At 61.7% G+C, this 45,940-nt stretch carries 36 protein-coding genes and 5 pseudogenes; 21 read left to right on the forward strand and 20 right to left on the reverse strand.

Features of this window, described 5'->3' with window-relative positions:
- Positions 1 to 142 precede the first annotated feature (142 nt).
- Together IVA80_RS19755 and IVA80_RS19760 are read left to right on the forward strand one after the other, a co-directional pair.
- Positions 143 to 227, forward strand: a pseudogene (locus tag IVA80_RS19755) (transposase); the annotation flags it as partial.
- A 121-nt stretch (positions 228 to 348) separates the two neighbouring features.
- Positions 349 to 928 (forward strand): annotated as a pseudogene (locus tag IVA80_RS19760) (IS630 family transposase); the annotation flags it as partial.
- 54 nt (positions 929 to 982) lie between these two features.
- On the opposite strand, the gene ybgC reads toward IVA80_RS19760, so the two are convergent.
- Positions 983 to 1,426, reverse strand: coding sequence for a tol-pal system-associated acyl-CoA thioesterase (gene ybgC, locus IVA80_RS19765; protein ID WP_247433927.1), 444 nt, complete (start codon positions 1,424 to 1,426; stop codon positions 983 to 985).
- Between the two features lie 673 nt (positions 1,427 to 2,099).
- Between ybgC and IVA80_RS19770 the strand changes: the two genes are divergently transcribed.
- Positions 2,100 to 2,333 carry a hypothetical protein gene (locus IVA80_RS19770; RefSeq protein ID WP_247387736.1) on the forward strand — a complete coding sequence of 78 codons (234 nt, stop codon included), beginning with the start codon at positions 2,100 to 2,102 and terminating at the stop codon, positions 2,331 to 2,333.
- An 849-nt stretch (positions 2,334 to 3,182) separates the two neighbouring features.
- Here IVA80_RS19770 and IVA80_RS19775 read toward each other — a convergent pair.
- The 4 genes from IVA80_RS19775 to IVA80_RS19790 all read right to left on the reverse strand — a co-directional run bounded on the left by IVA80_RS19775 (position 3,183) and on the right by IVA80_RS19790 (position 8,903).
- Entirely contained in the window at positions 3,183 to 3,665 is a 483-nt protein-coding gene (locus tag IVA80_RS19775; RefSeq protein WP_247433931.1) for a GNAT family N-acetyltransferase, read from the reverse strand.
- Between the two features lie 69 nt (positions 3,666 to 3,734).
- Complete coding sequence (locus IVA80_RS19780; protein WP_247433934.1) at positions 3,735 to 4,925, reverse strand: hypothetical protein; 1,191 nt, start codon at positions 4,923 to 4,925, stop codon at positions 3,735 to 3,737.
- Positions 4,926 to 4,945: 20 nt separating this feature from the next.
- Complete coding sequence (locus IVA80_RS19785) at positions 4,946 to 6,418, reverse strand: coproporphyrinogen-III oxidase family protein (protein ID WP_247433939.1); 1,473 nt, start codon at positions 6,416 to 6,418, stop codon at positions 4,946 to 4,948.
- Between the two features lie 1,201 nt (positions 6,419 to 7,619).
- On the reverse strand, positions 7,620 to 8,903 hold the full coding sequence (locus IVA80_RS19790; RefSeq protein WP_247433942.1) for an FAD-binding oxidoreductase: 1,284 nt from the start codon (positions 8,901 to 8,903) through the stop codon (positions 7,620 to 7,622).
- 661 nt (positions 8,904 to 9,564) lie between these two features.
- Between IVA80_RS19790 and IVA80_RS19795 the strand changes: the two are divergent.
- Positions 9,565 to 9,684: pseudogene (locus IVA80_RS19795) on the forward strand (IS3 family transposase); the annotation flags it as partial.
- A 559-nt stretch (positions 9,685 to 10,243) separates the two neighbouring features.
- Here the strand turns inward: IVA80_RS19795 and IVA80_RS19800 are convergent.
- Entirely contained in the window at positions 10,244 to 11,488 is a 1,245-nt protein-coding gene (locus tag IVA80_RS19800) for a type II toxin-antitoxin system HipA family toxin (RefSeq protein ID WP_247433944.1), read from the reverse strand.
- Positions 11,481 to 11,814 (reverse strand): annotated as a pseudogene (locus IVA80_RS19805) (helix-turn-helix transcriptional regulator). Before IVA80_RS19805 ends, IVA80_RS19800 begins: the two are co-directional and overlap by 8 nt.
- An 847-nt stretch (positions 11,815 to 12,661) precedes the next feature.
- Here IVA80_RS19805 and IVA80_RS19810 point away from each other — a divergent pair.
- Entirely contained in the window at positions 12,662 to 12,958 is a 297-nt protein-coding gene (locus tag IVA80_RS19810; RefSeq protein WP_247433950.1) for a hypothetical protein, read from the forward strand.
- Here IVA80_RS19810 and IVA80_RS19815 read toward each other — a convergent pair.
- Both IVA80_RS19815 and IVA80_RS19820 read right to left on the reverse strand, forming a co-directional pair.
- Positions 12,903 to 14,261, reverse strand: a complete 1,359-nt coding sequence (locus IVA80_RS19815; protein ID WP_247434041.1) for an integrase arm-type DNA-binding domain-containing protein — start codon at positions 14,259 to 14,261, stop codon at positions 12,903 to 12,905. The two genes, IVA80_RS19810 and IVA80_RS19815, sit on opposite strands and share 56 nt — an antisense overlap.
- Before the next feature lie 792 nt (positions 14,262 to 15,053).
- Positions 15,054 to 16,635 (reverse strand): annotated as a pseudogene (locus IVA80_RS19820) (winged helix-turn-helix domain-containing tetratricopeptide repeat protein).
- Between the two features lie 160 nt (positions 16,636 to 16,795).
- Here IVA80_RS19820 and IVA80_RS19825 point away from each other — a divergent pair.
- The 3 genes from IVA80_RS19825 to IVA80_RS19835 all read left to right on the forward strand — a co-directional run bounded on the left by IVA80_RS19825 (position 16,796) and on the right by IVA80_RS19835 (position 19,513).
- Positions 16,796 to 17,773 (forward strand): tripartite tricarboxylate transporter substrate binding protein, encoded by a 978-nt coding sequence (locus IVA80_RS19825; protein ID WP_247433953.1) that lies wholly within the window; start codon positions 16,796 to 16,798, stop codon positions 17,771 to 17,773.
- 79 nt (positions 17,774 to 17,852) lie between these two features.
- Complete coding sequence (locus IVA80_RS19830; RefSeq protein ID WP_247433956.1) at positions 17,853 to 18,854, forward strand: acetylserotonin O-methyltransferase; 1,002 nt, start codon at positions 17,853 to 17,855, stop codon at positions 18,852 to 18,854.
- Positions 18,855 to 19,312: 458 nt separating this feature from the next.
- Complete coding sequence (locus tag IVA80_RS19835; protein ID WP_247433959.1) at positions 19,313 to 19,513, forward strand: hypothetical protein; 201 nt, start codon at positions 19,313 to 19,315, stop codon at positions 19,511 to 19,513.
- A 16-nt stretch (positions 19,514 to 19,529) separates the two neighbouring features.
- On the opposite strand, the gene IVA80_RS19840 is transcribed toward IVA80_RS19835, so the two are convergent.
- The 4 genes from IVA80_RS19840 to IVA80_RS19855 all read right to left on the reverse strand — a co-directional run bounded on the left by IVA80_RS19840 (position 19,530) and on the right by IVA80_RS19855 (position 21,755).
- Entirely contained in the window at positions 19,530 to 20,207 is a 678-nt protein-coding gene (locus IVA80_RS19840; RefSeq protein WP_247433962.1) for a hypothetical protein, read from the reverse strand.
- 131 nt (positions 20,208 to 20,338) lie between these two features.
- Complete coding sequence (gene greA, locus IVA80_RS19845; protein WP_247433965.1) at positions 20,339 to 20,821, reverse strand: transcription elongation factor GreA; 483 nt, start codon at positions 20,819 to 20,821, stop codon at positions 20,339 to 20,341.
- Between the two features lie 97 nt (positions 20,822 to 20,918).
- A complete protein-coding gene (locus IVA80_RS19850; protein ID WP_247433969.1) occupies positions 20,919 to 21,404 on the reverse strand; it encodes a hypothetical protein in 486 nt (161 codons plus the stop codon).
- 18 nt (positions 21,405 to 21,422) lie between these two features.
- Complete coding sequence (locus IVA80_RS19855) at positions 21,423 to 21,755, reverse strand: hypothetical protein (protein WP_247433972.1); 333 nt, start codon at positions 21,753 to 21,755, stop codon at positions 21,423 to 21,425.
- Between the two features lie 249 nt (positions 21,756 to 22,004).
- Here IVA80_RS19855 and IVA80_RS19860 point away from each other — a divergent pair, with 249 nt between their 5' ends.
- Both IVA80_RS19860 and IVA80_RS19865 read left to right on the forward strand, forming a co-directional pair.
- On the forward strand, positions 22,005 to 22,238 hold the full coding sequence (locus IVA80_RS19860) for a DUF3551 domain-containing protein (protein ID WP_247433975.1): 234 nt from the start codon (positions 22,005 to 22,007) through the stop codon (positions 22,236 to 22,238).
- 347 nt (positions 22,239 to 22,585) lie between these two features.
- On the forward strand, positions 22,586 to 24,124 hold the full coding sequence (locus tag IVA80_RS19865; protein ID WP_247433980.1) for a heme peroxidase family protein: 1,539 nt from the start codon (positions 22,586 to 22,588) through the stop codon (positions 24,122 to 24,124).
- Positions 24,125 to 24,184: 60 nt separating this feature from the next.
- Here IVA80_RS19865 and IVA80_RS19870 read toward each other — a convergent pair whose 3' ends face one another.
- Together IVA80_RS19870 and IVA80_RS19875 are read right to left on the reverse strand one after the other, a co-directional pair.
- Entirely contained in the window at positions 24,185 to 24,703 is a 519-nt protein-coding gene (locus tag IVA80_RS19870; RefSeq protein ID WP_247433983.1) for a hypothetical protein, read from the reverse strand.
- Positions 24,704 to 24,845: 142 nt separating this feature from the next.
- Entirely contained in the window at positions 24,846 to 26,393 is a 1,548-nt protein-coding gene (locus IVA80_RS19875; RefSeq protein WP_247433986.1) for an acetolactate synthase large subunit, read from the reverse strand.
- A 280-nt stretch (positions 26,394 to 26,673) separates the two neighbouring features.
- Here IVA80_RS19875 and IVA80_RS19880 point away from each other — a divergent pair, with 280 nt between their 5' ends.
- On the forward strand, positions 26,674 to 27,252 hold the full coding sequence (locus IVA80_RS19880) for a L,D-transpeptidase (RefSeq protein ID WP_247433989.1): 579 nt from the start codon (positions 26,674 to 26,676) through the stop codon (positions 27,250 to 27,252).
- Between the two features lie 84 nt (positions 27,253 to 27,336).
- The gene (locus tag IVA80_RS19885) at positions 27,337 to 28,152 is read left to right on the forward strand and encodes a DUF2927 domain-containing protein (RefSeq protein ID WP_247433992.1); all 816 of its coding nucleotides are present in this window, start codon (positions 27,337 to 27,339) and stop codon (positions 28,150 to 28,152) included.
- A 195-nt stretch (positions 28,153 to 28,347) separates the two neighbouring features.
- On the opposite strand, the gene IVA80_RS19890 is transcribed toward IVA80_RS19885, so the two are convergent.
- Positions 28,348 to 29,154, reverse strand: a complete 807-nt coding sequence (locus IVA80_RS19890; RefSeq protein ID WP_247433995.1) for a class I SAM-dependent methyltransferase — start codon at positions 29,152 to 29,154, stop codon at positions 28,348 to 28,350.
- Positions 29,155 to 29,241: 87 nt separating this feature from the next.
- Positions 29,242 to 30,369 carry a threonine synthase gene (locus IVA80_RS19895; RefSeq protein WP_247433998.1) on the reverse strand — a complete coding sequence of 376 codons (1,128 nt, stop codon included), beginning with the start codon at positions 30,367 to 30,369 and terminating at the stop codon, positions 29,242 to 29,244.
- A 371-nt stretch (positions 30,370 to 30,740) separates the two neighbouring features.
- Here IVA80_RS19895 and IVA80_RS19900 point away from each other — a divergent pair, with 371 nt between their 5' ends.
- From IVA80_RS19900 to upp, 3 genes are all read left to right on the forward strand, one after another.
- Positions 30,741 to 31,997, forward strand: a complete 1,257-nt coding sequence (locus IVA80_RS19900) for a GTP cyclohydrolase II (protein WP_247434002.1) — start codon at positions 30,741 to 30,743, stop codon at positions 31,995 to 31,997.
- Between the two features lie 7 nt (positions 31,998 to 32,004).
- Entirely contained in the window at positions 32,005 to 33,243 is a 1,239-nt protein-coding gene (locus IVA80_RS19905; protein WP_247434004.1) for a URC4/urg3 family protein, read from the forward strand.
- A gap of 94 nt (positions 33,244 to 33,337) precedes the next feature.
- The gene (gene upp / locus IVA80_RS19910; protein WP_247434007.1) at positions 33,338 to 33,967 is read left to right on the forward strand and encodes a uracil phosphoribosyltransferase; all 630 of its coding nucleotides are present in this window, start codon (positions 33,338 to 33,340) and stop codon (positions 33,965 to 33,967) included.
- A gap of 222 nt (positions 33,968 to 34,189) precedes the next feature.
- On the opposite strand, the gene IVA80_RS19915 is transcribed toward upp, so the two are convergent.
- Together IVA80_RS19915 and IVA80_RS19920 are read right to left on the reverse strand one after the other, a co-directional pair.
- Complete coding sequence (locus IVA80_RS19915) at positions 34,190 to 35,299, reverse strand: M48 family metallopeptidase (RefSeq protein WP_247434009.1); 1,110 nt, start codon at positions 35,297 to 35,299, stop codon at positions 34,190 to 34,192.
- A gap of 3 nt (positions 35,300 to 35,302) precedes the next feature.
- Entirely contained in the window at positions 35,303 to 36,448 is a 1,146-nt protein-coding gene (locus tag IVA80_RS19920; RefSeq protein ID WP_247434012.1) for a YjgN family protein, read from the reverse strand.
- A 301-nt stretch (positions 36,449 to 36,749) separates the two neighbouring features.
- On the opposite strand from IVA80_RS19920, the gene IVA80_RS19925 reads away from it, so the two are divergent.
- Together IVA80_RS19925 and IVA80_RS19930 are read left to right on the forward strand one after the other, a co-directional pair.
- On the forward strand, positions 36,750 to 38,015 hold the full coding sequence (locus IVA80_RS19925; protein WP_247434015.1) for a cytochrome P450: 1,266 nt from the start codon (positions 36,750 to 36,752) through the stop codon (positions 38,013 to 38,015).
- 227 nt (positions 38,016 to 38,242) lie between these two features.
- On the forward strand, positions 38,243 to 39,517 hold the full coding sequence (locus IVA80_RS19930) for a cytochrome P450 (RefSeq protein ID WP_247434017.1): 1,275 nt from the start codon (positions 38,243 to 38,245) through the stop codon (positions 39,515 to 39,517).
- Between the two features lie 239 nt (positions 39,518 to 39,756).
- Here the strand turns inward: IVA80_RS19930 and IVA80_RS19935 are convergent, their stop codons facing one another.
- Positions 39,757 to 40,677 carry a LysR substrate-binding domain-containing protein gene (locus IVA80_RS19935; RefSeq protein WP_247434022.1) on the reverse strand — a complete coding sequence of 307 codons (921 nt, stop codon included), beginning with the start codon at positions 40,675 to 40,677 and terminating at the stop codon, positions 39,757 to 39,759.
- Positions 40,678 to 40,802: 125 nt separating this feature from the next.
- Here IVA80_RS19935 and IVA80_RS19940 point away from each other — a divergent pair, with 125 nt between their 5' ends.
- From IVA80_RS19940 to mdlC, 4 genes are all read left to right on the forward strand, one after another.
- Positions 40,803 to 41,984, forward strand: a complete 1,182-nt coding sequence (locus tag IVA80_RS19940) for an acyl-CoA dehydrogenase family protein (protein WP_247434027.1) — start codon at positions 40,803 to 40,805, stop codon at positions 41,982 to 41,984.
- A gap of 9 nt (positions 41,985 to 41,993) precedes the next feature.
- Positions 41,994 to 43,097, forward strand: coding sequence for a CaiB/BaiF CoA-transferase family protein (locus tag IVA80_RS19945; protein WP_247434029.1), 1,104 nt, complete (start codon positions 41,994 to 41,996; stop codon positions 43,095 to 43,097).
- Between the two features lie 14 nt (positions 43,098 to 43,111).
- Positions 43,112 to 43,966, forward strand: a complete 855-nt coding sequence (locus IVA80_RS19950) for a MaoC family dehydratase N-terminal domain-containing protein (protein WP_247434032.1) — start codon at positions 43,112 to 43,114, stop codon at positions 43,964 to 43,966.
- Positions 43,967 to 44,135: 169 nt separating this feature from the next.
- Positions 44,136 to 45,758: a benzoylformate decarboxylase gene (gene mdlC, locus IVA80_RS19955; RefSeq protein WP_247434035.1), complete on the forward strand. Its 1,623-nt coding sequence runs from the start codon at positions 44,136 to 44,138 to the stop codon at positions 45,756 to 45,758.
- Positions 45,759 to 45,940: the final 182 nt, after the last annotated feature.

A 45,940-nucleotide genomic window follows, 5' to 3' on the forward strand; every position in this document is an offset into this window, starting at 1 on the left:
ACCTTTCACCACTCCAAAATCAAATCGTTCTGCGCTACACTCTGTCGGCATCGGGGCGCTCCTTGGATCAGAGAAAAGTCGTTGCTGCACAACAACTTTTGCTGATTCGCGCCCCGGTGCGCCTCAACTCTGTGAGAAATGCGGGCTAGTGCCGAGCGACCGATCGACGGGAGTCTGTCAGGCGCGGCGGCATCACCAAGGCCGGCAACGGCCATGTTCGCCATATGTCCGCATGTCCACCCAGCCGCGAGCTTGATCCGCAACGAGCCGGACCAGCTCGTCCGGGCTGTAGATATATATGGCGCCGGACGAGAGCGAGGACTGGCGAAAGGCGGCGGGCATCAACGAACCTCGGTGCAGCGGATCTGGCGGGCGCACGGACTGCAACCATATCGCCCACCAGTCAACCTCTCGAATGATCCCAACTTGGTCGACAAGCTGCACACGTCAACCGCCCGAGCATGCCATCTTGCTCTCGGTCGACGAGAAGAGCCAAATCCAGGCGCTCGATCGCACCGAACCGGGTCTGCCCGTGAAGAAGGGGCGCGCCGCCACCATGCCCACGACTATAAGCGCAACGGTACCACCCACTATGTTTGCCGCCTTCGATGCGCTCGAAGGCAAGGTCATTGGACGCTGCGTTCAGAAGCATCGGCATCAGGAGTTCATCCGCTTCTCAACCAGATCGAGGCTCAAGCTCCGGTCAAAAAGGCTGTCCGCGTCCTCGACATTTATGCCACTATAAGTACCCAAAGGCCCGCAACTGGCTCGATAGCCATCCGAGTTTCACCGTCCAGTTCACGCCCACCTCATCCTCGTGGCTCAATGCTGTCGACGGATTCTTGCCAAGCTCTCCAGACGCGGCCTCAACGGGGTCTTCCGATCGGTCCGCGAACACTGGTTTGACTATGTCGCAACAGAAGCTTAATGACTTGATTTCATTGGGGCGCTGGAAGGCAAAAGCTTGAACGAGGCGGCAGATTTATCTAAGCCCTTCCATAGCGAGCCGCAGCGACTTCGGGATGCGCTGCGCCTTTCCCGCTGAAATAAACGCCACGCGTACACGCGCCGTCACTAGGAGATGGTCTCCGCGCCTGCATTCCTGCAGCAAGGCAATCGACGCTCCCCTCACCTCTTGCGGGACTGTGACGACGTCAAGCAGGTCATCCAAGACCGCCGGTTTTAGAAAATCGATCGTCATGGAGCGGACAACGAAGGCAAAGCCGGTGGCATCGTTCTTGGCTTCTTTGAGTAGCGCTTGCTGAGTGGTTCCGAGCAGGCGCAAGTAGTTCGTTCTACCGCGTTCCATGAAGCGCAAAAAATTTGCGTGATAAACAATCTGACCGGAGTCAGTATCTTCGAAATAGACGCGGACCTGCATATGATGGCCGCCGTCGCGAATTTCGCCATCAATAGAAGCTGTCACAGTGCGGTTCCCTTACTGCCCTTCTGGGACGAATTGTCTTGCACAGAGGCGCGTTCCGCAGCAAGTGCCAGTGGGCTTGGTGCGTGCAGGTGGAGGCTGCCCGGCGCAAGGCCGGGGAGACCGGTTGCTGTTGCGAGAAGCCGGCACCCCCTATCCAGATTTCGGGCAAGTCCCGCACGCACAGATGGTTTGCAGAGCTCTTATCGCTGCTCAGCAATCCCCGAGGACCGAGGTCGCCCCACCGGCAAGCGCCTTGATCTCCGCGTACATCTGCGCTTCGCAGGCCAAGGTCGGGATTGCTCGGCAGTGCGGATTGTTCAGCAAGCAGTCCTATTCCGCGAATCCTACCATTCATAGCAGTTGTTAAACTCCGGCCGGTCAGCCATCGCGGCCGGATATTCCAGGTGAGATGGTCATGGAGATCGATGACCGGGCAAAATGACCACGGTATCTTGACCGGAGAGTCGGCCGCGCCGATGCTCTGCGGCCGAGCTCGTCGCTCGCGCCGACGCCGGGCTCGATCGATGAGCTGCGCCGGGCAATGGGGAACCCACGGCCGTCGAAGGCGTGGCGGACCCAGGCTGATCGAGCAGAAAGACGGCGCCTAACAAGGGTCAAACGCTGCTAACCGTTATGGTTGCAATGGTAAAGTTCCCACTGACTGGGGGGCAACATGGTGAAGGCATTTCGCAATACGGTCATGGCACTTACTTTTGTAGGAGTTGCCGGCTGCAACATGTTTTGGAATTTCATGAATGACTATATGGTCTGCGGCCTTGCGCTGGCGGCTTCAGTGACAGCCGGCTTTTGCGTTGAACGCATCTTCATCGAGCGGTCCCGTCGGGAGATGATCCGCCTCCACGGCGCGGACTGGCATTCGGCGGAGAACCGACAGCTCGACTCATGAACGTGACCCGTCGTCCGCTCGTCGTTTTCATCATCCGATTGTTCGCATTCGACCCGAGCGGCCTGGCCTGACCAAACCGGTCCATCCATTCCGGTTCGCTCGCATCGAGCGCCTGCGAGAGCTGCTTGAACGAGACTACCGAATGGCAGTTGATCCGAATACGGGCGTGAGCACCACGAAGCTGGTGAGACCCGATCCGCAGCTGCTCGATGCAGGTTTGGCACTCGATCGTGATCCAGGAGGGTGCGAGCTGGGTCCTTCATTGAGAGCCTGCGAGCGCTACGACACGCAACCGGTCGTTACGCCCGAGTAGCATCACGATCTGGAAGGGCGACGACCATAAGCTGACCCGACGTAGGGGGCGATTGGACGCGCCCGTACATCCACCACCCAGCATCGCGCCAAGAGCGGACTTTTGGATTCCATACGCAACAGAATGTTGCGGTTGAATCGAGGTGGATTTGTATGCCGGCTGGCAAGGCTCGCGTCGCGAACCCACGACACTCCAGAGCATCTTCGCCTATCCGCCGCTGGCGCACCGTATCAGCTCTCGTTTTGATTCAACGCTGGCTCGGCCAGGCGTGAGTTTGTGCGTGCGTTCAAGGCCTATCGGTCGCGAAACCTTCACGTCCTTGTCAGCTACAGTGACACGATTCATTCCGATCGCAGATCTCGCGGGAAAGTCCTCGCGGATGATACGGTTTTATCTGAGCGCATTCGACGTCATTCCCAAGGAGCGAGATTGGGCGTTTGGGCTAGTCAGGGGCAAGTGATTGAATTTGTGCTCGTTGCGCGTCCGCAGAGCTTCACTGGATTATCCGGTCTCACAACCTCATTTGCTCAGCGAGGTCATCCTGGCCAAATGAGCCGCTTCTCGTAGAAGATCACTGCATATCCGTGCAACATCCCTTCCCTGCGGCGAACATAGCCAGCGCTCTCATAAAGTCTTTGGGCCCCTACTTGGATCGTTGTTGTATCGAGCATTATCCACTTGAAACCGAGAGCAACAGCTCGCGACTCCAATTCACGAAGAACCCTCCTTCCAAACCCTCGTCGCTGAAAGACGGGGTCGACCCGCATACGTTTTAGTTCTGCGACATCATCATCAAAAGGTTTCAGCCCACCCATGGCAGCGAATCGGGGACCAATATGCGCAACTACGAAGTCTCCGCCCGAGGCGATGTATACTTCCCCGATATTGCGTAAATCATCCTCCCAAGCCCCTTCCGGGCCACACACACCAACATCCTGCGATGCGCTTCTGTGCAGATGCCATGCATCATCGCTGTCCCCGGACTCGAACTGACGAAGGATCAGTTCGTCTTGAGACATCGACTATTACCTCTCGACCGGTGGCGGACGCCTGCGCCTCTGGCATCGTTGTCTGAGACCACCGTCGGCTTACCGGCGCGCCTCTGTCAACAGCCGCTGAGAAAGGACAGCCTCAACACTTTCCGATACCTCAACTCCGACAACTGGACGACCCGGCTCAACCGTATATTTTAAGGCCGTACTACGGTGCATCCGGGTAAACCGATCCAGTGCGCAAACACAGGACGTGCGCAGCGTTCCGATTTCGCCGCCGTGATGCTCCACGACTGGCGAAATGGTCGCAACCCTGGGAAAGTCCGCTTTCCCCTTTAGCCAACCTGGCTTGAGCGGTGCACTCCCGTTGCCTGACGACAGCCAGCGGAATACCTCGTGAATGCATCTCTGCGGATAATATTCGGACAGCCGATACAGATCCCTATAAAATTGCGGTTTCTGGTGGAAGAGTTCTTCACCGACCAGTAGCACCGAGACCGCCACGATACGGGCCGAGAAGCGGCCGCTTGGACCAAGCGTATTCTTGTAAGGATTCTTTCCGTAAAACACACGAAATTGGCCAAATAAGTCCGGCGACATATGTTCATAAAAGCGCGTCAGAACATTGCTTGCTGACTCAAGGCGCTCCAGGCATAGCGCAAGACATTGCCCCGCATCCACGTCGGCCACATCACGCAACTTGAGCAGAGCGTCCATTGCTGACTGCAATTCGCTCTCGATGATCTGATGGCCCAAGCAAAAATCTCGCTCCTCGACCCCGGCCGCGCCGAGGCAGTATACGCGTGGATCGTTCTGCAGCGGATTCGTAAGGATCATATCTTCATAGGAGAGGACCTCAATGCCAGGCTGCCGTTGACAACTCGAGCGCGCAAGGCGGATCAGTACCTCTCCCACCGTCAGCTCGGCGTCCACGGGATGAAGGCCGGCAAACGCAGACATCTGATAAGCACAATTTACGAGATATTGGATGTCTGTCTTAGCGATCTCGAAGTCCGACTGCGGCAGACTTAGCAGCTGCGCTTCATAGTCCGTCTCCGCAATCATCGCGTTGATGTTACGCCCAAGAGCCTTAAGCGCTTCATCTGGTCGTTCACTGCATTTGATCTCCGCAATGCAGTGCGGCAGTTGATCGGCGACAAAATTGCTGACCAGCCCAAGCGGGCGTTCTCGCTGCCGGCGATCAATGCTATCGGTCAGATGCGAAAATATGTCCTCCGCCTGGCAGGGCGACCCTTGCGGGGTGGAAACGGAAAAAGGAGCGACCATAAATGAGCGCGCCCGCGACTTCATCGAAACGCAACTTGCATTTCGGCACTTGACCCGTATCGTGCGGCCGGTGAGTAATCGTGTTTTTCGAGCAGATCAGTTCGTTTGTCTATTATCCTACTGTCGTTGTACGCGATCCGCTCGAGTATATTGTTCGAGAAAAATAGCAGCGATACGGCGCCCGAATTTATAGTGCCGGCGGCAGTTAGCGAAAGCAGGCCGTTTGAAATGCAGATGAGTCCTGCCTCATTCAAGAGTTCAAGCTCGCGGCCAAAGCATTTTTCGATGGACACCCCAAACTCCCGCTCGAAGCGGGAGAGCAACACTCCACTGCTTCGCAGGGCAAACATTACCGTTCTGCGCATGAGATCATCTTGCGACAGGACAACACCCTTCCACACAGGCTTCTCGCCCTCCTCAACCCTATACAGGTAGCGATCTAAATCTGCCTCGTTATAGAACTGGCACTGGCTCATGTAACCAAATCCGGCAACCCCAAACGGGACCAGATTATTGTCGTTCCAGGAATCGTATTTGCGGCTCTGTTGAATCGAGTGTGGCTGCGACTGCTTACTCCAATAGAAAATCGGCCCATGGCGATAGCCGAGTTTCGTGAGGATGTGCTCGGCCATAAAATGCATGATAATGCGCTCCTTAGCCCCGGCAAATTGATATCGTCCCCGAGCCAAATGGCGGGCCACGGGGTCTGTAGATTTAAACATCAATGGGAATACATTGAACTTCTCTATTCCCATATCCAGTAAGCCGATGAGTGAGTCGTACCAGCTCCGGAGCGTTTGCTGCGGCAATCCATACATGAGATCAAGCGACAGATTCTGAACGCCCATCTCATTCAGTAACTTTACGAGTTGTACTACCTCGTCCACGTGGTGCCCGCGGTTCAATATGCGTAAAATGGTCGGATCTAGACTCTGAACGCCCAATACGAAGCGGTTTACGCCGGCTCTAAGCAGTGTGGATATGCGATCTGCAGCGTCCACTTGCTTTGCAAGAGAGGGATGCAATTCGAAACTCACTTCCGACTTAGACAAATCAAAGCGCCGGCTAATCATACCAAATAGCGTTTCGAGTTGACGGTTGGTCAAGAACGAGGGAGTGCCGCCTCCAAAAAAAGCAGTCTCAACAACTCTGCCAGCCAGCGCCGCGTCCGACCAACTCATCTCTTTATCTAAAGCCGCCAGATAGCGCTCCACTCGCCCGGAAGATGGATTGATTTCCTTGGCGAAGTGGCAAAAGGTACAATACTGATCACAGAAGGGGATGTGAAAATAGAGATCAATTGACGACGAAACCTGAAGCAACAACTTTTCGGCATTCAGGTCGCCCATTGCCTTGAGAGGCGGATATGTGCCGACAAGATAATCGTTGTGCGTGTCAAGGTGCAAATTCCGTGACCTCAACATGTCAAGGTTAATGTCGTACGAGCGGTCGATAGCGAATTCCAAGGCCTCGGAATAGGTCGGCGCGCGCATTTTTTAGACTCCTCTAGCTTTCTTGTGAAGGCAAGGTGCGATGGCAGCTTCGTTCCTCGTGTCACATCGCGCTCTTCAGCTCGGGCTCGATACCGAAGTCGTGCATTTCGATCAAAGACGCGGATTTGTCGGCTCCCACTCGACGCAACCACCGTAGAGCAGAACGAGTGTCGCCATCCGCTCGGGGACACGCGGGATGATTATGGTTCGGCGAGGAAGACAGATGCCGTGGCCGAGGCCGAATGTCCTTCGGGCGTTGCGAAACGGCACCGAGGGAAGACTTCAGGCGCCGAGGAGTGCGAATACTGCTGGAGAAAATGGTGCTCCACCTCCGAGTGTGACCCGCTCCGGGTCGGGCGCCGAGCTCGATCTGCTCCAGCGTGCCATTGAACAACTTCTGTCCGCTCCCCTCTTCGAAAGGAAGCGGCCATTGCTCGAGACCAAGCTTGATTTGGTTTCCTCCCGGTCCGACGCCAACATTCGCATGCCGCTGCATGCATTCGCCACAGAGCCGCCCAAACGTGTCACACTGGTTCGGATTTGCTCGGGAGTAAGCGCGCTGAATGCTAGTCGTGTCTGGTGGTCTTGAGAGTTATCCAACGCGAAGAACGACAGCGGCACCCGCGAGGGACGCGGCAAAGCTTTAGGCGGGACCGCACTCAATAGCGCAGCGTCCAAGGCATTGATTTGGATCAGTCGAGCAAGTTTCATTTGAACTCCTGGGCCGGCGAATGCGAGATCGTCATGGTCGTGCGGATCCTTTTACGGGGTCCCAGCAATCCACGTGCCACTAAAAGACATTTGCGAGCCTGGCTTGAAGAGGGCAAAACCATGTGCTTCGTGTGCACCGACGGAATACTCGCGCCTCAGTGTCTGGTCCCGGACATTAACGTCTTCAGCCGGACACGGCTGAACACGACAACGCGGAATGTTGAATGACGATGGCGGCCTCTCATGCCGAACTCGAACATCTGCTCCAACGGCGACCTTACGACCGAATCGCTCGGCTGATGGAGGTAGCGTCCCGGCACGTGACGGATATGCAAATGAACTCGTCGCTTTCTGGCGGCGCGGTGGCCACCTTTGCGATGAGGCACGTTATTGCACGTCCTCGTGTCCATATCGGCTTGGCGGATATTTCTACACGTCCAACGCCGACAAGCTGCTTCAGGCGAAACTGATGTTCATGCGGCATGGATAATCAGAACCGGGACTCCATTAGGTGAACAAGTTGGGACCCCGCGATGTAGAAGGCTTCCCGCGCGGCACGAAAGCGTTGCCGTTCAAGGGCAGTGACCGGCAGCGGAAGATCATTCTCCGCGATCTGCCCCAGAACGTAGGAAGCCAACACAGTGCCAAAGACTGTGCCAGGTGCGATGCCGCGACCGTTGTAACCGCTGAAAGCAACGACGTTGCGGTCGAGCTCGTGAAAGCGCGGCAGGTTGCCCGAGGTCATTCCAATCATGCCGAACCAGCCGGTTTCAAACTCGACATCCTGAAGTCCCGGAAACAGCTTGCGCAACGATCTCTGAGCCCATGCCCGGTGAACGGATGCGCCAATACCCTCAAGGGCACCAACACTGCCAAACACGAGGCGCCCGGAGCGATCCAAGCGAAATGAAGAGAGGACCTCTCGAGTGTCCCACGCTCCCTGCCGTTCAGGCAGGATCGACTTCCTCAGACCATCCGGCAGAGAACCTGTAGCAAAGTTGAAGTAGGGCAGATGGATCTGCTCCTGCCGTACCTGCGACCAAAGTCCTTTACCATAGGCATCCGTCGCAACGATCACCCATTCCGCATCTACCGATCCGCTTTCTGTGCTGATCCTCCAGCGCAAGCCGTTGTGTTGCGCAGTAACAGCCTCGCTCTGTGTGAATATCCTAGCCCCCGCTGCAAGCGCGGCTCTCGCTAGACCGTGCACATAGGCCAGCGGCTGTATCGTCCCGGCGCGCCTATCGAGCAGCGCCCCGCTGTATTCGCCACCGCCCACTTTCCTGCGTGTCTCCTCTGCATTTAGCACTACGACAGGGGCGCCACGCTTCTGCCACTGTTCGGCGCGGGCCTCGATCTCTTGCAAGCCCTTACGTCCGACGGCACAATGCAGGGTACCGGCACGTTCCACTTCACATTCGATGCCATGCTTTTCGATGAGGTCGAACACCTTTTGCGGTCCACGGCCGAGTTGTTCAATCAACCGTTCGCCGAACGGGGCGCCGAGCGTATCCGGAAGGGTGTCAGGCATCACCCACATGCCCGCGTTAACCAGACCGACGTTCCGGCCCGAACCGCCGAACCCAATTTCGGACGCCTCCAACAGCGCGACGCGCGCCCCTCCTTCCGCGAGATGAAGTGCAGACGACAGCCCGGTATATCCAGCGCCAATCACGATCACATCCGCTGCGGTGTCACTGGCGAGGGGAACAGTGTCTGGCGCCGGTGGCGCGGTGAGAGCCCACAATCCATGTGATGCTGAATTGTTTCGCATCCAGCAATCCTCATACTATTCTTGGTTCTTGATCAGCCCAGGTCGTGCTGCAATCAGTCGTACCCGGTCAGGTCTGGAAGAACTGTCAACCCCTTCGGATTCCGGATCGCTCCGGATACCCTGTCCTCCAAACGCTCTCGCGTCTGGCCAACGAGGCATTACCCCCGTCTTCGGATACGGTGGTTTCGAGAAGCAAAAATGCAAAAACTTCGAGAATCCTACCGTTGCCGGATGAACTCGCAGTGGCGCGTCATGAACACCTTCTTCTCAGATGGCAGTCGGTGTCGGCATAGCGTTCAGGTCAGGCGCTTCGGCCTTCTGCGGCGCGCCGCGTGTTTCCCGCAACGGCTTGACACCCGTACTCGAGAACCGGAAAACGACGAAACTACCAAGATTTGTAGTGTTCATTGATTCAGAGCTGTGCATACGTCCTGAGGTTGGGCGCGCGTCGTCGAAATCAGAAAGTTGAACGTGGGGTTGACCTGGACGGTCGGTGATTACAATGGTGAGCGGCATAGCTGATCACTTCCGGTGGGAAGCGATGACGGCGATAAAGAGGGTCCCGGGCGGTCGGCATGCCGCTCATCTGCCCCTCGGCCGCTCCAATTCGTTAACTTGACGGTGCCTTCCGCATCCTCAACATCGTCGACGACGTCACCACATCGAGCGACGCGGCAAGCCAGGAATGATCGCGTCCGACTATGGCACCGAGTTCACCTGCAACGCCATGCTCGCCTGGTGCAAGGACGCAGCCATCGATTGGCACTTCATCGCACCGGGAGGCGGAATTCCTCGTAGGGGCTGATAGAACGCCGCTCCAGGTTGAGAAAAAACGAGTACCCCAGTCCGAGCCGTCAATCTCAACCACGTAGTCGACGAACTCCTCGCGCTGCGTAGGGCGGCGCTTCTTCTTCGCGGCCCTGCTCCGCTTCGAGTCGTCCGCCATTGCAACGATTGAAGGCCGTGCGATGGACGATGGATTTTCGACTGCACGCTCGTGTCGTTCTCGTTCATCGATTTGCGACCTGAGCTCGTCGGCTCGCGCGAGATATACCTCTACCCCCGGAGCATCCACCGGTTTCGCGCCTTCTTCATCGGCAGACGCCCGCTCTTGTATGTGGCCAGGATCGCTGAGGCCGCGTCTGGTCCGACTTCTAGGACGAGGGTCGAGAAACGACCTGTCTCCGCTGCGCTTGGCAGCGGACAAGAGGTCGCCTTCGAGAACGAGCCGTCGCGTCTTGATTGGCAAGATGCCTGGAAGGCTGGCTAGGAAATCCGTCAGGGAGCGCATCCGTCAACGATGGGAATCGGGTGATGTACATTTCAAGGACTGCCGCCCCCTAAGGGTCAAGGATGGGTACCATTTCGTCGATATGTGCATCGATCCGCTCGAGAACCTGCCCAGGCACGACGTCGCGTTCTGGAAGAACTGACCACTTGTCGCGCACGGCCGCCGCGGTCTCAGCTACAGCCGTCACCACTGCCCCCTCTGGAAGACGGCTGCGGTTCGCGAAATTGCGCCAGCGCTCTGGCGTCAGAGCCTTGAATGACTTTTCGCCCGCAAGGCTCAATGCTAGACCATCTTTCGGGATATAGGGAACTGTTGAGAGCACGTCGTAGATTGGCGCCAACGTAGGCGTCCGTCCGTCTCCAGGATACAGTAGCGACCAATTCTTGAGATGCATGTCGCCATTGCCCGTGATCGCGGTGAGCGCAAGACGACGGACAAATTCGATCGCGGAATCGAACGAGACACCGCTGTTCAGCGCGGCCGCGATATTGTGATACGCCGCACCGGTATATTTCTCGGACGGATAGCGGCCGAAGACCTGTGCAAAGTCCTCCATATGCACGCGCGCTGCACCGGCACCGCGATCGAAGCGACGGACAAGAAGCACTTTGCCCGTGGACATGGTGTTAAACTCTTCCGGAATGGCGACGAAATCCGTCTTTTCGACGAGCTCACGTGCAGGCACTTCCATCCCTAGCGCTTCTGCCAAGGCTAGGATCACGAATTCGTTTTCCGAAAGTCCAATGTGGGTGAGGGAGGGAAATTTCGCGATGTACTGCCCTTGCTCATGGTCGACGGCGAGCGTGATCCCCCCTTCTTCTCCGGTATTTTTCACGACGGAGAGCTTCATCTGGACACCGGCGAGCGAAAAGCGCGCCTTCCCCTTGCCTTCTGATTCTGGCCCAGCCGGTACGGGGACGCCGTCGCTCGGCAACGCTCGTACCGCTCCCGGTAGATTTGTCCCCAGTGCGGCCAAGAGATCGAAGTCGTTTCCAGGTCTTACTGAGGCTGCGTGGTGCTTTTCCATTGCTTCGCGCAGTTTCTCTTCGGGCAGCAAGTTCGCGAAGAACGGCGGCAGCGCGCCGCGTATGGGTTTGGGATCCCGGCGGAGGCTGCCGTCCGCCGAGCGAAGCGACAGGCTGAAGATCGGAGGGTCGTTCAAGCTCCGATACGCGGGCAAGAGATTGAATGCGTTGTAGTCGCCCGGCGTTCGGACGAGCGTGCCGACGGCAAGATCGTTTAATGAGATGTCGAGCGATTGCATACGTTCAGCCGCGAGGACAGACTTATTCATGCTCCTCCTCCTCAACATCTGACGTGAACGCAGGATGGTCATCATCGCCCGTAGCTGGCTGCAGCATTGATTGAATAGCCGGTACCATCGCTTGCGGAATCAGCATCATTTCCATGCCAAGGGCGCGGGCAACGTTGACGAGTGTCGTTGCGCGGGCTGCAGCGGCACCCGTTTCAATGTCGCGATAGCGGGGCCTGCTAATGTTCGCCCGGAGGGCGACTTGCTCCTGGGATAGGCCAGCAGCCATTCGTGCTCTGCGAAAGTGCAGGCCAAGTTCCTTGAGCAGCGGGTTTGGAGCCGAAGCCACGGATATGTTCTCGGATCATTACACCGAAAATGATATGTAAACAGATCATAAATCGCGGTCAAGCGAAACGTGAACAGATCTTTCTCATGGAGAATGATCCGTAAAACATATCTTTGTGGCAATGTTCCAGCGGCACTTGTCGTCTGAACTGTTGACTCTGCTGCCAGAACGCCCTTGGGGCTAATGCACTTGACGCGATGAAGGAGGCAGATCTTATCGCCAAGGTTGACCGAGATTCCCATGGCGCTCGCGTGCATTGGGCGCACAGGAATGGCCCGCCAGCGAACGAACCCAATCCTGGAACGCGGTGCGTCGCTTTTATGGAACGCCAATTGAAAGCGGTCGGTAGGATCGTCGAAGCTCTTCCATGACGCGCCGTCCTAGTGGCGTCGTGCCGAGTCGTTTCCGTGAGGCGCCTTTGGCGCCGAGCAAGTCCGTATCGCCAAGTCAATTCCGATGTCCGCCAGCCCGCCTCGATGTAGCTGCGAAGCGTCGAACTACCTATCAGTTCGTTTTTCATTCTTCGACATGCTTCCCATGACGGCCAATAGCCTGCGGGCGTGACCGGCCGCTGACGTGGCCACTCGCAGGGCCGCAATGCGAGCGGAGTGGTCTCGGCTACCTACCAGCAACTTTTCTTCTATTCGCGTTGATATCCAATCCTACGACGCGCAATTGACGTGTTCCTATGCAACATCAACCGGAGCATGATGGTCAAATCGGCGGCACTCGACAGGCAAAGTTCGACGACTGCGTTGATTCTCTTGACGTCCCGCCCAAGAAGCGACCAGGCGATTACACAAGAGCCTCGCTCGCTTCAATCGTGAGAGTTGACGATGGGCCACTCGAAGGAGACGCTCCGCACCATGAAGCGACCTCGGAAGAATCGCGGCATGCCGCCGCCCGCGACGTTCGATATCGATTCGCTGCCGGGCAGCTCAAATTTAACGGCATTAGAAACGGCCGCCGTGATCCGGCGCACGCCTGGAGCGCTGGAGCTATGGCGGCGCAATCCGAACCACCCGCTGAAATGGCGCTACGTCGATGGCCGCCCGCTTTACCGGGTTGATGCGGTGCGCGACTATCTGGCCGGACGCGACGAGACAACTAAGTCGTCGCAGCCGCATAATGCTCGCGAAGACGGCCAAGCAATTCGGCCTTGATGGGATCGAGCGGATTCGTCCGCTGCAGGCGCACGACCTTGCCTCCCCGTTTCGCGCCGACCAACTCCGCGATGTAGTCATGAGCAGCTTCGAACGCCATCTTACGGATGATCCACTGTTCGTCGTGATTGTAGACCTGATCAATCCCGCGCGGCTTTTGCCCGACACACAACCGCTGGATTTCGTTGTCATAGCCGCAGCGTGACATGATGGTTCGCAAGCTGCGCCTTAAGTCATGCATTGTGAACTTGGCGACACCCGCTTCCTTGACCAGGCGGTCGACCAAGTTTGTGAAGCCCGACATCTGGCCGCCGGTCTTCGGTGACGGGAAGACAAAGTCCGACGTCGCACGCTGGAAATGTTTTGCGGCCGTAAGCACCTCGTCAACGAGGTGGGTACGCGGCACGTCGTGGTAAAGGCCCATCTTGGTCCATGCTGCATCGAAAGTGATGCGGTCATCCATGACGTGATTTTGCCACTCGATCATGGCTGGCTCGCTGCGACGCGGGCCACCAAGTAGGCACATTCGTGTCAATAGCCCAAACGTCCCAAGCTTGCCGGATGCGTGCCAGACTTTGATGATCTCCTCGTCGGTCAGCGCCCGGCCCTTCGTTCGGCGCCCGACCCGCTGCGCGCGCGTCTCCTTGGGCACGCGATAGCCGGCGAGCACGTTGTGCTCGACGTAACCTTCGCCAACGCACCATTCGAGGAACGTGTGCGTGTGCTTGCGCAAGTCCTTTGCTGCGCCGCGCTTGCCGGTCTTGCCGATCCTGTCCACCGCCGCCATGATTTGCCGTCGCGTGAGCTCGGCGATGGCGAGGTCGAAATGATCTTTCAGACCGCGTCGGAGTGCCGACATAGCCGGTTTCCAGTTGACGACCAGGCGCCCGGTCAGGGACATTTCATAGGGGCCATCTTCAACGATCAAGGTCGCCACTGTCGTGCACTGCCGCTCGGCCAGCGCTTGCCGCTTCGCCTCGCGCTTGCCCTCATTGGGATCGATCCCAATGACCACCTCCCCAGCGACGACGGTTGCGGCCTTGCGCGCGGCCTTCTCATTGAATTTGGGCCATGCACCCAGCGTCTTGCGTTGGGTGCCTTTCGTCCCAGGCTTTGTGAACGTGAAGACCCAGGTCCTGCCACCAGTCGCGCGCATCCTGATCGCGAGCCCCGGCTGATCTGTGTCGTGCAGATAGTGCTGCGATTTGCCCGGCGGCAGCGTCGCCGCACGGATCGCCGCGTCAGTGAGTCTCAGGTAATTCGTCGTTCCTTCAGCTCTGAGAGATTCTTTACTCTTTTCCATCGTTTGTGCTCTCGCTCCTTGCGCCCTGAGACGGGTCGAGGCGATCCTAGAAGAAATGGACCACAAGCCATTGCCTCCACGTTCCCAGTTTGTGTGCCCTAAGGGAATTCCTCCGAAGGGCACAGCAGGGACATACAAAATGTGGTAAGGCCAACCGAGGCCAAGGTTGGTCCAATATGGCCACAAGTCGTTACCTTAGAAGGACTTTTGCAATAAGACTATGGCTGGATTAGGTTGGCTACAGTCCACCAATTGTGGTTCACACGGGAGAGGTCCAAGGTTCGATCCCTTGTGCGCCCACCATCCATCCCCGCCCCCACCAGCTTTTCTGCCCCATCCCGCGACGGGCAATTATCGATACGTGGCGGCTTTCGGGACCGTCTGAATCAAAAACGTCGAAAACAACCCCATGCACAGTAGCCGACGCGAGCGGAAACAATGGCTTACGCCTTTTCCGAAATCTGGTTTGACTCGTCGGGCAAAACAGTGGCAGGATGCCATTATCGGGGGTGAGGCTCGCGCCAGCGGATCACGGTCCGCACGTCACACCATTGGCTTGAAATCGCATCGCTCAGCGAGAGAGCGTTCCCTTCACACGCAAGGCAATCGCATATGGCAGCTGAGAGCTTGCCGGACGTGGTCGGCCTGCATGGTTCGAGACGCCCGCTTTGGCGGGCTCCTCACCATGAGGGTCCGATAATCTCGCCGCGAAACACGACCTCATCCTGAGGGCCCGCCGTAGGCGGGCGTCTCGAAGGATGGCCGCAAGCGCAACTGAGGCGAACTGAATGTTTACTTGCTTTCCAGCAGTCCGGTTTGGCGCAATCCCTCCTCGTAACGCGCAACATCCTCGGTCTTTTGATATGGCCCCAACCCGCCTTTCAAATTGGAAAGAGCCCGCGTGGGATTAAGCTCTCTCAGCCTGGCCAATAACTGCCGAGCCGGCTGCATATTTCCAGCCATCGCATTGCTTGCGGCCGCGATGCGGAGGGCCGGCTGGAAGTTCGGATTGTCCTGCAATGCCATCGTCGCCCAGCCAGCCGCTGCTTCGTAGCGGCCGGCAAAGAAGTGTGCATGCGCGATGCCGCTTCGCAGTCCGCCCATCCGTGGATCCAGAGGATCCAGGCGCATGGCGCGCGCGAAGCGTTCGATCGCCGCTTCGGGCTCTCCGAGCCAAGTTTTCACCCATCCGCTGAAACGCCACGCCTCCGCCAGATTGGAGTTCAGCACAAGCGCCCGCTCCATTAAGTCGGCGGCTGCTCCGAGATCGTGAACGACAAACCCTAAAGCCCACCCGCTCGCGGCGAGCGCGCTCGCATCGTCCCTGCCCAGTTCGATCGCCTTCCGAGCGAGCCGCACAACCTCAGCAACATCGTTTGGAGTGACTACAATCCAATCGTCAGCCTTAAGGCGGGCGAAGCAGGAGGCAGCACGCGCATAGGCACATGCGAAGTCTGGATCAAGCTCGATTGCACGATAGAAGAGGCGCAACGCCTCTTCGTTCGACCGCCGACTGCCAAACTGATACAGTTTGCTCATGCCGCGCAAATAGACGGCATAAGAGTCCAGGCTTTCTGTCGGTTTACGCTTGATGCGCTCGATCTCCGCCTTTTCCAACGCTGGTGCTATCGCGGCGACAACGCTCTCGGTCACTTGGTCCTGCAAACCAAATAGGTCGCCAAGCCCACCCTCGATCCGGTTTGCCCAAAGATGTCCTCCGGTCACGGTATCGAGAAGCTGTCCCGTGATCCGTATGCGGTTTTCTGCTTTACGGACGCTTCCTTCCAGAACATAGCGAACACCAAGCTCGCGCCCGACCTGCTTCACGTCGACCGCGCGCCTCTTGTAAGTAAAGCTGGAATTTCGAGCAATGACGACCAGCGCCTTGAAATGAGATAGCGCCGTTATGAGGTCATCGACCATTCCGTCGGCAAAATATTCCTGTGCCGGATCGGCGCTTAGGTTGACGAAGGGGAGAACCGCGATCGAAGGCTTATCAGGTAGCGAGAACCGCCGGAGGTGATTCTATCGCGCGATCAGCGATGGTGGGATCTGAGTCCCCCCGCGGCTCCTGCACGCGTCCGATGAAGCGGTAGCCCTTGCGCGGCAGTGTCTTGATTAGGCGCTGCTCATCGCCGGAATCGCCGATCGCGTTCCGAGCTGCGTTCAGCCGGGTCGTCAGCGCGGCGTCAGATATGATACGGCCGTCCCAGACCGCCTTTATGATTTCTTCTTTGCTGAGGACACGTTCCCTGTTGCTGATCAAGTAGCCAAGTAGGTCGAATACTCGTGGCGCAACGGAAACTATGTCCGTCCCGCGGTGTAGTTCGCGCCGTTCAGCGTCAAACACGAACTCATCGAAAAAATAGCGCAAGTGCCATGACCTGTGGGTGCGTGCGACGGTGCTGGTGCCGAAAGATAAGCCGTCGGTAGGCAAATAGTAAGCCGGAGGTTAAGCGCATACGGCCTTGGCCTGATACGTTCTCCCGGAAAGCACTCAGATCGCGCTGAACACGGTTCGCAAGGAGGATGCAATGAGCATTTTCAGTCGCTTCGCCGCTGTCGCCGGTATCGTTCTGGGCACTGTCTTTTGCTGGAGTTCTGTTGTCGTTGCTGCCGACTGGCCGCATCGCGCTGTCCGCTTAATTCTACCTGTGCCGGCGGGTGCCGCAGCGGACTTCAGTGCCCGGCTTTTTGCGGAGCGGCTCTCGCAACGCTGGGGACAGCCAGTCATCGTGGAAAACCGGCCGGGCGCCGATGGGGTGATCGGGGTCTCCGCCTTTCTCGGCACCGACGACGATCATACCCTGCTTTACGCAATCTCGGCCGTAATTACCGTCCACCCGATCACGCAACAGAAGCTGCCCTATGATCCAACTCGTGACCTGGTCCCGATCTCCCCGACTTCGGAAGTAGTCCTTGCGATAGCGGCCACCGAAAAGAACTCGATCCGCTCGCTCGACGATCTGGTTCGAACGGCTCGCGGCGAGCCGGGCAAGTTGAATTGGGCCGCTTCGCCTGGTTTGCCGCCCTTCGTTGTTGGCGGGTTCTTCAAGAATGCGAAACTGGATCTCGCTTTTGTTTCGTATCGCGACCTTGGCCACGCTCTGCAGGATCTTGGCGAGGGCCGCATCGATGTGTTCGCTCACGCGCTGGGTGTGATCATGCCGCTGGTACAGTCAGGCAGAGCGCGGCTCCTTGCAGTTGCGAGCAGCGATCGCGTCGCGCTTGCTCCTGACGTGCCGACCGTAACCGAAGCCGGCTTCCCCGAGCTTCGAATGGACGGCGTGGTCGGATTTTACGGCAAACGCGGAATGCCCGACAGCTTGCGCGACCGGATTGCATCTGATGTCCACGCTATCGCGAGCGATCCCGGTATTCGTGAAAGACTGGCTGGCGCTGGACAGGTCGCTCGTCCAGGCACGGCGGCAGAGTTCGCCGCTTTGCTTGGCGAATATGGTCTACGGCTTGCTAATCTCGCGAAAACGATCAATTCTAAAGCCACCCAGTGACTATTTGCGCCATATCCTCATCCTCAGCTACGGGACCAACTGACAACAAGCTAGGCATCCTGTTCACGGAGACTCGTCGGTGACGCCCAATCCCTGGCTCGACATGTTGAACTTGATCAATGGATTTCAGATCACCCAAGCCATCCGGGTCGCGTCGGCACTTCGCATCGCAGATCACCTGAAGGATGGCGCGCGATCCGCCGAGGAATTGGCGTCCTTGACGCAGAGCAGCTCCGACGCACTTTACCGGCTGCTGCGCGCGTTGGCGGCGGTGGGCGTCTTTCGGGAAGGCGACGGCCGTACATTTGCGTTGACCCCGATGGGCGATTGTTTGCGGATGGACGCGGCGACGCCCATTGGCGGTTGGGTCGAACATGTTGGCAATTCTGCCTATTGGGAGGCTTGGGGACATCTCTTGCACAGCGTCCGCACCGGAGAAAACGCATTCAAGGCCCTGCATGGCGTCGATGTCTGGGAATATCGCGTCAAGCACCCGGAAGCCAATGCCGTCTTCAACCGCGCGATGACCGACATGTCACGCGGCGGCAGCGAGGCAGTGGTCAAAGCCTACGATTTCTCGGGCTTCGGCCATATTGTGGACGTGGGTGGTGGACAAGGCTCGTTGCTGAGTGCGATCTTGCAGACTTGGCCACAGGCCCGCGGCACGCTGTTTGATCAGCCGCAGGTCGTAGCGGGTGTGAAGGAGCAACTGCAAGCGCATGGTGTGGTCGACCGCTGCGCCATCGTCGGCGGAAGCTTCTTCGACGCGGTGCCGGAAGGCGGGGACGCGTATGTCATGAGGCACATCATCCATGATTGGGAGGACGACGAGGCGATTGCCATTCTCCAATCCTGCCGGCGCGCCATGCGCGAGCCGGCAAAGTTGCTACTGGTTGAACGCACTGTGGCGCCCCCTAACGAGTTGCCGGGCAAGTTCAGTGATCTCAATATGCTGGTCGCGCCGGGCGGCCGAGAACGGACTGGTGGGGAATATGCAGCCTTGTTCGAAAAGTCAGGCTTTGAACTGACCCGAATGTTGCCGGCCGGCACCTTCACAATTATCGAGGCCCATCCTCGCTGAGGGTCCATTCGCAATGTCCGCTTCGGTCAAAAAGGCACCATCCTCGCATTTTCAGCGCTCTGTCGGCTTTGCCTCCAACAGCACCTTCACACGGGAGAGGTCCAAGGTTCGATCCCTTGTGCGCCCACAATTAAACCGAGAGACCAGGCGGAATTGAATCCGCTTTTCCCCGATAGCCGCGCAAAAGCGGACACATCTTTCAGGTCCGGATTGCGCCACAAGCATTCATGGCAGGTCTCGGTGGGGTACAACACGATCTCGCTTACGACGTACCCGCCCTAGGCGATCAAGGATTCTGATGCGTCTTCCCGGAACACCTACATACTCGTCGACAGCTCGGTGACCTTTGTAGTCCTCGACTGTAACGACAAATCGCGGACCATGAGCATCAGCTGAGTACCGCGCAATAAGCTCACGGGAACATCGCGGGAGAGTGCAACGCCACGGTACCGGACTCGATGTATGCGAGCATCGCGCCGACGGACCGGCCCTTTTCACCCGACCGCAATCAAGCATTCATCGGCTTCGTTGGCAGCGCCGAGGTGCTGTCCAGCTGGCGCGGGAGTGACGTTGTCGAAATCGCCATGATGCCCGGGCTTGGGCGCGGCTTCATCAGGCACGACCAGAGGGTTGGCACCATCCGGATCGATTACAAATGATCTGCATGTCCAAGCTTCAAGCGGCCCGCTCCGGCCGCCAGGCCGCGTAGAGACCGACCAGGGTCCCGATGGCGACCAGCGCTGCCGCCAGCAGCACCTGCAATTCCCCATCGTCGGTGGCGCCTACGGACGACACAAGTCTGGTCACGACGACGAACAAAATACTCACAGAGGCTGCCGCGCCCACGCTGAGATAGGCGAGCTCTCGCGTCAGGTTCCGGCCGAGAAGTCCGAGTGCCGTGAAATACATCGCGCAGGCGTTGGGATGAACGAACAAGGCAACGCGCGCGTAAGGACCGTAGGCGTCGAAGAGGGACTCACATCGGCTCAGTGCCGCTTTTGAGGCAACCCGCTGCAAGAACGGCCTGAAAAAACGAGCCTGACCGTAACTCAGAACGGCGCCCGCAATGATGGCCAGCCACGCCACGATAAAAACCGAGACATCCGCGGGCTTCGGATTGAGCGCCACGGACATCAAGATGAGGGCGGTTCCGGGAAAATAGCCAAAATATGGGAAGACCGACTCCAGGAGCACGCAGACGAACATGAAGGCCGGAAACCATGATGAACCGGTCGCATCCTGGACGATGGCGTTCAAGTCGAAGAGATTCGTCTTGTACAAGACGAGATACATGCACGTCGCCAATCCGGCCAGCGCGTAAAACGGCAACGCCCCCGACAGAAACCGTCTCATCCAACCATCGAACTTTGTTTCGCGGACACAGCGGAGACCATCGACATCAGGGGAAGACAACGGAAATGCATGGCCCATGCTTTAGGCGAACGAGATTGCCCCTGTCGATAGCAATCCTCGCCCTGCACGCCCTATGCGATCGAGAGAATCTCGATCTCCTGGCTGCCCGCCCCGACGACATCCCCGACCGCCTTCCCGATCAGCGACCTTGCGACCGGAGCCACGAACGAGATCGAACCCGCCTTCGGATCCGCTTCATCCTCCCCAACGATGCGATAGGTCTGCACGCGGCCATCGGTGCGGCTGAAGGTCACGGTGCTGCCGAAGGCGACGATGTCGGTCGACGCCGGGGTGGGAATGACCTGCGCCGTGCGCAGCCGTTCGGTGAGGTAGCGGGCGTCGCGCAAGGGCACCGCCGACTGCCGCCGCTTCTCGTTGACGTCGTCGATGGCTTGCGCGGCTTCATAGGCCTCGCGCGCTTCTTGAAGCTGCGTCTGCAATGCCTGCAAGCCCGGCTCCGTCACGAGGTTTGGATGGGGCGACACCGGGCGATCCGGCAGCAGCGTCTCGGATGCGGTTTCGGCGCTTTCTTCCTTGGTAAAGGCGACGCTCAACTCGAAAATCCTGTCGAACTGTTGGGGGCACCGTTCGCGCCTTCACGCTGCGATGCCCTATGAATCGCGCCGGACAGCCGCCGGTGATTGTCCCGGACTATATCTCAAGTTCGACGAAACGGCGCAGCTTGAAGACGAGGTCCGGCATGGCCTGGCGGAACCGGGTCGCGTTCCGGACCGTGGTCGAGAACGGCGCGAAGGTGATCATCGCGTTCCAGTGCCTGTAACCGTAGACCGTGACGGAGGCGCCGGTCGCCGGAAAATTCTCCATCTTGCGCAGCTCGCCGAGCACGAGATCGGCGATCGCCTCCGCCGGCAGCAACTGCTTGCCGTCCGGCGTCGTGGCGATTTTCGCGGGCGGTTCGACCGCCTCGATGGCAGCCGGCGCGGCATCGGCCGCATTGTCGGGTTTGACCGGTGCAGCATCGGGAGTGGCCGTCTCGACCAGCTCAAACCCATTCGTCGGCGCTGTCGGCGGAACCTCGACGAGCGGCGGCGGAGCGACACTGTCTGCGCGCTTGTTGCCTCCCAGGATGCTGCTGATCATGGCCACAAGGCCGGCATCCTTCACGTCGTCACTCATTACTCTCCCCCCGGGCCGTCACTGCTTGTCGAACGGTATATATTGCTGGTACTGCCTGGGCACCGAGCTGCGGTAGCGTGCGGGCACGGTGCCGCTGTCGATCGAATGATCGATCTCCTGCTGCCGCGTCATCTTCTTCTCCGCCGGCTTCTTCGACGCATTCTTCTTGGAGTCGGTCGGCTGGGTATCGGTGGTCGCGCCCGGCGTTGCCGTCGTCGCTGCCGGCGCAGCGGTTGTCGCCGCAGGCGCTGCGGTTCCGCCAGCGGCCGGCGCGCTCTGCGCCAGAGCGCGCGGTGTTTGCATGAGAAGCGCCAGCGCTGCTGTCGCAGCCAGCAAGTATGACCTTTGCATTAGAACCTCCAAAATACCCGATCCGAATAAGGCAAGCGTAGTTCTCCGGGATCGACGCATGCAAGTCTGCTCACGATAGGCCGGAACCCCATCGCAAACTGTGGCCGAGATCACATAGCTGGGCGCCGGCTGCGGCATGATGTGCCTCGTCGCGAACGCAAAGGCATTCCGCCGACACCAATACAGGCATGACCACGAGCGCAGAACTCGACTGATCGTCCTATTCATCCGCTCTCGAAGGAGCTTGAAATGCGTCGCACCATCCTTACTCTCGCATCGCTCGCAGCCCTGATCGCCGTCGCATCCCCGGCCGCCCGGGCACATCCTGCAAATGATCGATATTGCCTGCAGGGGCGCATGTGGGGCTATCCCGGCAACTGCCAGTTCGCGAGCTATCAGCAGTGCCTCGCCACGGCGTCCGGCACGTCGGCCTATTGCGGCATCAATCCGCGCTACGCGTACTCGCAGCAGCGTGCCTACTGACGACCTCGCGGCGTGCGCGCATGACGCGCGCGCCGCCACAATTTTTTGCGCGTGCACCATGCACGTTTGCGAGTATCGCCACGGCGATTAGGTCGGCCAAGCTGACATTGCGCAAGGCTGCGATTTCCGATGACGAGAATGTTATCCGTCATCGCTTCAGGAAAAATTTGCAAAGCGCGGCCGCAGCTTGTCCGCAACGCTCCCTCCCGGAACAGCATCGATGTCGCGCACTGTGTGAAGCAGCGGCTTGTGGCGCCCAATTGCCTGATCTAGCCTAACCTGCATATTCTGCTGCGAACAACTTTAGCTTTATTCGTTCCGCCGTGACTTTTCAGGGAGGTGTTTCAATGAGCAGCCGCCACGCAATTATTCCGCGCGGTCTGAACGCAACGCGTTCGTCGCTTTCGCAAGGCCGCTTCGGTCGCATGTTCCGCAAGCTCGCACCGGCTAAATTCGGCCCGAACGACGCCGACAATGTCGCGAACCTGTCGGCGCTGGCCGACAAGATGGTCGCCGACTTCGACGGACCGAAGGACGGGCCGGATGCGGAAGAGAGCGGCATTCCCGCGCTCTATACCTATTTCGGCCAGTTCATCGACCACGACATCACCTTCGATCCGGTAAGCTCGCTGACCAAGCAGCAGGACCCCGACGGGCTCGTCGACTTCCGCACCCCCGCGCTCGATCTGGACAATCTCTACGGCCGCGGCCCGAACGACCAGCCTTACATGTATGACGGCATCAAATTCCGCCTCGGCGAGAAGCTCACCGGCACCGGGGTGCCCGATGCCAGCGACCTGCCGCGCTTCAAGGGCCGCGCGCTGATCGGCGATCCCCGCAACGACGAGAACAGCATCGTCTCGCAGTTCCAGGCCTTGATGCTGCGCTTTCACAACCGCATGGTCGACGACAACGACAGCCTGTCGTTCGAGGAGGTGCAGCAGCGCGTCCGCTTCCACTATCAATACGTGGTGCTGAACGACTTCCTGCCGCGCATCGTCCACGCCAGCGTGCTGGACGAGCTAAGGACCGCAGGTCACTACGACCGCAGCAAGCTTGCCCACTACCACTGGAAGACTTATCCGTTCATGCCGGTCGAGTTCTCGGTCGCGGCCTACCGGCTCGGGCACTCCATGATCCGCCCCGGTTACCGGCTGAACGATGCGGCCAACATGCTGTTGCAGATCTTCCCCGATCCCAACAATCCCGACACGAACGCGCTGACCGGCTTCCGCGCCATGGGCCCGGGACGCGCCATGGACTGGGGCCGCTTCATCGATCTCGACACGCGCGCTTATGGTGTCGAGGACGACGACACCAATGCCGACAACAACAAGCGGCTTCAGTTCGCCTACCGCATCGATGCCTCGCTGGTCGACCCGCTGCGCAAGCTGCCGCCGGAGGTCGCGTCCAATCCGTCGTCGCTGGCGCTGCGCAATCTCGAGCGCAGCTGGCGGCTCGGACTGCCGTCCGGCCAGGCCGTCGCCAGGGCGATGAACCTGACGCCGCTGACGGACGATGAAATCATCATCGGCAAGGCCGTCGATGAACCCGGCGCGGGCGATCCGCAGACCAAAATCGCAACCATCGCGAACGGCGTGTTTGCCGGCAATTGCCCGCTTTGGGCCTACATCCTGGCCGAGGCGCGGCAGTTCCAGGTCGCAGTGACGATCCCGGCCACCGGCGCGCCGGCGACCGGGATCAACACGCCGCAGCTCGGGCCGGTCGGCGGCCGCATCGTGGCCGAGGTCTTCCTCGGCATGATGTTCGGCGACAATTCCTCCGTGCTGTCGCTCGATCCGCAGTGGACGCCGGTGACCGGCTCCAGCTTCGCGCTGAAGGACCTCGTCGCCTATGCGCTCGGCCAGGGCGATCCCCTGCACTGAGCTTGCGACGGTAGCGCAAAGGCCGTCCGCGTTGCGCGGGCGGCTTTTTTCGGAGCCTGCTCAATGCGGCGCCCCCAATCCGCTCTCCTCCAGCCGCGCCGCGAACCAGCGCGACAGCGGCTGATCGATCAGGCCGCTGACATAGACCTCCGAAATCGTCACATGGTGCTTGTCCAGCACCAGCAGCACGCCGATCCAGTAAGCGAACCAGACATGCGCATCGGTCAGCGCCATCAGCTTGTGCTGGTCGTGCTCGAGCGAGGTGTGATTGCTCGCCTTGCGGATCTCCACGGTGAGCAGATTGTTCGGGATCTCGCGCTGATGCACGACGACATCGGGGTAGATCGACTTTCCCAGATGATCGTCGGTGGAGATGATGGTGCCGTGCGGCAGATGCAGCGTGCGCTCGCCGAGCCGGTCGTAGTTGCAGTCGACTGACCAGCCGGAGAATTGCTTCTCCAGATGCACGGCAAAGCGGTGCGTGATCGCACGCTCGCCGATGTCTTTCTCGAACAAAAATCCCTCGTGGGCGTAGAAGTCCCGGAGCGCCGCGATCACCTTGTTCAGATCGGTCTGCATTTTGCCCCCGGGGCGCAGTCGTGAGTAGCCCGGATGGAGCGTAGCGCAATCCGGGTTCTCGCAAAACGCAACGCGTCCCGGATTGCGCTTCGCTCCATCCGAGCTACATGAGGACCGGAATTCGCGGCGCAGTCGACCAGACCTACATCTGGACTTCGATCAGCCGCGGCCCGGGCTCAGCGACGGCTTCGGCCAGCGCCTTGTTGAACTCGTCGGTGTTGGTGACGGCGCGGCCGGGCACGCCCATGCCCTTGGCCAGGGCCACGAAATCCAGCGTCGGACGGTCGAGCCGGAGCATGTCGTTGGCGCGCTGGCCGGGCTCGCCGGCGCCGACATTGTCGAACTCGCCGCGCAGGATCTGGTAGATGCGGTTGGCGAACACGATGGTGACGATGTTGAGGTTCTCTCGCGCCTGCGTCCACAGCGACTGGATGGTGTACATCGCGCTACCGTCGCCAACCATGCAGATCACCTTGCGGTCCGGGCAGGCGATCGCGGCGCCGATCGACAGCGGCGTGGAGAAGCCGATCGAGCCGCCCATGTTCTGCAGCCAGTCGTGCGGCGCGGCGGCCGCCGTCGGCGGGAAGAAGGCGCGGCCGGTGGTCAGCGACTCGTCGACCATGATCGCGTTCTCGGGGATCGCATAGGCGATCGCCTGTGCGATCGAGGCGTGGGTCAGCGCGCCGGTCGGCTTGAGCAGCTCCTGCGAGGCCTGCGGCTTGACGTCGTTCGCGCTGGCCTTCACGGCGCCGGCGAGCGCCTCAAGAGCTGCGACCGAATTCTCGCCCCAGGAGGTCATGCGATGCACGTCGCAGCCCTCGGGCCTCAGCACGCTCGGTTTGTTCGGATAGGCGAAGAACGCCACGGGATCGTCGGACTCGACCAGCACGATGTGGCGGAATTTCGCCAGCATCGGCAGCGCCTGGTCGATGACATAGTGGATGCGGTCGATCGAGAAGCGGCCGCGGCCGCGTGCCATCCTGGGACGGAAGGTCGGACCCATCACGGTGCAGCCGGTCTTGGCGGCGATACGCTCGGCCAGCGCCAGGCCCTGCTCGGTCAGGGCGCTGCCGGTCATCAGCAGCAGCGTGCCCTCGCCGTCGCCGTGCAGGATTTTTGCGGCCTGCTCGACCGCCTGCGGCGAATAGCTCGCGCGTTGCTGCTCGGCCGGCACCTCGGCGATGCCGTCGGCCTCGTTCCAGGCGGTGTCGGCGGGCAGGATCAGGGTGGCGATCTGCGGCGGTGCGCTTTTGGCGGCGGCGATCGCCGCGGCGCCGTCAGCGGCGATCGATTTGGAATCCGGCGAGGTGCGGACCCAGGACGACATCGGCCGCGCCAAGCCCTCGATGTCGGAGGTCAGCGGCGCGTTGTAGCCGATGTGGTAGATCGCATGCTGGCCGACGATGTTGACGATGCCGGAATTCGCCTTCTTGGCGTTGTGCAGATTGGCAAGACCGTTGGCGAGGCCGGGGCCGAGATGCAGCAGCGTCGAGGCCGGCGTGCCCTTCATGCGGAAATAGCCGTCAGCGGCACCGGTCACCACGCCTTCGAACAGGCCGAGGACGCAGCGCATGCCCGGCACGCGATCGAGCGCTGCGACAAAATGCATCTCGGAGGTGCCTGGGTTAGTGAAGCAGACGTCGACCCCGCCGTTGACCATCGTTCGCACCAGGCTTTCCGCACCGTTCATTCCAAAGCTCCCGCAACCGGCCATGCCCAATAATCCGTCCGATCAATCATTGTTCGCTCGTCTCGTCAAAGCAATAGCCGGGATCGCGGCTCAGCCCCGCGTGACGATGCGCCGGTTTGGCTAACGCTTTTCGGCAAATTGGCGTGGTTGCCGAATTGGTAATGCCAATCGTTAAGCATGGCTTATTCGTAAAGGGCTTGCCTCACGGGCCCGTGGCTTGCGAAATGCCGGCAAATATGGCCTGTGGCTTTCGTTGAATCGATTTTTTGTGGGGGAAACAATGATCCGGTTCTTTGCCGCGCCGATTGCCGCCATCGCACTGCTGTCGGCCACGGCAGGCGGCGCCTTCGCCGAAGAGTTCGACTCGCGCGACATCATGGGCGGCGGCCCGAACTTCTTCCGCGGCGGCTCGAGCCCGATCCCCCGCACCACCGTCAATTACAACGGCACTTATGCACCCGGCACGATCGTGGTGAACACGACCGAACGGCGGCTCTATCTGGTGCTCCAGAACGGCCAGGCCTTGCGCTACGGCATCGGCGTCGGCCGCGACGGCTTCCGCTGGGGCGGGGTGCACAGGATCACCGCCAAGAAGGAGTGGCCGGCCTGGACGCCGCCGTCGCAGATGCTGGCCCGCCGGCCGGACCTGCCGCGCCACATGAAGGGCGGCATCGAGAATCCGCTCGGCGCGCGCGCGATGTATCTGGGCTCGACGCTCTACCGCATCCACGGCTCCAACGAGCCGGAGACGATCGGCCAGGCGGTCTCCTCGGGCTGCTTCCGCATGACCAATGAGGACGTCAGCGACCTCTACGGCCGCGTCTCGGTCGGCACCACCGTGGTCGTGCTGAACAACTAGCCGTCGGCGAGCTGCGGGAACCCGCAGGGCGCGTGAATATGCGGTCTTGTGCGCGCGAGGCGAATGCGGCAGCGTCGACTAGCAATGAGCGCATTGGCCCCGCCTTCGTCCGGCTTTCGCATCGCCCTGCTGGTGCTCGCCACCTTCGCGTTCGCCCCTGACACCGCTACCATCGCGGGCGCGGGCGAATTGCCCGCGATCGCCTCGCGCCAGCGTGCCGAGAAGAAGAGCTTTACCGACGCCGAGATCGTCGAGGGCTTTCTGAAGATCGCAATCGGCGCCGAATTCCACCTCGCCGGCCGCGTCGACCGCATCCGCAGGTTCGACGGGCCGGTGCGCGTGTACGCCGAGAGCGACCGCGCCGACCGCAAGGCGCAGCTCGCCAAGATCGTGGCCGACATCGGCGCCCGCGTGCAGCATCTCGACATCGCCATGACCAGCACCAGCGAGGCGGCGAATGTGCGGGTGAAGCTCGTGCGCGACCGCGACCTGTTTCGCACGATGTCCAGTTTCTACGGCGCCGAGAAAGCGCGCGAGATCCGCACCTCGCTCGATCCGCAATGCCTGTCCGGCTTCCGCAAGAACGACAATTTCGAAATCGAGCATTCCGACGCGATCCTCACCGTCGACAACGGCGATTTCGTCTTCCTCGACTGCGCCTATGAGGAGCTGCTGCAATCGCTCGGCCCGATCAACGACACCACCAGCGTGCCCTGGACCATGTTCAACGACAATGTGTCGATGGGCTATTTCGACGTCTACGACCAGTACATCCTCAACCTGCTTTACGATCCCCGCATCAAGCCCGGCATGACCGTGCAGGAGGTCAAGGCGGTGCTGCCCGACGTGCTCACCGATGTGCGCATTTGGGTGAAGCGCGTGAACGATCTGAAGGAGTGAAGCGTTCTTCCTTCTCCCCTTGTGGGAGAAGGTGGCGCGAAGCGCCGGATGAGGGGTTCTATCCGCGATCCATATCTCACACCCGTTATGCGGACAGAACCCCTCATCCGTCTCGCCGCTGCGCGGCGATCCACCTTCTCCCACAAGGGGAGAAGGAAAAAGCAGTCGCGATCGCGGCTGCTTATCGTCGCCTCCTCACATCTTCCTTGCCTTGGTCATCAGGAATTGCTGGCGCATCACGTTGTTGCCGCCATCGAAATACTCCGAGATCAGCGCCTCGAACTCTGCGCGGAAGCTCCTCAGCCTGTCCGGCTCGTCCTTGTACTGGGCAATGAGCTTGATCAGCGGCCCGATCGTCGTCTCCATGGTTCGGCGGAAGTGCTGTGGGCTGAGTGCAGAGGGCGTCATGATGTCCATCTCGAAGGCGATATCCTTCACTTTCCCTGCGAGGCGCTCGACGACGATCTTCGGATCCCCCCACGACACCGGTGATGCGACGCCCTCGGGCGGCGGCAGATGGCGGCCGATCAGCGCGAACATCCGTCCGACATAGAGATGCGGCGGCCAGGTGGAGAAGGCGATGGTGCCGCCGGGCTTCAGCACCCGCAGCATCTCGCCGATGGCAACCTCCGGACGGGGTGCGAACATGTGACCGAACTGGCTGAGCACCAGGTCGAACTCGTTGTCGCCGTAGGGCAAGCTTTCGGCGTCGCCGTCGGCGAAGTCGACATCGAGGTTCGCTAGCTGCGCGTGCTCGCGGGCGCGCTCGATCAAGACCGGCGACAGGTCGAGACCTCTGACTTTCGCACCGCGACGCGCCGCCGTGATGGCAACAACGCCGGTGCCGCATCCGACGTCGAGCAGTCTTTGGCCGGGCGCAGCGCTGGCGAAACTCACGAGCCTGGCTGCCGATGGTGTCGTGAACACCTCCATCGGCGTGAACAGCGACCAGGCCTCCTTCTGGACTGCCTTGAAACCGGCAAACGGGTCTTGTGCGGTCATGGAACTCTCCCTTGCGCGAGGTCGGCCTTCATGAGGCTGGCGAAGGTGGCGGAAGGTTCAACACAATGAGAACGGCGGTCGCCAGCCCTACTGCACGAGATCCGCGACGGTGGTCGCAGCCTTGAGGCCGGTGCCGGTGAGGACTGCGACCGTGGTCTCCTTCGCTTTGATGGCACCGGTAGCGGATAGTTTTTCCAGCGCGGCGGCCGCGCTGGCGCTGGTCGGCTCGGCGAACAGGCCCTGCCGTGCGAGACGACGCAGGGCGGCGACGATCTCATGCTCGGTGAGCGCAACGGTACCGCCGCCGCTCTCGCGCAAGGCGGCGATGATCTCGCGCAGGCGCAGGGGATGCTTGATGGCGGTACCTTCGGCGATGGTTTTTTGCACCTCGCGCGGCACCGGCGTATCGACGCCGGCCTGAAAACTCGCATCGATCGGCGAGCAGTTTTGCGGCTGCGCCGCGAACAGGCGCGGCAGCTTTGCGATCTGGCCGACCCTGAGCAACTCGCGGAAGCCGAAGGCGCAGCCGAGCAGAGAGCTGCCGGCGCCGACGGGGACGATGACGTTGTCGGGCGCGCGAAAACCGAGGTCTTCCCAGATCTCATAGGCCAGCGACTTGGTGCCTTCCAGAAAGAAGGGCTGCCAATTGTGGCTGGCGTAAAAAGTCTTGTGCGACTGGCGGATGGCCTCGGCCTCCGATTCCTCACGCGGGCCTTCAACGAGCTGCACCGCGGCGCCATAGGCGCGGACCTGCGCGATCTTGGCCGGCGACGTCGAGGCCGGCGCCAGTATCTTCACACGCATGCCGCCGGCGGCGCCGAGCCCGGCCATCGACGAGCCGCCATTGCCGGAGCTGTCCTCCAAAATGGCGTCGACGCCGATCTGCCGCAGGAACGACAGCATCACCGCCGAGCCCCTGTCCTTGAAGCTGCCGGTCGGATTGAACCATTCGAGCTTGAACAGCGGGCGCAGGTCACCCCAGGCCTGCGCGACCAGTGGCGTGCAGCCTTCGCCCAGCGTGATCGGATTTTTGATATCCACCGGCAGCGCCGCGCGGTAGCGCCAGAGCGACCGCGTCCGGGGCTCGATCTCCTCGCGCGACAGCCCCGGCCCCGGGGTCACCAGCAGCGGCGTGCGTTCGTCCGAGCACCAGCGCGGCTGGTCGAGCGGATAGAGCTGTCCGTTGCGGGGATCGACGTAGCTGACGGCAGGCATGGCGGTCTCCAGGGCAAAGAGCGATCTATACGATTGGTCTGACCATACGTCTTGTCCAGAACTTGACGCCCTCCGCGCCAACGACGCGCCGCTCCTTGAAATGGAGAAAACAACAATATTTCAATCTCTTAGAGAGATCGCGCAGGCAGAACCGTGACTTCGGGAGCTGCGTTCAGGCGAGCTCTGCCGGCTCGCTGGGGACGGAAATTCGGCTCGAACGGCCCCGCTCGCGCATCACGATTAACTTGTCTGTCGCGGCTGGCCGCTACAATATGTCAGATTGAGCTCGCGTCGTCGGTGGATCCGTACCGGCAGCGCGACCGAGCCAGGCCCGTCCGAGCGGCGGGCCGTTGGCTTTTTGGAGTTTGGTCATGAGCCGCGCCAACCGTACCGACCACATCCGCCTCACCTCCCATCCGGAGCCGGGCAAAAAGGCCGCCTTTCCGATTCACTGGGGCGCCGCGGATGCGCGCGCCCGCGGGCCGATCATCGGCACGGTGTCGCGTGCGCAGGATCGCAACGTCATCGGCAGCCATGGCGGCTCCTACGCGATGTACCGGGCGCTCGCGGTGTCCGCCGGCGCGCTCGATCCGATCCGCCGTCCCGACCTCACCAACACCTTTCCGGCGGCGACCATTGGCCCTTTTCCGCAATGGAGCGATCCCGCCAAGATCGTCGCGCTCGATCCGTGGGGGCATCTGGTCGCCGAGAATTTTCGCACCGAGATCGCCGAAGGCCTGGACATCAGGCCGAGCATCGCGGTGACCCGCGCGCGGCTCGACCTGCCGGAGATCCGCGAGGCGCTGGCCGCAAAACGGCTGCGCGCCGATGGCGAGGTCGTGCACGCCAATGGCAGCGTGTCGGTGGTGAAGATCGCCATCGACCCGGTCTGGTATCTGCCGGGCCTTGCGACGCGCTTCGGCACCAATGAGACCGATCTGCGGCGCACGCTGTTCGAGCAGACCGCCGGCATGTTCCCCGAACTGGTGACGCGGCCGGACATGAAGGTGTTCCTGCCGCCGATCGGCGGCACCACCGTGTACATGTTCGGCGATGTCACCAAGCTGCCGGACCACCGTACAAAAATCACCTGCCGCGTGCATGACGAGTGCAACGGCTCCGACGTGTTCGGCTCCGACATCTGCACCTGCCGGCCCTATCTCATCCACGGCATCGAGGAATCCGCGCGTGGCGCGCAGGAGGACGGGCTCGGGCTCGTCATCTATAACCGCAAGGAAGGCCGCGCGCTCGGCGAGGTTACCAAGTTCCTGGTCTACAATGCCCGCAAGCGCCAGGAGGACGGCGATGCAGCCGCCGCCTATTTCGAGCGCACCGAATGCGTCGCCGGCGTCCAGGACGCGCGCTTCCAGCAATTGATGCCGGACACGATCCACTGGCTCGGCTTGAAGCGCATCGACCGCTTCCTGTCGATGAGCGACATGAAACACGATGCGTTGACCTCGCAGGGCATCGACATCGTCGAACGCGTGCCGATCCCGCCGGAGCTGATTCCGGCCGATGCCTATGTCGAGATCGCCGCGAAGAAGGCCGCCGGATATTACTCCGAGGAGATTCCAGCGGCAGAGGATCTGATCGGCACCGTCGGCCGCTCGCTGGAAAAATATTGATCAATTGATGGCGGACGCTTTGGAACTGCATGCACGTTCGCTGCTCACCGCATCAGCAGTGCGCGCGCGGGCCGGGCAGATGCTCGAGATCGGCCTCGCTGGCGGGCTCCAGCACTTCACGATCGACCTCGGCCGCATGGATGGCGTGGCGGAGGCCGTGGTCGCGGTGACGCGCGGGGCCTATCCGACACTGGAGATTCCCTTCCACGCGCGCTGGCGGCATTTTGTGCTCGGCGGCGTCGACCGCTGGACACGGCTTGCGGACGCGGCCTCGTGGCCGGATCGTGCCGCGCGGGCGCGCGCCGAGTTCGACCTCGCAATCGTCAGCGTACTGCTTGATGCAGGTGCCGGCGCTGCCTGGCGATATCGCGACGCGGTGACGGGTGATGGCATCGGCCGATCCGAGGGGCTTGCCATCGCAAGCCTCGACATGTTCGCGAACGGCCTGTTCTCCGGCGAGGCCCGCGCGCCGTTCCGGGTCGATGCGGACGTGCTCGCAAAGCTGCCGCTCGCCGCGCTCACATCCGCGTTTCAGGTGAGCGATGCCAATCCGCTGCTCGGGCTTGAGGGACGCACCGATCTGTTGCGCCGTCTGGGCAAGCTGGTAGGCGAGCGCGCGAAAATTTTCGGCTTGCACGATACGCCGCGGCCGGGCGGCCTGTTCGACCACATCGCGGCGCAGGCGAACAACGGCGCGCTTCCCGCACCTGCCATCCTGTCCGCCGTGCTGAACCAGCTCGGGCCGATCTGGCCCTCTCGGCTCGCGCTTGCGGGGATTCCACTCGGCGATTGCTGGCGCCATCCGGCCATCAAGACGGACGACGAAACGGCGGGCCTCGTGCCCCTGCACAAGCTGTCGCAATGGCTGAGCTATTCGCTGATCGAACCGCTCCAGCGCGCCGGATTTGATGTCACCGACATCGACGGACTGACCGGGCTTGCCGAATATCGCAATGGCGGCCTGTTCGTCGATCACGAGGTTCTGCGCCTGCGCGATGCCGCGGACGCCGGGCGTGCACACGCGGTCGACTCGCTGCTCGTGGTGGAGTGGCGCGCACTGACCGTCGCGCTGCTGGATCGGCTTGCGGAGCGCATTCGTGCAAAACTCGGCCGCACGCCCGAGACGTTGCCGCTGGCCAGCATTCTGGAAGGCGGTACATGGGCCGCAGGCCGCGCCATCGCCTTCGCGCGCCGCCCCGACGGTGCGCCGCCGCTCAAGGTGATCAGCGACGGCACGGTGTTTTAATATCCAGATCGTTTGAGTTCGCGGCAACGACCCCTCATCCGGCGCTTCGCGCCACCTTCTCCCACAAGGGGAGAAGGAAGAAAGGCATCCCATCATGCAAGGCGTCACGATCGTCGATCATCCGCTGGTGCAGCACAAGCTGACCCTGGTGCGGGACAAATCGATCTCGACAAAATCGTTCCGGGAGCTGATCAAGGAGATCGGCATGCTGCTGTGCTACGAGGTGACGCGCGACCTGCCGCTCGCCGACGTCGTCGTCGACACGCCGCTGGCGCGGATGCACTCGGCCAAGATTGCCGGCAAGAAGCTGGTGTTCGTCCCCATGCTTCGCGCCGGCACGACTTTCGTCGACGGCATGATGGATCTGGTTCCGACCGCGCGCGTCGCGCATATCGGCCTCTACCGCGAGCCGCACAGTTTTTCGGCGGTCGAGTACTTCTTCAAATCGCCGTCAGATCTCAGCGAACGGCTGGCGATCGTGGTGACGCCGGTGGTGGCAACCGCGAATACGGCCGTGGCCGCAATCGACCGGCTGAAGGAACGCGGCGCCAAGGATATTCGCCTCGCCTGCCTGATCGCCGCACCCGAGGGGCTCGAACGATTGCGCGGATTGCACCCGGATGTGCCGATCTGGACGGCGGCGGTGGATGAAGGCCTCGACGAGAACGGTTTTATTCTCCCGGGCCTCGGCGATGCCGGCGACCGAGCTTACGGGACGCGGTAGTTCAGAGCACGATGATGTTAGGTTCGGTCGGCTGTCCATGGCTCACCTCTCCCCAGCGGGGAGAGGTCGGATTGCAAAGCAATCCGGGTGAGGGGCCGCGGCGTTCAGTGAGACTGTAACCCCTCACCCGGACCGCATCTTTCGATGCGATCCGACCTCTCCCTGCGGGAGAGGTGATTCGAGCTCTGGGCTCGCAGCGATGCAACCAAGACTCATCGTGCTTTAGATCTTACCGCTGCCGCAAATCCCCTTCAGGGCCTGCCATTCTGCATCCGTCAGCAGTGGCGGGCCGCTTGCCGGACGATCCTCCTTGGTCATGCGCGCGAGGCGGTCCTCGGTGAGCGGGTGGCTGGCGAGAATGGTGAAGCCGGAGCCGCCTTCCCTGCCGGTGATGCGGAACATCAACTCGGCCGCGGGTTTTGGCGAACGGCCGAGCGCGTGCATGATCTCGATCGCAAACGTGTCGGCGCCGGTCTCGGCCTCGCGTGAATAGGAGGCCTCGACCACGCTGCGCGAGGCAAAGATCACGGCGCTCGAGCCGGTGACGTCGCCGAACAACAGGCCGATCAGGAACGAGGTGCCGCCGTTATAGATGAGCCCGCGCATGTTGTCGTGATGCTTGAGATGGCCGAGCTCGTGGGCGGGGATGCCGGCGAGTTCGTCCGGGCTTTCAGCCTTGTCGAGCAGGCCCTTCATCACAAAGACCTTGCCGCCCGGCAGCGCAAACGCGTTCGGCACCGAGGTCGGCAGCACGCCCGCCGTCATGGTATCGTCATCGAGGCCGGCGGCGTCGCGCAGGCGGTTGACGAGCTTGGTGAAGGCGGCCTTCCCCGCCGGATCTTCGCACACGCTGCGGCCGAAGATGGTCTTCACCTGGACCTCGGCGGCATCGCCGATGCGCCGTTCGACCGGCTTCGGCACCAGCGGCGCAAGACGATCGGCGGCGAGCGGCACGCCGAACAGGACCACGCAGACGATGGAGACGGCGGCAGCCACCGACCAGCCGACGATCTTGGCGACACCGCGGCGCGTGGTCTGGTGCTCGTCGAGACCTGGGCAATGCGCGGTCACCTCGGCCGCCAGCGCGACCTCGCGGATCTCGAGCCGCGCCAGCGGCGGCGCGGACATGCAGGCGAGCCGCAAGATGCCGGCCGGGCTGTCGGCGCGGCGGATGTCTGCATAGGCCCAGCGAACGGGCGTTCCGCCCTCCTCGCCGATCTCGAGCGCATCACCGAGCCTCAGCATCACCTGCCGCCTGCGGCTCGACACGCCGTCGAAGAAGACCGTCCGCTTTGCGGACTGCGCCGGAGCCTCGGTGGACACATCACTCACAGCTCAAAATCCCGCGACATCGAGTCCGTCGGCAAAACCTTCGCCGAGCGCGCTGGCAAGCTCGCCACTGCCGCGCACATCCGCCGCGGCCGCGATATTGTGCACCTCGAGCGTTTCCAGCACCGTCACCCAGATGTCGTGCTGGAGATACATGCGCATGACGACATTCAACGCGAGTGCCAGGGCGAAATAGCCGATCACCATCATGGATAAAAGAGGAATACTCCGTGCGATTGCATCGGGTCCGACGATGGACACGCCTGCCGCAGCGACCAGTCCGGCAGCACCGGCGACGTAAAGCCCGAACAGCACGCTGAGCAGCAGCCACCAGCCGATCGCTTTCCAGTACAGCCCGTGGAACGCGTTGGTCGGCAAATTGGAGGACAGGCTCACGCCGCCGATGCGGATGCCGTCGAGCCACCAGCGCCACTCGCGCGCCTTGAACTGGGCATAGAAGAACGGCGCGAGCGGGAAGATGATCAGCGCGATCGGGCTGAGGAGCCACAGCCACCAGCCGCGCTTGAAGAACGTCCAGCCGTCGGCTTCGAAGTCGCCGCGCAAACCGCCGAAATGGGTGTGCTGCATCTTGTAGCGTTCGAGCGAGGCCTCGCGCCAGGGCAGCGCCAGGCCGAGAGTGAGAAACACCAGCAAGCCCCACAGCATGGCGCGGACCGAATAGGCCGAGCCCGATCCGTCCATCCAGCAGCGGACGCCGCGCCAGACCGTGCGGGTCAGGCGATAGCGCCGCGCGCGAAAAATCGCGAACTGGCCGAAGGCGTAGAAGCTGATGAACAGCGGCGTCGAGGCAAACCCCTGCCAGCGTTCGAACTCGATGCCGACCAGGAAATAGGCGAGATAGATCGGCACCAGGATCGCGAGCGCGAACAGGAAGCCGATCAGCAGTTCCTTAGCCCGGCCGGTATATTCAACGGCATCGCCGTCGATCGCGGTGTTCGACCACAAATGACGGCGGATGTCGGTCACCAGCCAGAACCGGTAGAAGCCGAAGGTGACGAGCTCGAGCATCGCCCCCTCGGTGACCAACTTGCGGAACTCGCTGCGGTCGCCGGAGAAATCGACGCGCGCGGGCGGCAGCGGCGGCGGGATCGGTTGGGGCGGGCCGATGGGAGCCCATTGCAAATCGTTCACGGCGGCAACCTTCGGGTGCGGACCTGGTTCGATCAAACTATAGATCAGAGATTGGTCGATCCCCAAGATGACCGGGTTCGATTTTACTCAGGTTCGGCCGATTTCTCACACCATTGCCGGTCAAACCACGTGCGGGAGATCACGCTGACACATCTGCGTGACGGCCGTTCAATCCTCTCGCAAAGGTTGGATGTGGCAAAACTCGCCCTTGCTCCGGCGCAGACAACGGGCTGTAATTGCAAGTCAAATACCGCAGCGCAGAATTCAACGAGAACGCGCGGTTCATGTCAGGGAGAAGGTCATGCACGGGACCATCGAAAGCGCGGCAAAGCTCGACGCATTGCGCGCACGCGCCACGTCGCTGCCGCTGGAGCAGTTCGATCCAGGCGATCCTGAATTGTTCAGGACCGATACGTTCTGGCCCTATTTCGATCGCCTGCGCCGCGAAGATCCCGTGCACTATTGCAAGGACTCGATGTTCGGACCGTACTGGTCGGTGACCCGATATAACGACATCATGGAGATCGAGACCAACCATTCGGTGTTCTCCTCGGCCTCCTCGCTCGGCGGCATCACCATCCGCGATATCGATCCGGATTTGCGCCGTGAGAGCTTCATCTCGATGGATCCGCCGCGCCATGCGGCCCAGCGCAAGACTGTGGCGCCGATGTTCACCCCGACGCATCTGGACAATCTCGCCCTCAGCATCCGCGAGCGCTCCGCCGAATGCCTCGACAATCTGCCCCGCGGCGAAGTATTCGACTGGGTCGACCGCGTCTCGATCGAGCTCACCACGCAGATGCTCGCGGTGCTGTTCGATTTTCCCTGGGAGGATCGCCGCAAGCTGACGCGCTGGTCGGACATCGCCACCACCATTCCCGGCCCCGACGGCCTTGTCGCCACCGAAGACGAGCGGCAGGCCGAGCTGACCGAATGCGCCGGCTATTTTGCGCGGCTGTGGAAGGAGCGCATCGAGCAGCCGCCGAAGAGCGACCTGCTCTCCATGATGGCGCATGGCGCCGCGACGCGCGACATGGATGCGAAAAACTTCCTTGGCAATCTCATCCTTTTGATCGTCGGCGGCAACGACACCACCCGCAATACCATGTCGGGTTCGATCTACGCACTGAGCCAGCATCCGGAGCAGTATCGTAAGCTGCGCGAAAATCCCGGCCTGCTCGACAGCTTCGTGCCGGAGGTAATCCGCTGGCAGACGCCGCTGGCGCATATGCGCCGCACCGCACTTGCCGACTTCGAGTTCCGGGGCAAGCAGATCAAGAAGGGTGACAAGGTCGTGATGTGGTACGTCTCGGGCAATCGCGACGCCGACGCGATCGAAAAGCCCTACGATTTCATCATCGACCGCGCCCGCCCGCGCACGCATCTCTCCTTCGGCTTCGGCATCCACCGCTGCGTGGGCTTGCGGCTTGCCGAACTCCAGCTCAAGATCATCTGGGAAGAGGTCCTGAAGCGCTTCGACCATATCGATGTCGTCGGCGAACCCAAGCGCGTCTATTCGAGTTTCGTGAAGGGACTTGAAACCTTGCCGGTGAAGATTACGGCGTGAGTTCGAGCTACATCCACGAGGATAATGCGCCCCCTCTCCCGCTTGCGGGGGAGGGCTGGGGTGGGGGTATCTCCGCGGGCGAGAACCCCCAAGAGGAACGAGCCCTCACCCGGCGCTACGCCATAGCCGAGGCTTGGCCTCGGCGTCATTAAGGAGACGGCCGCCAGAGGCGGCCTATGCCTCTCCCGCAAGCGGGAGAGGCTAGAAAACCAACTGGAGCCACCACCATGAACATGCAAGCGTCGGTTAAAGTGGACAAGGCCGAACGCATGCGCAGGGCCCGCGAGGAGGCCTATGCGACGCCGCTGGCGCAATTCCACCCCGGTGCGCCCAGGCTGTTCCAGGACGACACTTTGTGGCCGTGGTTCGAGCGGTTGCGCAAGGAAGAGCCGGTGCATTACTGCACCAACGCGCCGATCGACCCGTACTGGTCGGTGGTGAAATACGACGACATCATGCATGTCGACACCAATCACGGCCTCTACTCGTCGGACTCCACGCTCGGCGGCATCTCGATCCGCGACGTGCCGGAAGGTTATGATTGGCCGAGCTTCATCGCGATGGACCAGCCGCGTCATTCGTCGCAGCGCAAGACGGTGTCGCCGATGTTCACGCCAGCGCATCTGGACGAGCTGGCCAAGCTGATCCGCCAGCGCTCGCAGACCGTGCTCGACAACCTGCCGCGCAACGAGACCTTCAACTTCGTCGAGCGCGTCTCGATCGAGCTGACGACGCAGATGCTGGCGACCCTGTTCGATTTTCCCTGGGAGGAACGGCGCAAGCTGACGCGCTGGTCGGATGTCTCCACAGCGCTGCCCAAGAGCGGCATCGTTGCGTCGGCCGAAGAGCGCCGCCGCGAGATGGACGAGTGCTACGCCTACATGTCCAAGCTGTGGAACGAGCGCGTCAATTCTGAGCCGCGCAACGATCTGCTGTCGCTGATGGCGCATAACGATGCTACGCGCTTCATGGACCCCGACAATCTCATGGGCAACATCATCCTGCTCATCGTCGGCGGCAACGACACCACGCGCAACACCATGAGCGGCTCGGTGCTGGCGCTGAACGAGAACCCGGAGCAGTACGAGATGCTGCGGAAGAATCCGGCGCTGATCGATTCCATGGTGCCCGAGGTGATCCGCTGGCAGACACCGCTCGCCCATATGCGGCGCACCGCGCTCCAGGACACCGAGCTTGGCGGCAAGCAGATCAAGAAGGGCGACCGAGTCGTGATGTGGTACGTCTCCGGCAACCGCGACGAGGAGAGGTTCGAGAAGCCGAACGACTTCATCATCGACCGCCCGCGGCCGCGCACGCACCTCTCCTTCGGCTTCGGCATCCACCGCTGCGTCGGCATGCGCCTCGCCGAGCTCCAGCTCAAGATCATCTGGGAGGAGATGCTGAAGCGCTTCGACCGCATCGAGGTGGTCGGCGAGCCGAAGCGGATCTATTCGAGCTTCATCAAGGGATATGAGTCGCTGCCGGTGCGGATTCCGGGGTAGGCGGCTACGCCGTCATTGCGGCGCGTTCAACTCTATCCCCTCACCCTGAGGAGCCTGCGAAGCGGGCGTCTCGAAGGGCGAGGCCGAGAGCGGGGCCTGCATCCTTGACGCGCGCAAGGGCGCGCTCCTCAGGATGAGGATGAACACCTCTCGCGCGGATATAAAATTCCGGCATGACAGCTCGCACAACATGCGATGGGTCGCACACGGCCTTCTGTCCTAAACCGCACTGAAAGCATCTAGCTCAACTTGATGTCCCACACCCCTTCCTTGCGGCAGGCGGCGACCTCCTCGCGCAAAAGCGCCGTAATGGCCAGCGACGCCGTCGACGCCGGACGGTCGATCGGAGAAGCGAAAATGAGCTCGCGCGTCATCGGCTTCGAAACGACCGCGGTTTCCAGCCGCCCGTCCGCGACCTCGCCGAGGACCGACGAGGGCGGCAGCAGCGCGAAGCCGAGGCCTTCCTCGACCAGACTCGTGAGCACGCGGAACGAATCCGCCTCGAGTTGCACATTGAGCTTGATCTTGCGCTGGGCCGCCGCGTGCTCGATCAGGGCGCGGAGGCCGTGGGAATGACTGGGCAGCACCAGCCGCTGCCGCAGCAACCAGCCTATCTCGATGCTCTTCTTGCGCGCGAGACCGCAGCCGCGCGGACCGACCGCAACGATGTTGTCGCATCCAAGGCTCTCGACGTTGAGATGCAGATCGGCCGAACGGCCGTAAAGGATCGCGAGATCCATCTCGCCGCGATGCAGCCATTCGACCAGATGGCCGCTGTAGCTCTCGACGATGCGCAGCGAAATGCCGGGAAACTTTTCGACGCAGCGCCGCGCGAAGCGCGCCGACAGCACGCAGCTCACGGTCGGAACCAGGCCGAGCACGACCTGGCCGGAGGGCGGCCCCTGGACCGACTGGATGTCGTCGCGGATCTGGTCGATCTGCCGCACGATGCCGGAGGTCCGCGCCAGCAAGAGACGGCCTGCGTCGGTCAGCACCATGCCGCGGCCGTTGCGCGTGAACAGCTCGACGCGCAGCTCGTGTTCCAGCAGCTTGATCTGCCGGCTGAGCGCCGGCTGCGCCACCCGCAACGTATCGGACGCCTTGGAGAGGCTGCCGAGCTCCGCCACGCAACTGAAGGTCCTGAGCTGACGGAAATCCATGCTTGCCAATCCTGGAAGGCTACTCCATACGCTATAGCAAATGAGCATAGGGGGCTGGCCTTGTTTTCACAACGCCAGGGGATTGGCCGGCGTTATCTTAACCGCCGCATCCAATGGAAAACGCCATGAGCCAAGAGAAGCACGAAGAACACCACACCGAAGATCACGCCGACATCCGCGAAGCCGTCGCCAAGCTCTGCGCGCAGTTTCCCGGTGAATACTGGCGCAAGCTCGATCGCGGGATGGGCTATCCCACGGCCTTCGTCGACGCATTGACGCAGGCGGGCTATCTCTCGGTACTGATCCCCGAGGAATATGGCGGCGCGGGGCTCAAGCTTTCAGCGGCTGCCGCGATCCTCGAAGAGATCCAGCGCGCTGGCTGCAACGGCGGCGGCTGCCACGCCCAGATGTATACGATGGGCACCGTGCTGCGGCACGGCAATGACGAGCAGAAGGCAAACTATCTGCCGAAGATCGCAAGCGGCGAATTGCGCCTGCAGGCCTTCGGCGTCACGGAGCCGACCAGCGGCACTGACACGACCTCGCTGAAGACCTTTGCGCGCAAGGACGGCAATGCCGGCTACATCGTCAACGGCCAGAAGATCTGGACCAGCCGTGCCGAGCATTCCGACCTGATGCTCCTGCTGGCGCGCACCACGCCGAAGGACGAGGTCAAGAAGCGCACGGATGGTCTCTCGGTCTTCATCGTCGACATGCGCGAGGCGAAAAACAACGGCCTGGAGATCCGCCCGATCCGCACCATGATGAACCACGCCACCACCGAAGTATTCTTTACCGACATGAAGGTGCCGGCGGAGAACCTGATCGGCGAGGAAGGCAAGGGTTTTCGCTACATCCTCTCCGGCATGAATGCCGAGCGCATCCTGATCGCAGCCGAATGCGTCGGCGACGCCAAATGGTTCATTGCGAAGGCCACGAACTACGCCAAGGAGCGCGCGGTGTTCGGCCGGCCGATCGGCCAAAATCAAGGCATCCAGTTTCCGATCGCTAAGGCCTACGCGTCAATGCGCGCGGCCGAGCTGATGGTGAAGGAGGCGACCCGCAAATACGAGGCCGGGCTCAATTGCGGCGCGGAGGCCAACATGGCCAAAATGCTCGCAGCGGATGCGTCCTGGGAAGCGGCCAATGCCTGCATCCAGACCCATGGCGGCTTCGGCTTCGCCGAGGAATACGACGTCGAGCGCAAATTCCGCGAGACGCGGCTCTACCAGGTGGCGCCGATCTCGACCAACCTCGTGCTCTCCTTCATCGCCGAGCATGTGCTCGGCATGCCCCGCTCGTACTGAGGCCGCACCATGGGAGCACTTGACGGGATCAGGGTGATTGCGGTCGAGCAGGCGGTCGCCGCACCGTTCTGTTCGTCGCGGCTGGCGGATGCCGGCGCGGAGGTCATCAAGATCGAACGGCCCGAGGGCGATTTCGCCCGCGGCTATGACGCGGCGGCCAGGGGCCAGAGCAGCTACTTCGTCTGGCTCAACCGCGGCAAGCAATCGGCGGTGGTCGATCTCGCCACGAAAGCAGGCTGCGGCGAGCTGGAGAGGCTGATCGCGAGCGCCGACGTGCTGATCCAGAATCTCAAGCCGGGTTCGATGGACAAGCTCGGCTTCTCGCGCGAGCGGCTGTTGAAGGACTATCCAAAGCTGATCTCCTGCACGATCACCGGCTATGGCGACGACGGTCCTTACGCCCATCGCAAGGCCTATGATCTGCTGATCCAGGCCGAGAGCGGGCTTGCCTCGATCACCGGCAATCCCGATGGCGCCTCGCGCGTCGGCATGTCCATTGTCGACGTCGCGACCGGCGCGACCGCACATGCGGCGATCCTGGAAGCGCTGATCGCGCGCGGGCGCACCGGCAAGGGCGCCGACATCCGGATCTCCATGTTCGACGTGATGGCGGATTGGTGCACCGTGCCGCTGCTCAACTCCGAGGCCGGCAATCCGCCCAAGCGCATGGGTCTCCGACATCCCTCGATCGCGCCCTATGGCGTGTTCACCTCGAAGGACGGCAAGGACATTTTGATCTCGATCCAGAGCGAGCGCGAGTGGAAGACACTCTGCGCCGAGGTGCTGGACCAGCCCGGTTTGCCGGCCGATCCGCGCGTCGCCAACATGGTCGAGCGCGTGCGCAATCGGGACTTCACCGACAAGACCGTTGCGGATGCGTTTGCCAAGATGACGCGCGACGAATTGCTGAAGCGGCTGTCCGATGCCGACATCGCGTTTGCGGAGGTCAACACCATGGCCGACCTCACCAACCATCCACATTTGCGCCGCATCGAGGTGGATACGCCGCAGGGACGTGTCAGCTATCCCGCGCCGGCGCCGATCATCATTGGTGAGACCCGCAGCTATGGCGCTGTGCCCGCGATCGGCGAACGACCCCAGTCCAAGACGTAACAGAGCGAGGCGTCATGACCGAGAAGCTCGACATCGACCATCTCAGGCAATGGATCGGCCGTAGCACGGAGGCCACCGATATCGTCACAGCGCAGCTCGTCATGGGTCTGCGCGCGACGCTGTTCCAGGAGGTCGGCGAGCCCAAGACGGGCGACGCGGCGCCGTTCACGGTACACTGGTGCCTGGCGCAGCCGGTGTTTCCGATGGCGATGCTCGGACCCGACGGCCACCCGACCCGCGGCGGCTTCCTGCCGCCGGTGCCGCTGCCACGCCGGATGTGGGCCGGCGGCGAGATCGAGTTCCTGCAGCCCTTGCGCGTCGGCGATGAATCGACCCGGACCTCGCGCATCGCCGACGTGCAGGTGAAGACCGGCTCGACGGGCACGCTGTGCTTCGTCTCGGTCGAGCACAGCATCTCCTCGCCGCGCGGCGTCGCCATCCGCGAGCGGCAGGACATCGTCTATCGCGAAATGACGACCGCACAGGCGGCTTCGGCCAAGGCCCCGCCTCCGCCGCCGAAGAAGGCGCAGCACCGCGAGACCCACGCCTCCGATCCCGTGCTGCTGTTCCGCTACTCCGCACTGACTTTCAACGGCCACCGTATCCATTACGACCGCGACTACGTCACCCAGGTCGAGGGCTATCCGGGCCTGATCTTCCACGGGCCACTCCAGGCGGCGTTCATCATCGAAATGGCCGCAAAGCTGCACGGCGGCAAGCCGCCGAGGAAGTTCACTTATCGCGGGGTGCAGCCGCTGTTCGAGGGCACGGAGTTTTCCATCAACGCCAACGAGACCGAGGCGGGCATGGAGCTGTGGACCGCGAATGCGGAGGGACAGCCGACGATGAAGGGCACCGCGGTGTGGTGAGCCACCGGTGCCTCCTCGTCATTGCGAGCGCAGCGAAGATGTAGACCCTCACCCTGAGGAGCGCGCCCTTCGCGCGCGTCTCGAAGGGCGAGGCCACCGGCGGGGCCTTCATCCTTCGAGACGCGCGAAGACGCGCTCCTCAGGATGAGGATCTGAGAGGAAACGAAAAATGGCAAAAAACGGCAAGAGCGGCGGCAGATCCGTCACCGTCAAGCAAGCAACGATCGGCCTGCTGCGCTCCCTGAGCATCGACAGGGTGTTCGGCAATCCCGGCTCAACCGAGCTGCCGTTCCTGAGCGACTGGCCCGACGACATCGACTACGTGCTGGCGCTGCAGGAAGCCTCCGCAGTCGGCATGGCCGATGGCTACGCGCAGGCGACGCGCAATGCCGGCTTCGTCAATCTGCATTCGGCCGCCGGCGTCGGCAACGCGCTCGGCAACATCTACACCGCGCATCGCAACCAGACGCCGCTCGTGATCACCGCGGGCCAGCAGGCGCGCTCGATCCTGCCCTTGCAAGCGTTCCTCTATGCCGAGCGCGCCTCGGAGTTTCCGCGGCCTTACGTCAAATACAGCGTCGAGCCGGCGCGGCCGGAGGACGTTCCGGCCGCGATCGCGCGCGCCTATTACACCGCGATGCAGCCGCCGTGCGGGCCGACCTTCGTGTCGATCCCGGTCGACGACTGGGCGCATCCGACCGCGCCGGTCGAGGCGCGCAGGGTCAGCCGCGAGATCGGGCCCGAGCCCGACGCAATGAAGGCGCTGGTCACTGCGCTCGGTGCGAGCAAGCACCCTGCCCTCGTTGTCGGCCCCGGCGTCGATCGCGCTGGGGCGGTCGACCTGATGGTGCGTGTCGCCGAGAAGGCGACGGCCAGCGTCTGGGTCAGCCCGTTCTCGGCGCGCTGCTCGTTCCCCGAACGTCATCCGCAGTTCGCCGGCTTCCTGCACGCTTCGCCGGCGCAGCTGTCCGATGCGCTGCGCGAGCACGATCTCGTCATCGTGGTCGGCGCGCCGGTGTTCACCTTCCACGTCGAGGGCCATGCCGCGATCTTCGACGGCGGCGCGACGATCTTCCAGATCACCGATGATCCGGATGCCGCTGCGGTGACGCCGGTCGGCACCAGCATCGTCGCGACGATGAAACCCGCGCTCGCCCTGCTGCTCGACCTCCTGCCGGAGAGCAAACGCGCGGCGCCAAGGGGCCGCGCGCTGCCGCCGGCGCCACAAGCTGCCGATCCGCTTCCGGTCGAATTTCTGCTGTATTCGCTGTCGCAGGCGATGCCGGACGGCGCGTCGCTCGTCGAGGAAGTCCCCTCGCACCGGCCGGCGATGCAAAAATTCATGCCGATGCGCGGCCAGGACAGCTTTTATACCATGGCGAGCGGCGGCCTCGGCTACTCGCTGCCCGCCGCGGTCGGCATGGCGCTCGGCAAGCCGAAGAGCCGCACGGTGTGCCTGATCGGCGATGGCTCGGCGATGTACTCGATCCAGGCGCTGTGGACCGCCGCGCAACGAAAACTGCCCCTGACCATCGTCGTCATCAACAATTCCGGCTACGGCGCGATGCGCTCATTCAGCCAGGTGATGCAGGTGCGAAACGTGCCCGGGCTCGAGCTGCCGGGGATCGATTTCGTGCGGCTCGCCGAAGGCATGGGGTGCCATGCAGTGCGGGTGAGCAAGGCGGCGGAACTCAGCGAGGCGCTCAAGCGGGGGATGGCGTTCGCCGGCACGAGCCTCGTCGAGGTCATCGTGGATTCGGCGGTGCCGGTGTTGTACGGGCAGAAGCATTGACGAAGGTGCGACTTCTGTAGCCTGGATGGAGCGGAGCGAAATCCGGGTTTAGGTCCGCAATCCCGATTCCCGGATTACGCTTCGAGACTGGGCAATTATTTGTTTTGTCGCCGGCTTACGCGGTCGTGTCGGAATGTTTGACGGATTTAGGCTCGGAGTGGCGCTGGGGCGGCCCGTAGCCT

This window comes from Bradyrhizobium sp. 139 (genome assembly GCF_023074175.1).
Lineage (GTDB): Bacteria > Pseudomonadota > Alphaproteobacteria > Rhizobiales > Xanthobacteraceae > Bradyrhizobium.

Excerpts from the sequence above, each read along its gene's own strand:
- IVA80_RS19770 (WP_247387736.1), top strand. The coding sequence starts at position 2,100 with ATGGTGAAGGCATTTCGCAATACGGTCATGGCACTTACTTTTGTAGGA.
- IVA80_RS19775 (WP_247433931.1), bottom strand. The coding sequence starts at position 3,665 with ATGTCTCAAGACGAACTGATCCTTCGTCAGTTCGAGTCCGGGGACAGC.
- IVA80_RS19780 (WP_247433934.1), bottom strand. The coding sequence starts at position 4,925 with ATGGTCGCTCCTTTTTCCGTTTCCACCCCGCAAGGGTCGCCCTGCCAG.
- IVA80_RS19785 (WP_247433939.1), bottom strand. The coding sequence starts at position 6,418 with ATGCGCGCGCCGACCTATTCCGAGGCCTTGGAATTCGCTATCGACCGC.
- IVA80_RS19790 (WP_247433942.1), bottom strand. The coding sequence starts at position 8,903 with ATGCGAAACAATTCAGCATCACATGGATTGTGGGCTCTCACCGCGCCA.
- IVA80_RS19800 (WP_247433944.1), bottom strand. The coding sequence starts at position 11,488 with ATGAATAAGTCTGTCCTCGCGGCTGAACGTATGCAATCGCTCGACATC.
- IVA80_RS19810 (WP_247433950.1), top strand. The coding sequence starts at position 12,662 with ATGAAGCGACCTCGGAAGAATCGCGGCATGCCGCCGCCCGCGACGTTC.
- IVA80_RS19815 (WP_247434041.1), bottom strand. The coding sequence starts at position 14,261 with ATGGAAAAGAGTAAAGAATCTCTCAGAGCTGAAGGAACGACGAATTAC.
- IVA80_RS19825 (WP_247433953.1), top strand. The coding sequence starts at position 16,796 with ATGAGCATTTTCAGTCGCTTCGCCGCTGTCGCCGGTATCGTTCTGGGC.
- IVA80_RS19835 (WP_247433959.1), top strand. The coding sequence starts at position 19,313 with ATGTATGCGAGCATCGCGCCGACGGACCGGCCCTTTTCACCCGACCGC.
- IVA80_RS19840 (WP_247433962.1), bottom strand. The coding sequence starts at position 20,207 with ATGAGACGGTTTCTGTCGGGGGCGTTGCCGTTTTACGCGCTGGCCGGA.
- IVA80_RS19850 (WP_247433969.1), bottom strand. The coding sequence starts at position 21,404 with ATGAGTGACGACGTGAAGGATGCCGGCCTTGTGGCCATGATCAGCAGC.
- IVA80_RS19855 (WP_247433972.1), bottom strand. The coding sequence starts at position 21,755 with ATGCAAAGGTCATACTTGCTGGCTGCGACAGCAGCGCTGGCGCTTCTC.
- IVA80_RS19860 (WP_247433975.1), top strand. The coding sequence starts at position 22,005 with ATGCGTCGCACCATCCTTACTCTCGCATCGCTCGCAGCCCTGATCGCC.
- IVA80_RS19865 (WP_247433980.1), top strand. The coding sequence starts at position 22,586 with ATGAGCAGCCGCCACGCAATTATTCCGCGCGGTCTGAACGCAACGCGT.
- IVA80_RS19870 (WP_247433983.1), bottom strand. The coding sequence starts at position 24,703 with ATGCAGACCGATCTGAACAAGGTGATCGCGGCGCTCCGGGACTTCTAC.
- IVA80_RS19875 (WP_247433986.1), bottom strand. The coding sequence starts at position 26,393 with ATGAACGGTGCGGAAAGCCTGGTGCGAACGATGGTCAACGGCGGGGTC.
- IVA80_RS19880 (WP_247433989.1), top strand. The coding sequence starts at position 26,674 with ATGATCCGGTTCTTTGCCGCGCCGATTGCCGCCATCGCACTGCTGTCG.
- IVA80_RS19885 (WP_247433992.1), top strand. The coding sequence starts at position 27,337 with ATGAGCGCATTGGCCCCGCCTTCGTCCGGCTTTCGCATCGCCCTGCTG.
- IVA80_RS19890 (WP_247433995.1), bottom strand. The coding sequence starts at position 29,154 with ATGACCGCACAAGACCCGTTTGCCGGTTTCAAGGCAGTCCAGAAGGAG.
- IVA80_RS19895 (WP_247433998.1), bottom strand. The coding sequence starts at position 30,369 with ATGCCTGCCGTCAGCTACGTCGATCCCCGCAACGGACAGCTCTATCCG.
- IVA80_RS19900 (WP_247434002.1), top strand. The coding sequence starts at position 30,741 with ATGAGCCGCGCCAACCGTACCGACCACATCCGCCTCACCTCCCATCCG.
- IVA80_RS19905 (WP_247434004.1), top strand. The coding sequence starts at position 32,005 with ATGGCGGACGCTTTGGAACTGCATGCACGTTCGCTGCTCACCGCATCA.
- upp (WP_247434007.1), top strand. The coding sequence starts at position 33,338 with ATGCAAGGCGTCACGATCGTCGATCATCCGCTGGTGCAGCACAAGCTG.
- IVA80_RS19925 (WP_247434015.1), top strand. The coding sequence starts at position 36,750 with ATGCACGGGACCATCGAAAGCGCGGCAAAGCTCGACGCATTGCGCGCA.
- IVA80_RS19930 (WP_247434017.1), top strand. The coding sequence starts at position 38,243 with ATGAACATGCAAGCGTCGGTTAAAGTGGACAAGGCCGAACGCATGCGC.
- IVA80_RS19935 (WP_247434022.1), bottom strand. The coding sequence starts at position 40,677 with ATGGATTTCCGTCAGCTCAGGACCTTCAGTTGCGTGGCGGAGCTCGGC.
- IVA80_RS19940 (WP_247434027.1), top strand. The coding sequence starts at position 40,803 with ATGAGCCAAGAGAAGCACGAAGAACACCACACCGAAGATCACGCCGAC.
- IVA80_RS19945 (WP_247434029.1), top strand. The coding sequence starts at position 41,994 with ATGGGAGCACTTGACGGGATCAGGGTGATTGCGGTCGAGCAGGCGGTC.
- IVA80_RS19950 (WP_247434032.1), top strand. The coding sequence starts at position 43,112 with ATGACCGAGAAGCTCGACATCGACCATCTCAGGCAATGGATCGGCCGT.
- mdlC (WP_247434035.1), top strand. The coding sequence starts at position 44,136 with ATGGCAAAAAACGGCAAGAGCGGCGGCAGATCCGTCACCGTCAAGCAA.